Here is a 56,565-nt window from a genome sequence, read left to right on the forward strand (position 1 = left end):
AGCGGAGGACCGGCACCGCGGTGAGGGTCTGGTACGCGGCGGGTCTCGTCTCCGCCCCCTCGTCCAGGAGGTGGACGTGGCAGTCGATGAATCCGGGCAGGAGCGTACAGCCGGGCATCTCCACCACGTCGGCCTCGGGGGCAGCGGTGAGGTGGTGCCCGACCGCTGCGACCCGGCCGTCGCGCAGGAGGACGGACAACCCGTCGACGGGTGTGTCCGCGACCGCGTCCCACACACGGTCGGGCCGTAGCAGGAGGTCTCGGCCGGGGGGTGGATGCACGGGTACCTCCGGTTGCAGTGGCGAAAGGGACGGCGTCCGTGCGGTCGTCGGTGGCGTCCCGGTGGTCGTCGTGGAGCTGCGCCGCGGCCGGGCGGGTGGGCGTCACCGAGTCGTGAGCGGTGTGAAGCGGGGGTCGTTCCACATGTCGCCGGGTCCGGGGTTGCCCGGATCGGGGTGTGCGCCGAGCTGGCGCAGGACTCCCCAGGCGGCGTTGAGGCCCGAGGCGAGGGCGTGGTTCAACCAGCCGGGGGACCAAGAGGTGTCGTCGCCCGCCAGGTACAGCGCGTTCGGCGGTTCGCCCGGTACGGCGGGCGCACCGGTGAAGTCCTTCATGAAGTGGGCGAACACATCACGCTGGTAGGGGTGATCGCCCGGCCAGGACCAGCGGCTGAGACCGCGGAAGTGCTTCTCGTTCTCCCACGACACGGTCACCGCCTCACCCGCGCGGGCGTGGGTGCGCAAGCGGTCCGCCACCTCGGGGTGGATGTCGGCGAGGTCGCGTACGAAGAGGTCGACCCGCTCCTCCAGGGTGGAAGGGGCGACTTTCATGGCGTCCTGCGCCCAGGTGAAGCTGAGATCCAGCACGCCACGGCGTCCGTCGGGCCCCCGTGCGGGCCCGTAGTCGATGGTGTAGGCGGCCCGCGGGAGCCGGTCGGTGAGGGTGACTCCGTCCATGGACGTCTCCGCCCAGAACGGGTGCTCGACCACGAGTGCGGTCTTGGAGGACTGCCAGTAGTGGAGGCGGCGGACGGCCCGCAACAGCCGGGGGCCGAGGGCGGGGGTGCGGGCGGAGGTGGACCGCACTTCGACACCGGTCTCCAGGAGACGCAGTTGCGGGGTGAACACCGCGGCTGCGAACCGTTCGCTGCGTCCGTCCTCGCTGTGCACCACGACGCCGCGGGCGGCATCCGGTTCGACGTCCAGTACGCGCACGGCGGGACGCAGGGTTCCCTCGTTGCTCTCCTCCACGCTGCACGTCCGCCCGCGGGCGTCGGTGGTGCGGTGGCTCCAGAAGCCCTCGGCGAGACGGCTGATGCCCTCGGGGGCGTACAACAGACCGCTCCCCTCGGTACACAGCAGCAGGCGCAGTATCTCCACCGTGCTGAGGTCGAAGAAGGAGTCCCAGACGGCGGGCCCCACCCCAGCGGTGCCCAGAAGCCGTGCCTGGTCGTGACTGAGGCCCACGCCGTCCGGGTCGCGCAGGAAGCGGTAGAAGGGCCACAGCTCGAACCGGAGCAGTATCCCGCGCCAGTGGCGGCGCACCGCGGTGAGGTCACGCGCGGCCACGGCCCGCTGGATCTGGAAGAGACCGATCCGGGCCAGTGCCCGCTGCCAGCGCGAGTGCGCCGCGCGGAAACCGTCATGAAGGCCGTAGAGGTCCTCGATCTCCCTCGTGGCGTACTGACGGCCGTCGACGTCCAGTACGGTCAACGGCGTGGTGGGAGCAGCGTAGTTGTCCCGGAACGCCTCCAACCGCACGCCGAACGTTCGACCGTACTGGCGTACCAGCCGTGCGGATGTGGGAAAGCGCAGACAGCCCAGCTCCACGACAGCGCTGTCGGCGTCACGAAGGCGCCGACTGTACATGCGGCCGCCCAGGCGACGTCCCCCCGGCCCGTCCGGGCTCCGTTCGGCCTCGTACACGACGGGACGGCAGCCGGCCCGCAACAGCTCGTAGGCGGCGGCCAATCCGCTGCCGCCCGCGCCGACGACGGCGACGCGCGCCCCCTGAGCGTCCTCGGGCAGCCGCCCCATGCGGCGGCCGTCACCCACATGAGCGGCGTAGTCGAAAGGGAAGTCGACCTGAAGGTCACTGGCGGGCGGCGGGCTGCTCGGACTCATCACTGGCTCCATAGGGGGAGGTCAGGCAGATTCCAGGTGTGTACGGGACTGGCTTCCTCGGCGAGCCGCGCGTAGCGCACGGTCAGCTCTCCCCGACGCAGCACCTCGTGGGCCCGCTGCTGCCACCACGCTCCCGTACGCCCGGTCGCGACCCGGTGGTGCAGAAGGTCAAGGAGCGCGTCCGCCTCGTCGGCGTCCACCGCGGCCAGGGCAAGGCCCTCGCGTGCCTGCGGCAGCAGTTCCTTCACCAGGGCCCCGGCACGGTGCTCTCGCGGAGCCGAGCCGGGCGACGGCCACCACAGGGAGGCGTCCAGACCGTCCCGCGCGGCACGGTAGAAGTTGGCTTTGGCGCAGGCGAACGGCAGATCCCGTGCCACATCACGCCCCTCGGCTGCCAGGAACACGGTGAGACCGACCAGGAAGGCGGTGTTGGCCGCCATGTCCAGTGGCGTGGGTCCGGAGGGAAGTGCCCGGAACTCGATCCGTAGGTGCCCGAGGGGGTCGTACACCGGACGGTTCCACGACCACACCGTGCTCAGGTGTATCTGCAATTCCGCCAACGGCGGATACGGGGCAGCCGGGTGGCCGCCGTCGGTCTGATCGCCGCCGTCGGTCTGATCCTGGCTGTGCGCCGGGAGCAGGACGTCGTAGCGGTGTACGGCTTCCTCGAACGCGGCGAGGGGGCCGCCGCGCAGCCAGCCACGACCGAACCCGACCCGGGGCCGGGGCCGGGGCTGGGGCTGGGGCTGGGAAGACCCGCCTTCGGCGCTACTACGGTCACCGAAGCCGTGCTCGTACAGCGGGATCCTGGCCTCCTGCCATCCGGACCGCCCCAAGGGCAGAGCGGAGTTGCCCGCTGCGGCGAGGGCCGGTCCGGTGGCGAGCTGGGCGGCGTTGAAGGTACGGCAGAAACGATCCGGCGGCACGGTCAGATGTATCTGCCAGGAGCAGGCGGCCCCTTGCACCGCGACGGACTCCACCTGTAGGGACCCCCGGTCACCTTCGGCCACGCGCAGGGTGAAGGGCGTGGGGCGGCGCCGCGCCCAAGCTTGCTCCAGGACGTGGTAGCGCGGCAGCGGGGTCAACGCCTCAGCCGTCAGGTCCGCGGGCGTCAATGTGGGCAGCGTTCCGATCGGTGCCACCCGTACCCCGTGACGCGGCAGCGACCACGCGGTGATGCGCGCCAGCAAGAGAGCGGCCTGTGTTGCCATAGCGGTGAAGGGGCGCCCTTCCAGGAGGACCGGCCGCAGGTTCGCCTCCAGGTTGAAACGCGCCACTTCCAGGGTGAGCCGGTCGTCGTGCAACGCCTCGGACACCGCCGCGTTCAGCGAGGCCGGGCAGCCGCTCTCCCCGACGAGGGAGACCTCCAGCTCCGCCCCCAGCGTGAGTGGCTCCGCTCCGAACCTCGGGTGCCGCACCACGTGGCCCAGCGTGCGAATGCAGTCCGCCAAGCGGGCCCGGAACCGCGCGTAGCTCTCCTCCGTGAAGGTCACGTACCCGATGTCGCAGCCCATGCTCGCTCCCGAGTGCTTCCCGCGCCCTGCTGCGGCGTCCGCCACCCGGCCTTCAACCAGAGGCCGCAACGGCCCGCCACCAGGCTCGCAACGCCGGTTCCACCCGTACCGCGCTGCGGGCGATCCACTCGTCCGGCTCGTGCCGCGCCCGGCCGTGGTCGATGACCTGCAGCACGCCGTCCGCCACCTCCGGCGGGTTCTCCCGGTAGGCGCTGACGTACTCCACCGCGGCTTCGGGAACGTGCTCCGTCTCGCTCAGGACGTCGGTGAGGACCGCGCAACTGTTGCACCACAAGGTGAAGTCGGTGCGTGCCACGAGAGCCGCCTCCGCGGCTCCGGCGTGCAGGGCGACCCAGGAGATGAACTCGGTGAAGCGCCGCACGGGTTCCAGACGCGGCGCCCGGCGCATCTCGTCGGGTGACATACCCAGTGCCGGCGCGAGAGAGGTCACCATCCGGTGCCGTGCCTGCACCAGCTCATGCACGACGAAGGAGAAGAAACCGGCGGGAACCTCGTGCGGGTACCGGGACAGCAGCAGGCCGTACGACGTGAACTCGGCTTCCTGTGACTGGAACTCGGCGAGGGCGAACTGCCGCAGTTGCCTTTCCTCGACCATTCCCTCCCTGGCCAGGGAGAGGAATTCATTGGCACTCAGATGCTCGGGGATGTTGATGGCCACGGTTTCGATGAACTCGGTGGCAGGCACAAGGGAGCTCCTTCGGTCAGGACCGTGCCGGCGATGGTGGCGTGCAGCGGCTTCCGCGGACACGCGACCGGTCGCGGAGCCTCTTCCCCCTGTGAGCGTGCGGTGCTGGCGCACGCAACCGCTTGTGTACCCAACGACCGTACTTTTGGCACCCGAGCCCGGTGGCCGCACAGACGGCCCCCTCGCCCCTCCTGTCGTTCCGCATTGCGTCGCGGCCACTCACTCCGCCGCTCTGACCTGCGCAGGTCCCCTCGTCTCCCGCCCCGGTGCAACTGCCGGTCACCGGCCCGTCGGCGGAAGGCTTATGACTAGTTCTTGCGTGGCGCAGGCCGCACGCAGTCAGCTCCTGACACACTCGGTGTGCCGTTTCCCTCCAGCCTCTGGCCAAGCCCTGCTTCAAGCCGACTTGAGAAACAAGAGTTCGAGTACGGGGTCGGTGGGCGGCGGCTGCCGGGGCCGACCGCTAGCGCTCACCGGCAGTACGTGTCGCCCCTCGGCCGCTCGCCCGTCGCGAGGAAGCGGGTGACCGTCCGGTCGCCGCAGGTGTTGCCGTTGTCCAGGTAGGAGTCGTGGCCCGTGGCGTCCACGGTCACCATCGTGGCGCGCCGGCCGAGGGCGGAGCGCATCCTGTGGGCGCCGGACAGCGGCGTCGCGGGGTCGCGTTCGTTCTGGACGAGGAGGATGTCGGAAGGGCCTTCGTCCGTGATGCGGACGGGAGCCTCCCGGGGACGGTAGGGCCAGGCCGCGCACAGCATCGCGTTGCGCGGCATGCCCGCGGTCAGCGGGTACTTCGCACGGCTCTCGGCGACGCCCTTCGCGTACACGGCGGCCGACCGCGGCCAGGCGATGTCGTTGCAGAGCGTCCCGGCCCCGACGGCCACGGAGTTCTGGAGCGCGGCCGTTCCCGGCGGCTCGGGCGCGGGCGGTGTCCTGCCTTCCCGCGCGGCGCGGATCAGCTCGGCGAGCCGGGGGAAGTCGTCGGGGTCGTGGAGCGTGGTCAGCACCGCCTGGCGCAGCACGTCGCCGTTGAGCTCCGCGGGGTTGGCGCCGGGCCACGGGAGCGGCGTGCGGTCGAGGCGGGCGGCGAGCCGCAGCACGAGCGCACGCACCCCGGCCGGTGTCCCGGCGAGGCGCCCCGTGTCGGCGGGGTCCGAGGCCCACGCGGCGAACTCGGGGAAGGTGTCCTCGACACCCTGCTCGTGCGCGGCGAGCCAGCCCCGGCCGACCCGCGCCGGGTCGGGGTCGTCGACGCTGTCCAGGACGACGCGGTCGGTGCGGTGCGGGAAGAGCTGCGCGTAGACGGCGGTGACGTACGTCCCGTAGGACACCGCCCACACGGAGAGCTGCCGTTCCCCGAGCGCGGCCCGGACGCGGTCGAGGTCACGGGCGTTGTTGGCGGTGCTGATGTGGCGCAGCAGGTCGCCGCCGTCGCGGGCGCAGGCCGCGGACATGCGGCGCGCGGTCTCCATGGTCCCGGTGACCGAGCCGTCGGGGGCGGGCCACGGCCGCTGTTTCGACGTACCGAGGTCGGCGAGGTCGAAACCGCAGTCGACCGGCGACGAACTGCCCATGCCGCGCGGGTCGATGCCGATCAGGTCGTAGCGGTCGCGGATCTCCTGGGGGAGTCGCTGCCCCCTGCCGGACGGGTTGTCCAGGCCCGAGCCGCCCGGGCCGCCGGGCGCGAGGAGCAGGGCGCCCCGGCGGGCCGAGGGCTGTTCGGCGGGGATACGGGAGACGGCGATCCGGGTCTTCCTGCCGTCGGGGCGGGCATGGTCCACGGGGACCTCGACGGTGGCGCACTCCTGTCGCGCGTCGCGCCCCTTCCTCACCTCGCACCGCGTCCAGTCGAGGGACGTTCCCCCGGAGGCGGAGGGCGGTGCGGCCGTCGCGGTGACGGGTGCGGTGAGGCCGCCGACGACGGCGGCCGAGGCGGCGAGCAGTAACGCGGTGTGGCGCTTGGACTTCGTCATGCGAAAGATCCTCACCCGGCCGCCTCGCCCGTCACATCCTCCCGACGGCCCGCGCGGGGCAGGGGTTTACCCCGGTGCGGCCCTTAGGGGACGACCCGCCACCCGACGTGGGGCGACCCCTCACCCGATGTGGAACGAGTCCCCGTACACCTTCCAGTCGAGCGGCGGGTTCAGGTTCAGGTTCTTCTTGTTGAGGAACACGCGCTGCGCGGTGTCCACGCGGCTGGTGTCCTCGTGGGCCTCCTCCTGCTTCATCGCCCACACCCGGGCGTCGAGGAAGGCGTGCAGGTACGTGACCTCGTCGCCGCCCTGCGCCGGGGGCTTGGCCTTGGCCAGGGCGCGCTTGCGGATGTTGCGGAAGCTGGTGCTGTCACCGCCGTCGCCGTGCATGACGATCGCGTCGTAGTAGGCGAACTGCCCGAGCGTGCCGATGCCGTCGGCCTTGCCCTGCTTGACGGCCGGGTTGAAGTAGACCCGGTCGCGCTCGTCGTTCTGCGCCTTCTGGAACGCCGGGTCCTGCGCGGCCTTCCGCCAGTCCCTGGTGTAGTTCGGGTCGAGGCCCTCGTGGGAGTCGGTGCCGTCGACCTTGCGCAGCGCGGGCAGGTACTTCTCCAGGACGTTGCCCGGCTTCCGCTTCGCGTACAGCTCGACGAGGTCCAGCATGTCGCCGGTGCCGGAACAGAAGCCGATGATGCCCGCCGTGTAACCGCGCTTGTCGCCTATGTCTTCGATGTACTTGTACTGCGCCTTCCAGTCCAATGAGGAGTTCTCCGCGCTGGCGACCAGCTTCATGGCGATCTCCTTCTTCGCCGGATCGTCGAGCCCGGCCGCGGACTGCCCGGTCGCGGACTGCCCGGGGGCGGCGCTGGCGGGCTTCGGCGCGGGGGCCGCGCCTGCGGTCTGGGTGACGACCAGCGGGCCCGCGATCAGGGCGGCGCCGACCAGACCTATGACCGCACGTCGTGACGTGCGTGCGTGGGGGGAGCGGTGAGCGTGCAACGGGGCCTCCAGGTAGGGGAGTTCAGCGTTCGCTGTGCGTTCCGCTGTCTGTTAGGAAGGTTTCCTACCAGAGATTGAGGGTGACGTATACCCGTCAAGCAGCGGGCGGTCCCGCGCCTCGGTGACTTCGCCGCCGCCCCACGGGGTGCGTGGCGTGGCCCGTACATGGCCGGACATCGCTCTAGTCGCTGCTCACGCTGGTCCGTACTATCCCAGCACCCTCAGCCTCCGCTCATCGCTCGCGGGCCCGCTCATCACCGCGGGCGAGGGTTGAGTCAGTTCCTCCCAGCACCGCTGTATCCCCCACCTCACCGCGGTCCGCCCTGCGCGGATGCCGTGGTGAGCCGAGCAATGAATGGGAGAACCATGACCGCTGCACTACTGGCAGGCGGCTCGCTGGCCGTCCTGCTCGCCGCGGGCCTGCCCGCGCAGGATCCGTCGGAGATCTCCGATCCGCCGCCGGACAAGATTGTGATCGAAGTCGCCACCGTGAACGGGTCGGGGTGCCCCAGAGGCACCGCAGCCGTCGCCGTCTCGGACGACAACACGGCCTTCACCGTGACCTACAGCGACTACCTGGCCCAGGCGGGCGGCAACTCCTCGCCCACCGCGTTCAGGAAGAACTGTCAGCTCAGCCTGAAGGTGTACGTGCCGCACGGCTTCACCTACGCGATCGCGAGCGCCGACTACCGCGGCTTCGCCTCGCTGGAGCGGGGCGCCAAGGGCACCGAGAAGGCGTCGTACTACTTCCAGGGCTCCCCGGACACGGCCGCCAAGACGCACTCCTTCAACGGTCCGGTCGCCGACAACTGGCAGGCCACCGACGAGACCGAGGTCACCCAACTGGTCTGGGCGCCCTGCGGCAAGCAGCGCAACTTCAACATCAACACCGAGCTGCGCGTCGACCTCGGCACCTCCGACCGCGCCAAGACCAGCTTCATGACGATGGACTCCACCGACGGGGACATCAGCACCATCTACCGCGTGAAGTGGAAGGAGTGCCGGAACTGAGCACGCATTGATCCATGAGGGCTGACCAGGCCCATGGGCCTTGGTGAGGGGGCCGCGCCCGCGGCGGTTCGTCGCCGTCCTGCCGTGGGCCCGGCACCTCACCGCTCGCTGGTGAGCGCGGCGCGCACCTGCTTCGCGACCGTGTACGTGTCTCCGGCGGGCCGCACGGCGAGGCGGCCCGGGTTGCGGGTCCACCGGTCCTCCAGGGCGAACCAGTCGATGTCCTTCGGGGCGCGGTCCTCGTCGAGGGCGGCGCGCAGCTCCGTGAAGAAGGTCTTCCAGCGCAGCCGGTAGAGCCCGCCGACCAGGCCTGCCCACTCCCGGTTCGCGTAGTCCCTGAGGCCTTCGTCGGCTCCGGCACGCGGACCCCACACGGTGAGGAGCGACAGTTGGTCGTGGGCGAGCCGGTCCCGTTCGCGGGTGTCCGCGCCCCAGGCGCGGGCGTCGGCGAGATGGCGGCCGAGCAGGTGCCGGGCGTCGGTGGCCGCGAGCCGGTCCAGGAGGCCGAGCAGGCGCAGCCAGGTGCGGGTGAGGTCGTCGAAGCGGCCGGTGTCGCGGGCGTCGTACGCGTCCTTGATGCGCGGAAGCAGCACACGGCTGCGGTTGGACAGGGCCTGCCGTGCCACGTCGAGCAGGTCCCTGCGGTACGCGGAGGAGCCTCGCAACTCCCGCCGTACGGACAGGAGATGGTCCAGGGCGGGCTCGAACTCCGCCGGGTCGTAGCGCAGCTCCTCGGGTGACCAGGAGGCGGCCGACCGCACGGTGAGCCCCGGGCGGGCACCGAAGAGCCCGTCGGCGCCCTCGGCCCACTTGTCGGCGCGGGTGGTGCCGTAGGCGGTGCGGCGCAGCACGTCCCAGGCGGCCCGTGCGTGCGGGTCCGGCGCCCCGTAGCGCGCCACGGCCCAGTCGTCGAACCAGGCCTTCAGGTCGAGGTTCCCGTCCGGCTCGGCGTCCCGCCAGGCCAGTTCGGAGAAGAGCGCGAAGGCGGCCGGGTTGTTGTCGGCGGCCTCCGGCATGAGGGCGATGCCCCGCAGGGTGCTGCCGTCCTTGGTGCGCCACTTCTCGTAGAGGTTGGCCCAGTCCGGGGTGTTCGCGCCGAGCGCCGTGTGTCCGCCGAAGTTCCAGATCGATCCGAAGGCGTACGGCGTGGAGCCCCAGTCGGCCTCGCGGTCGGTGACGGTGGGGAAGCGGTCACTGAGGCCGTCCACGACGAGCATGCGGGAGGTGTCGACGGCGTCGGTGAGGGCCTTCGGCGGATTGTGCTGCCAGCCGAGGATCACCCAGACGGCGTCCGGATGTGCGGTCCGCAGGGCCTTCTCCACGGCCTTCGCCGCGTCCCCGACCGGTACGTCACCGGGCTTGCCGCCCTCGTGCAGCAGATCCATCTTGTACATCGTCGAGGGCCCGAACAACTCGTCCTGCACCCGGTAGAAGGCGGCGGCGACGCGGGCGAACGCGTCGGTGCGCGGATCCAGCCAGTCGGGGCGCGCGAACCCCACCCAACTGCCCTGCGGCACGGTCCGCGCCCCGGGGTTGCGGTCGGCGAAGCCGTCGGGGACGGTGCCGAAGTAGCCGGGGAGGACCGGCGTCATGCCGAGGTCGCGCACCCGGTCGGCGATGCGGCGGCCCAGGCGGGCGCGCTTGGCGAGGAGTCGCCGTGACACGGGGTGCGGGAAGGACGCCATGTTCTGGAGCAGCCACCACGGCTGGTGCGCGGGGCCGGGCACCCAGGCCCGCAGTTCCTCGTCCCCGTATCCGAAATCCTGGAAGAGGCGGTGGTACACGGCGTCGGCGCCGGTGTACACGAGGACTTCGTTGTAGCCGTGCAGGGCGAGGACGTCGAGCTCGCGCTCCCAGTAGTCCCAGTCGGCGTACGCGTTGGTGTAGCCGTCGTTGGTGTCGTTCAGGGCGAAGCGGTGCGGGACGTTCGCGCGTTTGATGACGGGCGGGCCCGGGTCGGGCAGGACGTCGGGCAGCTCCACCTGCTCGCCCGCCCATGTGATGGTGGCGTGCGCGGAGTGCTTGAGGTAGTGGCGCAGGCCGGTGAGCTGGACGGCGGCGGTGGGGCCCGCGACCAGGACGCTGCCGGGCTTCCCCGAAACGCGGAAGGTGTCACCGGCGCCCCGCACGGTCCTGAACGTGATCTGGTCCCAGTGCTCGGGGAGCAGCCGCCTGGCGGCCGCGGTGGCCACCGCGGCGGCGTCGGGACCCGTCCGCGTACGGGCAGCCGTCCCGGCCGCGGCCCCCGGCGCCCCGGGCGGCGACTCGGACGAACAGGCCGCGGCGGCACCGGCCGCACCGGCGAAGGCGGCGGTCAGGACGGTGCGTCGGCGGGGCGGGTGCGGCATGCGGGGCTCCGGGGTGGGGGCGGACGCGAAGAGTACCGGGTGTGTCATGCCCGGTGCGGGCCCGGCCCGTAACCCCCGGTCCGGTGAACAGAGCGGGACCCGCCGGCGAAGTACGCCGGGGGAGGTGGCGATCGGCGGGCGCGGCGAGGCCGCCCCGCGTCGCGGCGGCGAAGGTTCAGAGTGCCGCGAGCGTGCCGTCCACCGTGCCGACGAGGGCGGTCCTGTCGTCCTGGACCCGGCTCAGTACGCGCAGGCCGTAGTACGTGCTCTGTACCAGGCGGGCCAGGGCGCGGGCGTCGCGCCCCGGTGCGATCTCGCCTGCGGCCTGGCCCGCGGCGACGACCGCGCACAGCTCGTCCTCGACCCGGTCGAAGGAGCGCCGCACGGAGCGCTTGACGTCCGGGTCGAGGGCGGCGACCTCCATCGCGGCGTTCATGGCGAAGCAGCCGCGCCGCCCCTCGGCCTCGTCGAGGTCGTCGTCGATGGAGTGCAGCATCATGGCCCGCAGCCGCTGTTTCGCGGGGCCGGGGGCGTTCAGGAGCGCGACCTGCTCGGCGGTGACCGTCTCGTAGTAGCGCTCAAGGGTGCGCAGATACAGTTCGCGCTTGCCGCCGAAGGTGTTGTAGAGGCTGGACGGACCCAGGCCGGTGCTCTCGCTCAGGTCGCGGGTGGACGTGCCCTCGTACCCGTGCCGCCAGAAGGTGTCCATGGCCGCGGTGATGACGCGGTCCTCGTCGAACTGTCGTGGCCTGGCCATGGACCCACCCTAAACGTTTTGGAATATCTTTTCAAAACCTGCCCGCGGCTGCCGCCGTGCCGCGCGCTCAAGGCGGGCCGCCCACAGCGCGCCCCCGCACCCGAGGACGGCGAGGGCGGCGCCGACCCAGGCCACGGAGGTGTAGCCGTACCCGGCGCCGATGGTGAGGCCGCCGAGCATCGGGGCCAGGGTGTTGCCGACGTTGAAGGCGGCGGTGTTGGTGGCGCCGACCAGGGTGGGCGCGTCCGGCGCGAGGGTGAACACGCGGGACTGGAGTGCGGGGTTGGTGACGTATCCGGCGAGGCCGAGCAGGAAGGCGAGGCCGATGACGACGGGCGCGGTGTGCGCGGTGAGCGCGAGGGCCGCGGAGATGACGGCGAGCGCGCCGAGCCCCGCGGCCAGTGTGCCGACGGCGTGCGTCTGTGCGGTGCGGCCGCCGATGACGAGCCCCGCCATGCCGCCCGCGCCGAACAGCGCGAGCACGGCGGGCACCGCGCCGTCGGCGAGACCGCTCTCCTCGGTCAGGAAGGGCGCGAGATAGCTGAAGGTGACGATCACCGCGCCGAAGGCGAAGGCCGTGACGGCGTACGAGAGCCAGAGCTGGGGCCGCCTCATGCCGCGCAGTTCGGCGCGCACGGAGCGCGGCTCCTCGCCGCCACCCCCGCCCGTGGGCACGGCCCAGGCGGTGCACACCAGGCTGACGACGGTCGCAGCGGCCACGGCCCAGAACGCGGCCCGCCAACTGGAGGACTGGCTGAGCACGGTGCCCGCGGGTACGCCGACGATGGTGGCCAGGGTCAGACCGCCCGCGACGAGGGCGACGGCCCTGCTCTTGGCGTCGGCCGGCACGAGCGCCACGGCGGTGGCCACGGCCACGCCCCAGAACCCGGCGTACGCGAGGGCGCTGACGACCCGGCTGACGAACAGGACGGTGTACCCCGGCGCGAGCGCGCCCACCACGTGCCCCGCGACGAAGACCACTTGGAGGCCGACAAGGGCGGTCCGACGCGGCCAGCTCAGCGTGGCGACGGCGAGCAGCGGGGCGCCCACGACCATGCCGATCGCGAAGGCCGAGATCAGCAGCCCCGCGTCGGGGATGGAGACGCCGAGGTCGTCGGCCATGCCGGGCAGCAGTCCCGACAGCATGAACTCCGAGGTTCCCTGGGTGAAGATGCCGAGCGCGAGGACGTACACGGCGAGCGGCATGCGGGTTCCCGGCGCGTCGGCGTGTACGGGGGCAGAGTTTTGGAGCGAGTGCTTCATGACCCGGACGGTAGCACGTTCTGAAGCGACTGCTTCAAAACGAGTGCGCGCGGACCGCGCGTGCTGGTCCGCAGGACCCGCCCGCCTGATGAACCGAGGGCGTGTGTGAGTTCCCATCAGCCGGATGCGGTGTCTCGGTGACGGCACCGGCACGGAGTCGTTGTCGGGGTACGAGCATGCGGAAGATCACCGCTGGCATCTCCAGAGGGCGATCAGTATGAGCTGTGCGGATGACGGGAGTAGTACGTGGTTGGGAATGGGCGCACGTTTGCAGAGGCTCTGCGCGATCCGTTGTTCGCCCCCAGACTGCGCTATCAGCTCGGCGTCGACGAGATGATGCTGGTGACCATCCGGCGTGCCCGGGCCTTGCACGAGTGGGGGCTGGTGGGCAATGACGCCTGGTGCGGGGAGCCGCGGCAGGCCGACTTCCCTGCCTTTATCCGGACGATGGGCTGGGTCTCGGCTTTCGACATCTCTCTCGTTTCGGCGATCGTCGATCACCAGATCGCGGGGAACGCCCTGCTCTCCCACGGCAGTCCCGCTCAAGTGGACGCCTGCCGGGCGGAGATCAACGACTTCTCACAGGTGTACGCGTTCGCCGCCACCGAGCTGGCGCATGGAAGCAATCTGCGCGCGATCGGCACGGAGGTCCACTACCGGCATGCGGACCGCTCGCTGTGTCTGGTGACGCCCACCGATCACGCGGCCAAGTACTGGATCGGCAACAGCCTCTTCTCCGCGACGTACGCGATGGTCCTGGCGCGGCTGGTGGTGGACGGGCAGGACGAGGGCCATCACTGGTTCCGGGTCCCGCTGCGCGAACGTGAGGGTGCGCTGCCCTGCCCCGGGATCCGGATTCGCCGCGCGGACCCCAAAGCGGGTATCACCTCGAACCAGACCGGAATGATCCACTTCGATCGGTACCGCGTTCCGCTGGACGCCCTGATGAGCGGGTGGGCACACATCGACAGTGAGGGGAGATACCACTCGGCCGTCGACCCCAGGAACCGCTACCGGATGAGCCTGCAGACCTTCATCCAGGAACGCATCTTCCCCACCACAGGCGCGGCCGGCGTCCTGCGCCGGGCCGCGGCGATCACCCTGCGCTACAGCCGTCGGCGGGAAGCGTTCGGCATGCCCCTGCTCGGCCACCAGCACTACCGGGAAAGGCTGCTTCCCGTCGTGTCCCACGCCCTCGCCCTGCACCACCTCACCGAGCATCTGATCACTGAATGCGCCGACCGGTACACGGCCGATCCCCTGCTCACCCACCGCAGGGATCTGTACGGGCTGACGTCGGGCACGAAGGCGTACGCCTCATGGACGACCAACGCCGACCTCACCGCCCTGCGGGAAATGTGCGGCGGGCACGGCTTCCACAGCTACAACGAGATCGGCCCGCTGCGCACCGACATCGAGATCAACACCACCTTCGCCGGCGACAACACCATCCTCAGCTACGAGAACGCCCGGGTCTCCGCGAAAAGTCGCACGACGGACGGTCCTGAACCGTCCGCCGGCGCCACACCGGCCATCGGCGACGACGGGCTGCGCTGTGACGGCCAGGCCGTCGACGTGCTGGAGGCCCTGGCGAACCGGCTGTTGTCCCAGTGGGTCTCCTCTCAGCAGGGCGGCCTCTGTCCCCTGCTGGCCCACGCCCAGAGTGCCGCGGCCGCGCTACGGCGCTGGAGCGAGCACACGACCGGCTCCCTCGATGACGCGCTGCGCCGCCTGTACGCCGTGAACACTCTGCTGGAGCTGACCGACCGGTGCGTGGCAGCCGGGCTTCTCGACTCCGCAGCCATTCGCGGCCTGCTCGCCCAACGCGCGGCACTGAGCGACCAATGCGCCGAACATCCTGACGGGGTACTGGATCTGCTCGGCGTACCCGAGGCCTTGCTGGATGTGCCCATCGCTCACCCGGACTACGTCACCCGAACCGTCCGGCTGGCTGATGAGACCCGGGAGATGGCGTGACCGGGAGCCGCGCAGAAGCACCGCGCCGGATCGAGGACGACACCGTCCTGGTCAACGGCATCCGCCTGCGCCTGCGCCGCTGCGGCGAGGGACCGCTTCTGATACTGCTGCACGGCTGGCCGCAGACCGGGTACTGCTGGCGGCACGTCATGCCTCTGCTGGCGTCGTCCTTCACCGTCGTGGCACCCGACCTGCGCGGCTACGGCGACTCCTCCCGCCCGCCCGCCGGCTACGACAAGCGCACCATGGCCGAGGACATGAGCAAGCTCACCCACACCCTGGGTTTCCGTGACGCCTGCGTAGTGGGCCATGACCGCGGTGCGCGCGTAGCACACCGGTGGGCCCTGGACCGGCCCGACGAGGTCCGGGCCCTGGGCCTGCTCAGCATCATCCCCACCCGGGAAATGTGGCGGCGCATGGACGCCATGCTGGCCCGCGCCTACTGGCACTGGTTCTTCCACTACCTTCCCGACCTGCCCGAACACCTCATCGCCGGCAGAGAGGACAGCTACATCCGCTTTCTGCTGCAAAACGGCGCCCTGCATGCGGAAGCGTTCAACGAGGACGACCTGCGCCACTACGCCGACGCCTACCGCAAGCCCGGAGCCATGCGCACCACCGGCGCCGACTACCGCGCCGGCGCCACCACGGACATCACCGACGACGACCATGACGCAAAGGCGGGCAACCGCCTCACCATGCCCACCTTGGTCCTGTGGGGCGAACAGGACCTGATCAGCCACCTGCCCGTCGCCGAAATCTGGCGCCCCTACGCGGACCACCTCACCTGCCGGCCTCTCAAGGACTGCGGCCACTTCCTCGCCGAAGAACAGCCCGGCCAGCTCCACACGCTGCTCACCACCCTGCTGCTGAACAGCGCTCGTGCCACGGCACGTTCCTCTAATAGCGTAAGCAACTAATAGCGTAACCAACCCCTCCACTACGAAGTTGAGCTAGGCAAACATCAACTTCGGGAGACCTTCATGAAGCGTTCCGCAACGACCGCAGCCGTCATTGTCACCCTGATGAGTGCCGCAGCCGGCACCGCCGCCGCCGACAGCAGCGCGACCGGCACCATCACGGATTCACCCGGCGTCCTCACCGCCATCGCCCGCCAGGTCCCCGTCCACGTTCCGGTGAACCGCTGTGCGGTCACCGCCAACGTCGTCGGACTGCTCAACCCGGGCTTCGGCGCCACCTGTCAGAACCACTGAACGTCCGGGTTGCCGTGTGGCCGGGCTCCAAGGCCCGGCCACACGGCGTCCATGCGTGGTGGAGTCAGCGCGTTTTGTGGGGGAGCGGCTCGTCGTGGTCGCCGTTCGTACGGTCCGTACGTGTTCATGCTGTGTACACGTACGCGCCCGCTCCCGGTGGCGCTGTTGCCGCCCGGGGCCGCGATCTTCACGACGGCACGCCATGCAGCACCCCGCGCCCCACGCGACCCCCGTACCTCACGCAGCGCCCGCACCTCACGTACCCGGAGCACCCCATGGACCGCAGAGCCCTCCTCGCCGTGAGCGGCGGCGCCCTCGCGACCGCCGCCGTCGCCACCGCCCCGCAGGCCCACGCCGCCCCCGACCAGGCGGCCACACGCGGCCAGAGCTGGGGTGTCACCCGCTTCAACGTCATCAGTGACATCCAGGGCGACCTCGCCGACTTCGGCCGCGCCCTGGACGACATGGCGGCCGTCAACCCGCGCAGCGCGGGCCTCGCCGTCGCCGGTGACATCACCCCGCGCGGCTACGACTTCGAGTACGCGCAGGTCAGCACCGAGCTGCGGCGTCACACCCATCCTCGTAACGTCGCCTGGGCCATCGGCAACCACGAGTTCTACGTGCCGAAGTGGCGCGACCCCGACACCCTCGCCCAGGACACCTGGCCCAACGGCACCACCGAGGACTCCCTCTTCCGCAGCTTCTACCGCTTCGCCAAGCGCGGCTCCGTCCACGCGGAGATGTCCTTCGGCGGCGTGCCCGTCCTCACCCTCGGTACCGAGCGGTACTCCCACTTCCACGACCCGAAGCTCTGGGACGAGGTGTGGATCAGCGACGCCCAGTTCACCTGGCTGGAGGACCGGCTGCGGTACTGGTCACGCCGCCGCAAGCCGGTCATGGTCGTCACCCACCACCCGCTGCCCAACACCGTCTCCGGCACCCGCAACAAGCTCTACTCCAGCGACTACCTCCAGGCCGACCGCCTTCTCGCCCTCCTCGGCCGCCACCCCGACGTCTTCCTCTTCTCCGGCCACACCCACTGGGACCTGGACCTCTCCGACTGGGTGGTACGCCGCGTCGTTCCCGGCACGGCGAACCTGAGCGGGTTCACCGTTGTCAACACCGGCGCCATCCAGACCGGTTACCGGGACGACGGCAAGGGCGGCGAGATGTCCGTGGGCGGCTCCTTCAACCAGGGCCTCCAGGTGGAGGTGCACTGGGACAAGGTCGTCATCAAGGCCCGCGACTTCGCCCGCCGGGCGTGGCTGAAGGAGATTACGGTGCCGCTCGCACGAGCCTGAGGAAGTCTGACCAGGGGGTCGGCTGCAGGGTCAGGGTCGGCCCTCCGGGCCTTTTGGAGTCGCGGACGTGTATGGCGGCGGGGCAGGGGGCGACTTCGACGCAGTCGTCGCCGTCGCTGCCGCTGTGGCTGGACTTGCGCCAGGCGGGCGCGACTTCTACGCAGTCGTCGCCAGCGCTGCCGCTGTAGCTGGACTTGTGCCAGGAGAGGGCGACTTCAACGCAGTCGCCATCTCCGCTGCTGCTGTAGCGACTCTTGTGCCAGGACAGTTCGGGGGTGCTCATCATGCTCCTCGCATCCGCTCCAAGAGGCTCACCGACTCCTCGAACGAGAGAGCCTGTGAGCGCATCCTGGCATACCGCTTCTGGAGCAGACTGATCTCTTTCGCGTCGGATACGAGTTGTCCGCCGCGCTGCCCCTCGCAGTACGCGAACCACTTGTTGCTCGGCGTCTCTAGGAGCCTGAAGGGTCCGTCCAGTCCGGCGTGGGACTCCCGCACGAGTGGCATGATCTGCAACTCGATGTTGCGGCGTTCGGCGAGTTCAAGGACCCGGTCGATGACCCCCTGAGTGACTGACGTCCCGCCCATGCCGCGCAGGAACAGGTGCTCCTCCAGGATGAAGCTGTACGCGGTGTTGGGTCGCTCGGTGAGCAGCTTTTGGCGCGCTGCACGTGCTGCAAGCTGTGCCTGGATCTGGTCGTCACCCAGTGGCGGCAACCGAGCGACAAACACCGCCTCCGCGTACGCAGGCGTCTGCAACAACCCGGGAATCAACCGGCACTCGTACGTGTAGAGGGTGATCGCCTCCTGCTCCAACTGGGCCCACCGGAGGAACCAGGAGGCCAACCCCCGCTGCCGGGAAACCTGGTGCACAATCAACCGCAGAGTCCCGAACGCATCGAGCGTGGCCTCCGCCTGGTCCACGAACCTCGGCGGAGGGAACCGTCTCCCCTGCTCGACGGACGCAATGAAATGCGTCGAGTAACCAATCTCCGGACCCAGGGCCTCTTGCGTGTACCCGGCCCGCTTGCGGAAGCTCTTCAAAGCCGCACCGAAGGCTTTGAGGCCCTCGCTCGGCTCCGGCTCGTTCGTGCCGGGCGCGCTTGACGACGTCACGCGCCCATGCTCACGGACAGTGACGCGTACTGTCCACACTTCGCACTCGTACAATTACTCAGCGTACGAGTTCCGTACCTCCCGCCCCGCAGAGCCACAGGTCACCGTGGGGGCCATGGCACCCCAGGTACAAACCCCCACATCAGCACACACGTTCACGCAGCGCATCAGCGCGACCCCGCGCGGGGCCCGCCTGGCCCGCAGGCTCGTGCGGTACCACCTCGACGGGTGGGGCGTCCCGTACGACAGCGAACTCTCCGACACGGTCGCCCAGATCGCCGCCGAGCTGGCGGCGAACGCGGCGACCCACGGACGCGTACCGGGCCGCGACTTCCAACTGCGCCTGCTGCTGCGCGCGAACTGCGTACGGGTCGAGGTGAGCGACACGCGCACGGAGTGCGGGCCGCCGGAGCGGCCCGAACAACCGCCACCGGACGCCGAGTCGGGCCGGGGGCTCGTCCTGGTGGCGGCGCTCGCGGCACGGTGGGGCGTCGAGTCGCGGGCGGTCGGGAAGACGGTGTGGGCGGTGGTCAGCCTGCCCGGCGGCTGAGGACCCCCGCCTGGAAGCGCGACGTCGCCCCGAGGTCGGCCATCAGCGCGGCCACCCGCCGCCGGTACGTCCGCAAGGACATGCCGAGGCGGCGGGCGGCGGCCTCGTCCGTGAGCCCGGCGGCCAGCGCGCCGAGCACCGCGCGGGACTCCTCGTCGAGGACGGGCCGGTCCGCCGAGCCCAGGCACCCCGCGAGGTCCTCGGCGGCCTCCCACGTCGCGTACAGCAAGGAGCGGATGCCCTCCACGACGTCGGGCTCCCGGACGACCGTGTAGGTGCGCGCGCCCCGGGCCTCGGAGCCCGCTAGTATCGCCACCCGGCCGTCGATGACCATCGCCTCGCGCGCGAGCGGCGCCGAGGAGATCCGCACCTGCGCCCCGGACGCGGCGATGCGGGCCAGGCGGCGCTCCGACTCCGGGTCGCCCAGGGCCCGCCGGGTGTACACCTTGCGCATCGCGAGACCGCCGGGGCCCGGACGGAGCGGCGGCCTGCGCCCGCCGTCGAAGACGGCGTTCGTCCCCGCGGACCAGGTCACCAGGTCGGTCGCCCCGCACAGATACTCCTCACGCGCCGACGCGATCAGGTCGCCCGCCCTGCGTACGAGTTCCGCCTCACCCCGCAGCGTGACGAACGGTGCCGCCGTGGATCCGCCCATGAGTCCCCCCGAAACATCGACCTGTCTGCCCGCAGCTTCCCCCGAACTGGCAGCAACGTGCCACCCCCGACCGCGCGGGCAGGCGGGCCCGCACGATGTGGCCATGCAGATCACCGAACAGGCCACGGAACAGACCACGAAACAGGCCACGAACCGGACCGCGAACGAAACCCCCGCAGCCCCCGCCGCCGCAGGCCCCGCGGCCGCCGCGGGCCACTGGCTCATCGGCGGCGACCTGCCCGTACGCCGTATGGGCTTCGGCGCGATGCGGCTGCCCAGCCGCACCTGGGACGAGCCGCCGCACGACCCCCGCAACGCCCGCGCCGTGCTGCGCCGCGCCGTCGAACTCGGCGTCGACCACATCGACACGGCCGCCTTCTACTTCTACAAGGACCTCGCCGCCAACGACTTCATCCGCGAAGCCCTGCACCCCTACCCGGAGGGCCTGGTCATCGCCACCAAGGTCGGCCCCGACCGCGACCGGGACCACAACTGGCTGACCCCCGCCGACCCGGCGAAACTCAAGGCCGACGTCCACCGCAACCTGCGCCAACTCGGCGTCGACCACCTCGACCTGGTCTATCTGCGCTTCCACGCCCACGAGGGCCCCGGAGACGGCCGCTTCGAGGCGCTCGCCGAACTGCGCGAGCAGGGCTTGATCCGGCACCTCGGCGTCAGCAACGCCACGCCGGAACAGCTCGCCGAGGCCCAGGCGGTGGCGCCGGTCGCCGCCGTCCAGAACAAGTACAGCCCCGTCTACCGCGACGCCGACGCGGACGCCATGGTCGACCTGTGCGCCCGCCAAAACATCGCCTTCGTGCCGTTCTACCCGCTCGGCGGCACCGGCGCCCCGCACCTCGACGGGCTCGCACGGGTCGCCGAGCGGCACGGCGCGACCGCCGCGCAGGTCGGCCTCGCCTGGTCGCTGGCCGTCTCCCCGGTGATGCTCGCCATCCCCGGCACGTCGTCGCTCGCCCACCTGGAGGAGAACGTCGCGGCGGCCGGGCTCCGCCTCGACCCCGCCGACCTCGCGGAACTCGGCGCCACCGGCTGAACGGGGCCCGGCCCGCGCCTCAGAGCCCGAGCACGCGCGGGTCCGACGCCAGCGCCCCGAAGTACTCACGCGGGTCCGCCACCATGCGCCGCTCCTTGAGGTCGAGCAGGCCGCCCACCCCGGAGAGCGTGGCCGCCGTGCTGCCGTCCGCCTTGGTCACGGTCTGCTCGATCCTGAAGGTCTTCCCCTCGCCCCACACGAACGCGCAGGACACCGTGACCTCGTCACCCGCGCGCAACTCGCCGAGGTAGCGCACGGTGTTCTCCAGGGCGACCGGGCCGACGCCCTTGTCCATCAGGTCGCGCTGCTCGATGCCCGCCGCCCGCAGGAGCGACCAGCGCGCGTGCTCCGCGTACTGCACGTACACGGCTTGGTTGAGGTGGCCCTGCGTGTCCGTCTCGTACCCACGGACGGTGATGCTCACGGCGAACGGCTCGGACACGGTTTCCCTTTCGACGACGCTGCACACTGATTGCCAGAACCTCAACCGTTCAGCGATCAACGGCATTCCGAATTCCGGCCTCATGTCCTGCGCGGCGACGCCAGGACGTACCGCGCGGCCGTCCGGGCGTCGCCGTGCTCACTGACCTGCCACCCGGCCCGCTCCAGGACCGCCCCGCAGGCGCGCACGCCCTCGGCCGTCGGCTCGCGCACCTCGACGGCGTCGGGCTGCGGGGTCACGCACACGCGATACCCCTCGCGGCCGGGCCCCGCGGGGACACGGCCCGCCGCCTCCAGGGCTATCGCCGCGGCCTGCACCAGATGCGTACGCTCCCACGCGCACGGCCGCTCCCTGTCGCCGTCGGCGTTCGTCATCCGGCGCATCTCGACCAGGCCCAGCCAGGCGTCCCGCACCTCCCGCGCCCGCGCCGGGCCCTCGCCGCCCGGCGGGGACTCCTCGGTGCCGGTGCGGGCGGCGAACACGCCGGGCACCGGCTCCACGGGCGCCGTCTCCGGCTCGGCCCCCACCGGCTCGTCACGCACCCGGTGCCCGGCGGGGGTCAGGAAATACGCGTGCGGCGGACGCGGGTGCCGGAACGCGAGCCGCAGCCGCACCAGGGCGGAGAGCTGCGCCTCCGTGCCGGAAAGGCGGCCCGTGACCGGGTCCGCCGCCGCGATGATCCGCCGCTGCGCGGGAGTCGTCGGCTTGGCCATGCTCCGATAGTGCCTCGCCCCACTGACACTCGCCCCGCCACCGACGGCACCGCACCGACGCGGGGCACCGCCGGGTCAGGCGCGGCGGACGGTGATCAACTGGTACGGGGGCTGATGGGCGATCTGGAGCTCCACGCCCCCCACATCCGTCGTCCGGCCGCCGCTCGGCCCCTGTCTGATGTCCGGGGTCGTGACATCGACCCTGAGGGGCCGGTAACCGTCCGTACGCCGGTTCCTGTTGTTGATCTCCTCGATCGTCCGGCGTACCGCACGGGACTGGCTGTGCCCGGCCGTCTCGTTGTCCGTCACGACGTAGGCGGCGCTGCTCCGGCCGAGGACACGCTCGATGCAGTGAGCGAGTCCGTTCTCGCTCCGGTCCATGGCCCAGGGGCCGGGGTGGGGCACGAGGAGTTCGGTGTGCGGCACGTGGTGGCCGAACCGCGTGACCGAGCCCTGCTCCAGCGTGACCGGGCTCCCCGGGATGAACTGGCCGAGCATCCGCGTGATGACGCCCACGTTCATGTCGGGCGAGTAGGCGCTCAGGTTGCCCCGCTGACCGTGCGCGTCCGCGAGGAACTGGGCCTCACGCAAGCCGCCCTGGCCGTCGACGGCGGCGACCACCGTGTTCTTCACCGCCTCGATCGCCTCGCTCAGCCGGTAGATCACCGAGTCGTCGTCGAGCAGGGCCGCCACCCGGGCCTTGTGGTCGCGGTGCAGCCTGCGGAAGGACCGCTCCTTCTCCAGATCGGCGAGGGACTCATAGATCGTCTGCGGGTCGCCGGGGTTCTCGTTGTCGGGGATCACGAAGCGCTGCACGGGCCCGCCCGGCACACCGCCCGCCACACCGTGCGCCTCGTCCTCGCGGCCGTCCTCGCGGTCGCCGAGACCCGCCGTGGTGTCGGCCGAGCGCTGGGTCACGATGGACGGCGCGAGCCGCGCCCCCGCGGCGTAGGCGGCGCCGTTGGTCCCGGCCTGGCGCTCCGACCCCTGGTCGGGGTCGGTGACGGGGGTCCCGGCGCCGTTGTCCTTGCCCGTCTCGGGGACGCCCTGGAGGTTGTTCCTGAGGTGGTCGAGCTCGTGGCCGATGAGTTCCTCGCTCGCCCCCGGCGGCAGGAAGACGTGGTGGCCGATCGTCATGGCCTCCGCGCCCATCGCCGCGATGGCCCGCTGCGCCACCGCGTCGTCGTGCAGGCGCCCCGCCGACAGATTGGTCTGGTAGAACGGCTCGGCCTTGCTGCGGACGGAATGCGGCAGCGGACGGCCCGACGAGTTGATGGCGGCGGCGACGAGGGCGCTCTGCGCCTCCGGCGCGGTGTCCGCGACACCGCCGTGCCCGCAGCCGTCACCGTGGACGTGCTGGTCCGGGCCCTGATCCTCCTTGAGGAAGCGGGCGACGGCGCGGTTGCCGACGGAGCGCTGGAGTGCGGTGACGGCCGAGGGGCCGGCCAGGGGGCCCGCTGCGGGGCTCGCCACGGGGTGGGCCTGGGCGTGCTCCGCGTCGTGCCGCGCGGTGGCCCTTGCCGGGCGCGGAGCGTGTCCGCGGCCGTTCCCGGCCCGCTCGCCGGGTGCTTCCTCGTGAGCCCGCATGGTACGTCCCGTCCGGTCGGCAGGGCCCGAACCCGTCACGGGCCTCAGGCCGTTGTACGCGACCGCGCCCGGAACCGGCAGTGCCCTTGAGGCACCCCGGGGGGCAGCCGGGCCGTGCCCTGCGGGCAACTGGGCCGCCCGGTCGGGGTCCTTGCCGGGGGCTCCCCAATCCCGCCCCTTCCCGAACTGGGGCTCCGCCCCAGACCCCGCTCCTCAAACGCCGGAGGGGCTGAAAATTGCGGCACATATTCAGCCCGTCCGGCGTTTGAGGACCGGGGGTCCAGGGGGCGGAGCCCCTTGGTTACGGGAAAGGGGCGGGACTGGGGCGCCCCGCGAAGGTCAGGGCCGCAGGTTCCACGTGGCCAGGACCGGGCGGCCGTGTTCGTAGCCGAGGCGGCTCACCGTGCCGGTGGCGAGCTGGAAGTGGGCGCCCGCCGCAGGGGGGAAGCCGAGCCGGCGGGCGGTGAGGACGCGGAGGAAGTGGCCGTGGGCGAAGAGGACGACGCTGCCCTCGGTGTTGGCGAGCGCGGCATCGGCCTTGGCGAGCATCCGATCGGCCCGCTCCCCGACCTGCTCGGGGGTCTCACCGGGGTGCTCCGGAGGACCCGGGGCCACCCCGTCGGTGAACAGGAACCAACCAGGACGGGTCCGCTGGATCTCCACCGTGGTGATCCCCTCGTACGCCCCGTAGTCCCACTCGGACAGATCCGCGTCGACACGCGCATCCCCGAACCCGGCCAGCTCCGCGGTCTCCCGCGCCCTTGAGCGCGGGCTGGTGAACGCGGCGTCGACACGGTACTTGCCGATGAGCGAGGCGATGGAACGTGCCTGCTCACGGCCCCTGTCGGTGAGGGGAATGTCCGACCGGCCGGTGTGCTGCCCGGACAGCGACCACTCGGTCTCACCGTGCCGGACGAGAAGAAGATCACCCATGGTGTCGACGGTCCTGTTCTGACGGGCGGAACGTCAGTTCCGCGTATGTATACGAAATCCGCATGTATGGCGGTCCCCGGCTTTGGATAGCGATGTGCCCAGGCCATCCCTGGCCATCCCTCATTGAAGTCGAAGGGCGTTCAACGTGCATCCGGCTCAGAAATTCGGCGACAACCCTGTCGAAGTACGAGAAACCGGCCACTACACGGAGGAATACGTACCAAGCTTCGTCGAAAAGTGGGACTCACTCATAGATTGGGAGCGAAGGGCCCAGAGCGAGGGAAACTTCTTCATCGACCTGCTGCGCAAGCGGGGCGTCAAGAGCGTGCTCGACGTGGCGACCGGCACCGGGTTCCACTCGGTGCGGCTGCTCGCCGCCGGGTTCGACGCCGTCAGCGCGGACGGCAGCGCGGACATGCTGGCGGCGGCCTTCGCCAACGGCATGGAGGACGGGCACGTGATGCGGGTCGTCCAGGCGGACTGGCGCTGGCTCAACCGTGACGTGCACGGCGAGTACGACGCGATCGTCTGCCTCGGCAACTCCTTCACGCACCTGTTCTCGGAGCGCGACCGCCGCCGAGCGCTCGCGGAGTTCTACGCGATGCTCAAGCACGACGGCATCCTCGTCCTGGACCAGCGCAACTACGACGCGATCCTCGACGACGGTTACACCAGCAAACACACCTACTACTACTGTGGCGAAGACGTCTCCGTGGAGCCCGAGTACGTCGACGAGGGGCTCGTGCGGATGCGGTACAGCTTCCCGGACGACTCCGTCTACCACCTCAACATGTTCCCGCTGCGCAAGGACTACACACGCAGGCTGATGGCCGAGGTCGGCTTCCAGAACGTGGAGACCTACGGCGACTTCCAGCACACCTACCGAGGGGAGCAGCCCGACTTCTTCGTGCATGTCGCGGAGAAGGAGTACCGCGCGGACGAGGAGCAGGACGAGCGCTACTCGGGCGCGGTCGGCGTCGCCCGCACCTACTACAACTCCGCCGACGCCGACGCCTTCTACGCCGAGGTGTGGGGCGGCGAGGACATCCACATCGGTCTCTACGAGCGTCCCGGCGAGCCCATCGCCGACGCCAGCCGGCGCACCGTCGAGCAGATGGCCGCCAAGCTGAACCTCACCCGGGACTCCGTCGTCCTCGACCTGGGCTCCGGTTACGGCGGCTCCGCCAGGTACCTGGCGTCGACGTACGGCTGCCGGGTCCTCGCGCTCAACCTCAGCGAGGTGGAGAACCAGCGGCACAAGGAGCTGAACCAGCGCCGGTCCCTGTCCCGGCTTATCGAGGTCGTCGACGGGTCCTTCGAGGACATCCCCTACCCGGACGCCTCCGTCGACGTCGTGTGGTCGCAGGACGCCTTCCTGCACAGCGGCAACCGGGTACGCGTCCTGGAGGAGATCTCCCGGGTGCTGCGGCCCGACGGGCAGGTGATCTTCACCGACCCGATGGCCGACGACGACTGCCCGCCCGGAGTGCTACAGCCCATCCTCGACCGCATCCACCTGGACGACATGGGGTCGCCCGGGTTCTACGCACGTGAGCTGGCCCGCCTCGGGTTCACCCCGGCCGGGCGCGGGTTCGACGAGCATCGCGCGGAGCTGGTGACGCACTACGCGCGCGTCCTGGAGGAGACCGAGCGGCAGGAGGCCGACGGGCTCGCCCGGCTCGTCAGCCACGACTACCTCACGCAGATGAAGCTGGGGCTCGCACGGTGGGTCGCCGCCGGGCGCGACGGGCACATCACGTGGGGCATCCTGCACTACCGCCGAGGCGGCGGCACCGCCTGACGGTCGGCCGCAGCGCCGGGGCAGCGCCGACGGCCCCGGCGCTCCGGCCGCCCTCCGACCCTCAGATCGGGCGCAGCTCCCGGCCCCCGAACGCGCCCGTTCCGTCCGCCTGTTTCCACCAGGACTCCAGGCCCGCCTGGTCCAGGCCGCGCCAGCGCGGGGTGTGCTCGACCAGGGCGTGGCCGAGGCGGCGGCCCAGGTCGACCATGGTGCGGCCGGCCACCGTACGGTCGGTGTCGTAGGACTCCAGGGCCTCCGGCCAGGTCGTCGCCGTGACGATGGCGGACTCCAGGACCGTGGCGTCCTGGAGGGCCTTCACCGCGCCCGCGCCGGTGTGCGGCCGCGCGACGGTCGCCGCGTCGCCCGCGAGCAGCACCCGGTCCCGGGCGTACCGGGGCGCCGTGAAGTCGTACATGGGCTGGAGGAAGAGCTCCTTGGGCCCGGTCGCGCGGACCAGGGCGCCCCAGTAGGGCGGCATCAGCTCCTCGGCGACGTAGGAGAGATGGGCGTCCAGGGCGTCGGTGAGGCCGCCAGGCGGCAGGCTCGTGGGGCTTGTGAAGCCGAGGCCCACGTCCAGGCCGTCGGGCGGCGCGGTGTACAGGATCCAGTTCACGCGGTGGCCGCCGGCGCCGTCAGGGATGCGGTACACGACCGCGTGCCCGCCGTCGAAGACGACGTACACGCAGTCCTCCTCCGCCCACAGGTGCGGGTCGGCGAGCCGGTCGTGCGGGTACGCGCCGCGCCAGGCCAGATAGCCCGCGTACCGCGCGGCCAGGCCGGGGTGGGCGGCCGCGCGGACCACGGAGCGGTAGCCGTCCGCGCCGATCACGACGTCGTACCGCTCGGTGCCTTCGGCGGTGTCCACCTCGGCGCCGACGGCCCCGGAGCGCACGGCCTCCACGGAGGTGCCGGTGCGGAACTCCACCGACTCGGGCACCCGGCGCCGCAGCTCGCCCCAGAGCGGGCCCCAGTTGTAGGTGCGGAACGGGAACGGCATGGCGCCGATCTCGTGCCCGAGCGGGCTCGCCGCACGGTCGTCACGCACGTACCAGCGCCGCCTGACGAGCTGCACCCACGGCATGTCGGCGTCCATGTACCCGGCCGACTCCAGCTCCACGTAGCGGGAGTTGTGCACCGCGAGGCCGACGCCGCGCTCCGCGAGGCGGCCCGAGGCCCGCTCGTACACCGTGATCTCGTCCGCGCCGCCGCGGTGCGCCGCCAGCGCCATGGCGCAGCCCGCGACGCTGCCGCCGACGACGGCGACCCTGCCCGAATGCATCATCGCGCCATCCTGACAGCATGGGTGACGTTCTGTCATGAGCACATGTCAGGGCGTGAGCGGTGCGCCCCCGGCCGACATGGACACGCCGCGCCCGGCGAAGAACGGCTCGAAGGCGGCCGGGGACAGCTCCGCCGTACGGGTAAGCGCATCGATGCCCGAGGGGTTGTGAAAGTGCAGCCCACCGCCCGCAGTGCGCCCCGTGACCAGCACCAGATGCCCGCCCCTGCCGGGCGCGGGCCGCTCCGGACGGCGGATCTCGAAGTGGACGGAGGCCATGACCGTCCGGCCCGCGTCCAGGAGCCCGATGAGCTCGTCGACGGCGAGGTGCCGGTGCACGGTCGCTTCCACGGCGTGCACCTCGCGCACGTACTCGGCGAACGGCGCGTAGACGAGGCCCCGGATCGTGCCGTCGGCGTCCTCGGTGTACGCGCCGTACTTCAGGGCGCCGTCCCGCAGCTCGAACAGCGACGGCGCCGAAGGGCCGAGCGCCATCCGCAGGCACGTGAGCCCGCACAGATGGCCGCACCAGCGCGCGTAGTCCTCCAGGGCGGCCGCGCCCGACTCCCGCCAGGCCGGGTCGTCGGCGGGGGCGTGGCCCTCGTACACGATCTTCCCGACCAGCTCCGGCGAGGCGAACTGGGTCAGGGACGGGGTCCCGCAGGTGGTGCAGAGGGTCACCGGAACACTCCTCGGCGCGGTCGCGGGGGCCGGGGCCTCCTACTGGCGGTATCCGCTCAGGAAGCGGCCGATGCGGCTGATCGCCGCGTCCAGGTCGTCAGCGTACGGGAGGGTGAGGATGCGGAAGTGGTCGGGACGCGGCCAGTTGAAGCCGGTGCCCTGGACCACCTGGATCTTCTCCTGGAGCAGCAGGTCGAGGACGAACTTCTCGTCGTCGTGGATCGGGTGCACCTTCGGGTCCAGGCGCGCGAACGCGTAGAGGGCGCCCCGCGGCTTCACACAGGAGACACCGGGGATCTCGTTCAGCTTGCGCCAGGCGCGGTCGCGCTGTTCGTGCAGGCGGCCGCCGGGCGCGGTCAGGTCGTGGATGGACTGACGGCCGCCGAGCGCCGCCTGGATCGCGTACTGGGCGGGCGCGTTGGGGCACAGGCGCATGGAGGCCAGCATCGTCAGGCCCTCCAGATAGTCGCGCGCGTGCTGCTTGGGGCCCGTCACGACCAGCCAGCCGGAGCGGAAGCCCGCCACCCGGTAGGTCTTGGAGAGGCCGCAGAAGGTCAGGACCACCAGGTCGGGGGCCAGCGAGGCCACGCTGTGGTGCACCGCGTCGTCGTACAGGATCCGGTCGTAGATCTCGTCGGCGAACACCATCAGGCCGTGCCTGCGTGCGAGGTCGAGGATGCCTTCGAGGATCTCGCGCGGGTAGACCGCGCCGGTCGGGTTGTTCGGGTTGATGATCACGACGGCCTTGGTGCGGTCGGTGATCTTCGCCGCCATGTCGTCGAGGTCCGGGTACCAGTCGGCCTGCTCGTCGCACAGGTAGTGCACGGCCTTCCCTCCGGAGAGGGTCGTCACGGCCGTCCAGAGCGGGAAGTCCGGGGCCGGGATCAGGACTTCGTCGCCGTCTTCGAGGAGTGCCTGTACGGCCATCGTGACCAGCTCGGACACGCCGTTGCCGAGGAAGACGTCAGCCACCGAGACCCCCTCGATGCCGAGCGCCTGATAGCGCTGGGCGACGGCGCGGCGGGCGGAGAGGATGCCGCGCGAGTCCGTGTAGCCGTGCGCGCCCGGCAGCATGCGGATCATGTCCTGGACGATCTCCTCGGGCGCCTCGAAGCCGAAGAGCGCGGGGTTGCCGGTGTTGAGGCGCAGGACGCTGTGACCCGCCTCCTCCAGGGCGTCCGCGTGCTCGATGACCGGGCCCCGGATCTCGTAACAGACCTCGCTGAGCTTGCTCGACTGCCGGAACTCCATGCGGTGTGCCTCCCGTGGCGTGCGTTACTTGGTTTTACCAAGCTGCCGCTTGGAAAGTCCAACGACTTGTCTAGACTGCGACGCATGCCACCTCGACCGTCGGCCCGACCGCGCCGAAGCTACGACCAGTACTGCGCCGCCGCCCGCGCCCTCGACACCGTCGGCGACCGCTGGACCCTGCTGATCGTCCGGGAGCTGCTCGCCGGGCCCCGCCGCTACACCGACCTGCACGCCGACCTGCCCGGCGTCAGCACGGACATGCTCGCCTCGCGGCTCAAGGACATGGAGCAGGGGGGCCTCGCCGAGCGGCGCAGGTTGCCCGCGCCGGTCTCCGCGTACGTCTACGAACTCACCCCGCGCGGGCGGGAGCTGCTGCCCGTGCTCCGGGCGCTCGCCCGGTGGGGCGCCGACGACCTGGGGGACCGTACCCCCACGGACGCGGTGCGGGCGCACTGGTTCGCGTTGCCGCTCCTCGATGCCGTCGCCCTGGAGGAGGGGCTTTTGGAGGTGTGCCTGCCGGAGGGTGAGTTCCACGTACGGGTGGGGGGTGACGGCGTCGTCTCGTACGGGGACGGGCCCGCGCCCGGGGTGCCCGACGCGCGGCTGGTCCTGGACTCGGGGGTAGCCGTCGAGGTCGGGCGTGGGGTGCTGGGCGTGGCCGAGGGGGTGCGGGGCGGGCGGATCGCCGTCAGCGGGGACGGGGCCCTCGCCAAGGCGTTGCGGGTGGGGTGAAGGGGTGGGGCTGTGCCCTCGCGGGGCGCCCCAGGCCCACCCCTTCACCGTAACCGGGGGCTGTCGCCCCCTGGACCCCCGCTCTATCGGCGCTCCGCGCCTCGTCCTCAAACGCCGGACGGGCTGGAAATGCCCCCGGTTACGGGCTGGAAACTGCTCTTCTGCCGCGCGTCAGGGTGTAGCCGCCCACGCCCGCCAGGGCCGCCAGGATTCCTCCCGCCCCCGTCCAGATCCACCGGCTCGTCCACCAGCCCGACGACCAGCCGTCCTCCGGCTCGGCGGGGGAGCGTTCGGTGCCCGGCACCAGCGGGGCGCCCAGGGTGCCGTCCACCGCCGCCGAGCCGCCGATGTCCTTCGACGTGGCCTCGACCTCGGCGGTGACCGGCTGGCCGAGGTCGGCGGTGCGCAGGCCGGTCGCCGTCAGGCGTACGTAGTACGTGCCGGGCAGCGGGTCGGCGGCCCACGGATCCGACCAGGCGCGCACCGTGCGCAGGGTGCAGGCGAGCTCCACCGGGCCCGCGGCCGCCGGACGCGCCTGCATGCCGTACATGCAGGGCTGACGTCGCCTCAGGCCGTCGTACACGTCGATACGCCACTTCGCGCCGGACGCGCCCGACGCGGACTCGGGCAGCTTCACGGTTGCCTTGACCGTGGGCCGCTGACCGGAGTCCGCAGGGAAGGACCAGTACAGGTAGTCACCGGTGGACGCGTCGGCCGTGCCCTTCTGGCCCTGCTCGATGGCGGTCGCCGTACGGAAGGACGTGCCCGCGTCGGCGCGCCTGTCGCCCTTGCCGTTCCCGCCGCCCCCCTCGCTCCCGTCGCCGGAGGCCGCGAAGGCCGCCCCGGAGGTGAGCAGTGCGCTCAGGCCGAGCAGTCCCACGGCCGTCAGCAGTCGCTTCGTACGCATCAGTTCGTCCTCCAGACAGCGACGCGCCAGCGCGCGAGCCAGCCCCACAGCACACCGCCCACAAAGCCGGTGAGCACCAGGGCGCCGAGCAGCCACCAGCCGCGGCCGAGGCCGAAGGCCGCCACGTCGGACGGGCCGTCGGGCGCGTCCACGACGTCGACAGTCAGCTCGACGGGCAGGCCGGGCTTGCCCTTGGCGGCGGCACCGGCGGCGGGCGAATAGGAGTGGGACACCTGGAGGCAGACGGTCTCCTTGTTGTCGGCGGAGTCGGCGGAGTCGGCGGAGTCGGCGGAGTCGGCCGCGTCGTCGTCGTCGCGCTCCGGCTTCGGGTAGCGCAGGCCCGTCGAGATGACGTCGGTGCGGCCGTCGCCCGCCTCCGAGCCGCGCACGATCTCGCGGTCGTGCTCGGTGACCGCGCGCAACAGCACGCCGTAGTCGTTGTTCACGGCCCGGTCGGCGCCGACGCTCACCGAAGCGCGCAGCTCCTTGCCGGGCGCCACGTCCACGCGGTACCAGCGGTGCTCGCCGAACCCGGCGCGGTCGGTGTACAGGCCGGGCTTCAGCTCCGGCGCGGCCGAACACCGGTCGGCGCCCTTCACGGCGACGGGGTTGACGACCGGATCGGCCGCGCGGTCCACCAACTGGCCCACCCGGTCGGTGAGTTCGTCGGTGTGCCGGACGGAGGTGTAGGTGCCGCCGGTGGCCTCCGCGATGCAGCTCAACTGGGCCCGCATCTTGGTGTTCGGAACCAGGCCGAGGGTGTCGATGGTGAGGTTGATGCCCTTGGCGGCGATCTCCCGCGCCACCTCGCACGGGTCGAGGGGCTGACAGGTGTCCTCGCCGTCGCTGATGAGGACGATGCGGCGGGAACCCTCGCCGCCCTTCAGGTCGTCGGCGGCCTTCAGCAGGGCCGGGCCGATCGGTGTGAAGCCGGTGGGCGAGAGCGTGGCCACGGCGGTCTTGGCGTCCCCGCGGTCCAGCGGGCCCACGGGGTAGAGCTGCTCGGTGTCCTTGCAGCCGGTCCTGCGGTCATCGCCGCGGTAGTTGGCGCCGAGGGTGCGGATGCCCAGCTCGACGTCCTCGGGGGTGGCGTCGAGGACTTCGTTGAAGGCCTGCTTCGCGGCGGCCATCCGGCTCTTGCCGTCGATGTCGCGGGCCCGCATCGAACCGCTCACGTCGAGCACGAGCTCGACCTTGGGCTTCGCCCCGCCCTCGGCGGTCGCGGAGTCGTCCGGTTCGTCGGCCGCGTACGCGACGGTCGGGGCGAGCCCCATGCTCAGGGCCGCGAACAGGGCACAGAGCCCCGCCGCGAACCGTTTTCTGGTGATCATCAGCGGATCCTATGGATCAAGGTCCGTCCGCTCCAAAAAAGCCGTCGCGGGCGCCGGCCGTGGTGGTCGGCGCCGAAGGCGCTTCTGCTTCCCGCGGCCCCCATCCGGCAGGAGGGGCCCGGCTCCTGGGAGCCGGGTCCCTGGTCCATGCCCCGGTGCGAGGGGTGTCAGGACGTCCGCGCCGAGCGTCGGCTCGGAGTGTGACCCGGCCTCACCCCGATGCCAGGAGGTCGAGCAGCTCGGGCGTGACGAACTCGTCCGCCGGGCAGGCCCCGGACATCGCCGAGAAGTAGCGGTCGGTGAGTTCGGCGCTGCCCGCGATCACCCGGAGCAGATCGATCTGATGCTTGCTCGCGGCGAGCGCGGCGGTGGTGAGCGTGTTGCGGTAGTCGGCCATCAGCAGGTCGTCGCGCCGCACGGCGAAGCTGTCGAGCGCGCGGCCGAGCAGCCGGGGGTCGTGCAGTCCGTCGCCGACGCAGTCGACGAGCAACTGGACCTGCCGGAAGGCGTCCGTGATGCCCCGTGCGGTGATGGAGTCCTTGTGGTGCCCGGCGTCTCCCACCAGCACCCACCCGCTGCCGGCCGCCTTCCGGAAGAAGTTCCGCTGGTCACCCGTGCCGTGCAGCCGCTCGACCATATGCCCGTCGGCCATCTGCTCGCGCAGCTCCGGCGCGGTCTTCCCGACCGCGTCGAGCAACGCCCCGAGCGCGTCGCCGCGCACCTGCCCGAACCGGTGTTGCGGGAAGTACGCGCCGACCAGCGTGGCACCGTCGTTGGTGGGGATGGCGCCCACCCAGCTTCCCGGTCGCGACCACGGCGACCGCCTCGGGGGCCGCCCGGGCGCGCTCACCGACCAGTTCGTGCACGCACGGCCAGTCCCGCTGCTCCACCTGGCCGGCACTCCGCTCGAGCGTGCCATCGGACATGTCCCTGCTCCCTTCGCGTTCGATGCCTGCGACAGACCCGGCGCACCGGTTCTCCGTGTGCTGCTCCCGGCCGGGCTCGGACATGCCGTCGGCGGCGTCGTCAAAAGAGGGGCACCGGGGACGGAGGCCCCTTCTGCTCACCGGACGGATTTCCGGTTGTACTGGGCCAGTGCCCAGAAGTAGCCGACAAGGGCGATCGCACCGCACCAGACGGCGGTGAGCACGATGTCCTTGCCGGCGGCCTCGCCGTCGAGCAGGCCCCTGACGGCGTCGATGAACGGAGTGAAGGGCTGGTGCTCCGAGAACCAGCGCAGTCCGTCGGGCATCGTGCCGGCCGGCACGAAGCCGCTGCCCAGGAACGGCAGCAGCACCAAGGGCATGGGCAGGTTGCTCGCGACCGACGCGGAGCCCGCGGAGGTGCCCAGGGCGACGGCCAGCCAGCTCAGGGCGAAGGCGATCATGGCGAGCACCGCGGCCGCGCCGAGCCAGTCCGCGGCGTTCGCGTCGGGCCGGTAGCCGAGCAGCAGCGCGATGCTCATGACACCGACCATGCCGAGGAGTGTCTGGATCATGGATCCGATGACATGGCCGGTCAGTACGGCGCCGCGGGCGATGGCCATGGTGCGGAAGCGCGCGATGATCCCCTCCGTCATGTCGGTGTTCACCGTGACGGAGGTCGTCTGGGAGCCGGCGGAGATGCCCAGGACGAGGACGCCGGGGACGACATAGGTCAGATAGCGCTCGGTCCCGTGGGCCCCGATGCCGGCGCCGATGGTGTTGCCGAAGACGTAGACGAACAGCACCAGGAAGATCACCGGCACGGCGATCACGACGATCACCTGCGTCGGGTTGCGCTGCATCCGTTTGAGGTTGCGTCCCAGCATGGTGAGGGTGTCGGTGAGCGGGTGCGTGGCCGACCTGCGCGGAGCGGGGGCGAGGGTGGTGCTCATCGGGTCACGCTCTCTTCCTTCTTGCCGGTCGCGCCGGACTTGCCGGTCGCGCCGGTCAGAGCGAGGAACACGTCGTCGAGGTTGGGGGTCTGCACGCCCAGGGAGAGCGGTTCGATCCGCGCCCGGTCCAGTTGGCCGAGGACCGTGCGGATCGAGCGGGTGCCGAGGGCGTCCATCGGGGCGGTGAGGGTCAGGGTCTCGTCCTCCCGGGTCGATCCCGGCACCGCCCGGGCCGCGGCGTCGAGGGTGGCGGCGGTGTCGAAACGCAGCTCGATCCGCCCTCCGCCGATCCGGGCCTTGAGCTGCTCCGAGGTGCCGTCGGCGACGAGCCTGCCGCCGTCCAGGACGGCGATCCAGTCGGCCAGTTGGTCGGCCTCCTCCAGATACTGCGTGGTGAGGAGGACCGTGGTCCCCTGGGCGACGACGTCGCGGACGATGTCCCACATCGCCTGTCGGCTGCGCGGGTCGAGCCCGGTGGTGGGCTCGTCCAGGAAGATGATCTGCGGCCGGTCCAGCAGGGTCAGCGCCAGGTCGAGCTTGCGGCGCATGCCGCCGGAGTAGGTGTGCAGCGGTTTGCGTGCCGCTTCGCTGAGTTCGAACAGCTCAAGGAGGTCGGCGATCCGGCGCTGGGCCGCCGCCCGGTCGAGGTGCCGGAGCCTGGCGATCAGGCGCAGGTTCTCCTCGCCGGTGAGCTGTTTGTCCACTGCCGCGAACTGACCGGTGAGCCCGATGGCCGAGCGGACGGCGTCGGGATCTTTCCGCAGGTCGTGACCGGCCACCTGGGCTTCGCCCGCGTCGGGCTGAACGAGGGTGCTCAGGATGTGCACCGTGGTGGTCTTGCCGGCGCCGTTCGGCCCCAGCAGGGCGAACACGGTGCCTGGGGGCACGTCGAGATCCACGCCCGCGAGAACCTGTTTCGAGCCGTAGGACTTGCACAACCCGCGCACCCGCACCGCGGGGGCAACCGTCGCCTCAGTCATCGTCAGCCACTCCTCGTACACTGTTCAAGTCCGTACTTGAACACCGTACGGGAGGCTCCGAGTGGCACGCAAGTGAGTCTCGGACACTGTTCAAGTTAGGCTGGGCCCATGACCCGTCGAACCCTGAACCAGGGGCACATCGTCAGTGCCGCCATCTCGCTGCTCGACGAGGAAGGCCTCGACGGCCTCAGCATGCGTCGACTCGGACAGAGCCTCGGCTCGGCCGCGACGTCGGTGTACTGGCACGTGCAGAGCAAGGAGAACCTGATAGCTCTGGCCAGCGACCGGATCTGGGGCAGGATCTCCTTGCTGGACCCCGCGGAGGTGGGGTGGCGGCGAGCCGCCACCGAGCTCGCACGCAGCACGTACGACCTCGGGGTGACCCATCACTGGCTGATTCCCGCGATCCCCAGTTGTCTGGCCTACGGCGTCGGGATGGCCCGCTACCAGGACCACAGCTACGCGATCTTCGAGACCGCGGGGTTCACCGGCGTCGACCTCGACTGGGCGGTCAACACCCTGTTCACGCTGGTGATCGGTGCCGCCTACCAGGACTCCGCGCAGGCCCGGTTGCTGAAGAGCCACCAGGACAACGAGGCGGTCCGGCAGCGGTTGCAGGAGGCCGCGGCCAGCGCCGACCAGATCGTGGCGCAGTTCCCCCGCCTCAAGGCGCGGGTGGCGGAACAGGCGCAGCTCAACGCCGATCCGGGTACCGCGCGCATCGACGCGCTCGAGTTCGGTCTTGGCATCGTCCTCGACGGCATGGCGGTCCGGCTCGGCCAGAGCCTCGATACGGCCGCGGGGGCGGGCGTTACTCGTTCATGATCACCCCCGGTTACTATGCTCCCCCTGCGCTCGGAGCCGGAAGGAAGGCAGCAGACCCTCCACGTCCGAGGCCGAGCAGGGACGGCGAGCCCAGAGGGGCGGATGGGCTGGGAGAATGCTGAGAGAGGTCACTGCTACCCGCTATATCGAGGCTCTGCGGGCGGGCGGCTCCGTGCCCGGAGTCGTCGAGGCCGACGACCTCGGGACCTATGTCCTGAAGTTCACCGGCTCCGCGCAGGGCCGCAAGGCGCTGGTCGCCGAGATCATCGTCGGTGAGCTGGCGCGCCGCCTCGGCCTGCGCGTGCCCGACCTCGTGCTCGCCCACTTCGACCCCGCGGTCGCCGCGGACGAACCGCACCAGGAGGTCCAGGACCTGCTGCGCGGGAGCGCGGGCGTCAACCTGGGCATGGACTATCTGCCCGGGGCGCGGGACTTCACCCCGGACACCGAACTCGACGTGGACCCGGAGGAAGCGGGCAAGGTCGTCTGGCTCGACGCGCTGACCGCGAACGTCGACCGCACGGTGCACAGCTCGAACCTCATGGTGTGGCCCACGTTCGGCGTCCGGCCGCCGAAGCTGTGGCTCATCGACCACGGCGCCGCCCTGGTCTTCCACCACCGCTGGGACGCCGCGTCGGTCCTCGCCACCGCCGAGAAGGCGTACGACTTCCGCCAGCACGCCCTCGGCCGCTACGGCCCCGACACCCGCCGGGCCGACGCCGAACTGGCGCCGCTGGTGACCGAGGACCTGCTGCGCGAGATCACGGCGGACGTCCCCGACGCCTGGCTGACCGACGAGCCCGGCTTCACCTCGCCCGACGAACTCCGCGACGCCTACGTCACCTACCTCACGGCCCGCGCCCGCGCCTCCGCCGCCTGGCTCCCCACCGACTTCCCCTCCCGCGCCCAGCTCGCCGCCGAGGACGTACGCCGCGCCGAGGCCACCGAGGCCTCCCGCCCCGCCTGGCTCAAGCGGGTCCCCGACCTGCACGGCAAACCCGACCCGCGCCCCGCGAAGAGGTACCCATGACCGACAGCACCGAGACCCCACGGGCCCACCGCGTCGAGATCGAGTACTGCACCCAGTGCCGCTGGCTGCCCCGCGCCGCCTGGCTCGCCCAGGAACTCCTGACCACCTTCGAGACGGAGCTGACCGACCTCGCCCTGAAGCCGGGCACGGGCGGGGTCTTCGTCGTCCGTGTGGACGGCGAGCCGGTGTGGGACCGTAAGGAGCAGGGATTCCCGGAGCCGACGGCCGTCAAGCGCCTGGTGCGCGACGCCGTGGCGCCGGGTCGGAGCCTCGGCCACTCGGAGAAGTAGCGAGCGCCGGTGCCGGGCGCGGGGGAGGGGGCCGGGGATGCGGTCGTCGCCGCCCGGCAGGACCCCGCTCGACCTGAAGGCGCTGCTCATCGGGGTGGTCCTCGGCTTCGGCACGAACCTGGTGACGGCCGAGCCCGCCGCGTGGTGGGGGCCACTGCCCCTGAACGAGCGGTACGCGGCCCTCTGGCTGCCGCTTGCGATCGGCGCGGTGGCCGGGTGGGAGTACGCACGGCGCAGAGCGGAGCGGCGCCGTGTGCCCTGGACCCGGTCGGACAGCCCCTACCCGGGACTTGAGGCCTACGGGGCGGACCGGGCGGAGGTGTTCTTCGGACGCGAGGCGGAGACGGCCGAGATCGTGGACCGCGTGAGCGGCGGCCGAGCGGTCGCGGAGCGCTGGACCACCGTCGTCGGCCCCTCCGGAAGCGGCAAGTCGTCCCTCCTCGCCGCGGGAGCGCTGCCCCGCCTGCGCGGCCACCACGCGGTGCTCGGACCGATGCGCCCCGGCGCCCTGCCTTTCCTCGCCCTCGCCCAGACGCTGGCCGCGGACCGGTCCACCGCGGACGGCCCGGCCGCCGTCGAGCACCTCGCCGCCGCGCTGCGTGCCGACGCGGTGGCAGCCGCGGCGTCACCGGACGGGGGCCACCCCGCCGCGCTGGCCGCCGCCCTCCTGTCGGTGCAGGGGCGCCGGGCCCGCACGGTCCTGGCCCTGGACCAACTGGAGGAGGTCTTCCGCCTCGTGCCGGAGGACGAACGCGCCCTCTTCCTCGGCCTGCTGCGGGCGGCACTGCGCACCCACCCGCAGCTCCACGTCCTGGCCGCGCTGCCGACCGAGAACCTGCGCGAGGCGGCCACGGGCCCGCACGCGGACCTCTTCCGCGCCCGGGTGCTGCTCCCGCCCCTGGGCGCGGTCCAGACCCGCGCGGCGATCACCGGACCCGCGAAGGCGGCCGGGGTGCACATCGACGCGGAGGTGGTGGAACTCCTCGCCGCCGAGGCGACCGCGGGCAACACCCTGCCCCTGCTCGGCCAACTGCTGCGCGACCTCTACGAGTCGGCGCCCTCCGGCTCCGGTGTCGGGCTCGAACTCCTCGCGGAAAAAGGCCCGTTGGCCGAGGCGATCGGGCGGCACGCCGAAGTCGCGTACGCGCGCATCGCGCAGGCGCACCCGGCGGAGACGATCGACGCGCTCCTGATCGAGTTCGTCTCGTGGGACGAACGCGGGTGCGGCCGCAAGGTCGTGGCCGCGGGCACCCTCGACGGACCGCGGCGGGAGATCGCCGAAGCACTGCGCGGGGCCCGTCTGCTGACCGAGACCGACTCCGGCGACGCCTTCGACCTCGTCCACGAGGCCGTACTGCGGCACTGGCCGCGCCTGCGCGACCTCATCGCCCGCCACGAGGAGGTCCTGCGCCTGGTCACGGACCTCGAACGCAGGGCGGCCGCCTGGCGGTCGCGCGGCATGTCCGGAGACGAACTGCTGCGCGGCCGGAGCCTCACCCGGGCGGTGGACGTGACGGCCGGGCACAGCGTCTCGGCGGCGGCCCTCGACCTGGTCGCGGCCTCCCTCCGGCAGGAGCGGCGGGAATCCGACGCACGGGCGGACGCCCTGGCGGTATGGGCCCAGCAGGTGCACGCGGCCGGGGACGAACCCGGACTCGCGCTCGCGCTGGCCGCCACCGCCGTACGCGAGTACGGCGCCACGCCGGCCTCCACGCTGACCCTCTGGGGCATCACGCGTCCCCCCGACACCGAGCACCTCGCGTTCGGGCACGCCGGGAAGATCCTCGCGCTCGGCTGGGACCGTACCTCCGGGACGCTGCGGACCATCGGGGAGGACGGCCGGATCGTCACGTGGACGGCCGAGGGGGACCTGGCCGGTCAGGAGGCCGTGGGACTCGGGCAGTTGCTCAAGGCCGGGGTCGGCGGGGGCGACGCGTACTGGGTGGCGGCGCAGCCCCCGGGGCCGCTGGAGGTCCGCAGGTTCGGCGACCCCGGCCACCTCGCGAGGACGGACGACTACGGTCCGAACGCGGTGGCGGTCTCCCGCGACGGCAGGTGGGCGGCGGCCTCGTTCACCGGGTCCGGCGTCGGCATCGTGGAACTCGCCGCCGCGGGAGGCGGCCCGGTCGCCCAGTGGGTCCTGGACGGCGCGGGGGTTTCCGGGCTGAAGTGGTCTCCCGACGCGACACACCTGATGGTCGTGGAGTGGGACGTCCTGAGGGTGGTGCGGATCGCGGACGCCACGACCCTCTGGGTGCTCCCGCGGTCCGGGGCGGGCCGGTTGCCGGAAGCCTGCGTCGACTGGGCGCCGGACGGCGAGAGGGTCGCGATGGGGTCCGGAGAGCTCCTGCACGTCGTCTCCGCACGGGACGGCGCCGTCGTCGCGGAGCGGGGGACGGCCGGACCGGTGTCGGCGCTCTCCTGGTCGCCCGACGGCCGGTTCATCGCTGTCGCGGAGTCGGCGGCGGCCGGTGCGCGCATGACGGTGTGCGACGCCGCCACCTTGGCGGAGCGGCACGCGCCGCGCGTCCTCGACGCGAGCGCCGACGCGCTCGCGTGGAGTGGCGACTCCGCACAACTGGCATGGACGTCGGGCGGCGCCGCCGTCATCCTCGACGTGTCCTCCGGGCGGCAGTGCGCCCCGGCGACCGGGACGCTGAGCGACGTCTCGTGGGACGGCGACCGCGTGGCCGCCGTCGTGAGGGGCTCAGGGTCCGTGCGGATGGTCCGTACGGGGGCCTCGCCCCTGCCCGCGCAGATCATGAGGGCGGAGGACCCCCGCCCGGTCAAGGTGGCATGGATGCCCGACGGCGACCTCGTCGCCGTCTCGTTCAAGGACCGGGTGGAGCTATGGGACGCGACGCGCGGGACCCGCACCGCCCGGCTCGACCCGGCCTCGAATGTGCCCGCCGTCTGCGCGTGGTCCCCCGACGGCACGGCACTGGCGACGCTGGGGCGGGACTTCTGGCTGAGCGAGCCCGACCGTGTCGAGGTGTGGGACCCCGCGACGGGGACCCGCGTCGCCGTCATGGACGCCGACGACCGGTTGTGCGGCGTGCTGGCGTGGAGTCCCGGCGGCAGCGCGCTCGCCGGGGTGACGAAGGACGGGCCGCTGACCGTCTGGAACCCGCGCACGGGTGCCAGGACGGCGACGGTCGCCACGGCCACCGGCACGGCGGTCGCGCTCTGCTGGTCGCCGGACGGCCGGGCGGTCGCCCGGCTCGGGCAGGACTCAAGGATGAGCGTCCACGAGATCGCCTCCGGTGACGAACTCGTGCGCACCGTCCGGGGCGGTGACGGCGGCGCGAACCTGGCGTGGTCGCCCGACGGCCGTCACCTGGCGACCACCGGAATCCACTGGGTGCGGTTCTGGCAGGCCGCCACGGGGGAGTGCCTGGCGGTGGCCCGGACGGACGCGGTCATGGCGCTCGACGCCCGCTGGCTCGACGACCGCCGCTTCGCGGTGACGGGCGAGAACCACGTTCGGTCCGTGTGGACACTGCCCGAGCGGTCCGACGCGCTCACCTGTACGTCCCTCCTGGACGCCGCGGGCGACGACCCGCGCGCCCTGACCGCCGAGGAACGCGGGCGGTTCGGCGTGCCCGTGGCCGAGGACTGACGGCGCCGCCCCGGCACCGAACGGCGCCGCCCCGGCACCGAACGGCGCCGCCCCGGCACCGAACGGCGCCGCCCCGGCACCGAACGGCACCGCCCCGGCACCGAACGGCACCGGGGCGGCGGCCTGCGTACCGGCGGATTCAGCGCAGCCGCTCGTACGCGGGCAGCGTCAGGAAGTCCGCGTAGTCCGCGTCCAGGGAGACCTGGAGGAGGAGGTCATGGGCCTCCTGCCACTTGCCCGCCGCGAAGGCGTCCGCGCCGATCTCGGTGCGGATGGCGTCGAGTTCGGCGGCGGCGATCTCGCGGGTCAGCTCCGCCGTGGCGGGCCTGCCGTCCTCGAAGACGACGCCCGCGTTGATCCACTGCCAGATCTGGGAGCGGGAGATCTCGGCGGTGGCCGCGTCCTCCATGAGGTTGAAGATGGCGACGGCGCCGAGGCCGCGCAGCCAGGCCTCGATGTAGCGGATGCCGACCTGGACGGCGTTGACGAGGCCGTCGTAGGTGGGGCTCGCGTCGAGGGAGTCGATCGCGATCAGGTCGCCGGGGGCGACGCTGACGTCCTCGCGCAGGCGGCCCTTCTGGTTCGGCCGGTCGCCGAGGACCCTGTCGAAGGACTCCATGGCGATGGGGACGAGGTCGGGGTGGGCGACCCAGGAGCCGTCGAAGCCGTCGCCCGCCTCGCGGTCCTTGTCGGCGCGGACCTTCTCGAAGGCGACCTTGTTGACCTCGGCGTCCTTGCGGGACGGGATGAACGCCGCCATGCCGCCGATCGCGTGCGCGCCGCGCTTGTGGCAGGTGCGGACGAGGAGTTCGGTGTAGGCGCGCATGAACGGCGCCGTCATCGTGACCGCGTTGCGGTCCGGCAGCACGAACTTCCTGCCGCCGTCACGGAAGTTCTTGACGATGGAGAAGAGGTAGTCCCAGCGCCCCGCGTTCAGACCGGAGGCGTGGTCCCGCAGCTCGTACAGGATCTCCTCCATCTCGTACGCGGCCGTGATGGTCTCGATGAGGACGGTGGCGCGGACGGTGCCTTGAGGGATGCCGACGTAGTCCTGCGCGAAGACGAAGATGTCGTTCCAGAGGCGGGCCTCCAGGTGCGACTCCGTCTTCGGGAGGTAGAAGTACGGACCCTTGCCGAGGTCGAGCAGGCGCTGGGCGTTGTGGAAGAAGTACAGGCCGAAGTCGACGAGCGCGCCCGGCACCGGGCGTCCCGCCTCGTCGGTCAGGTGCCGCTCGTCCAGGTGCCAGCCGCGCGGACGCATCACGACGGTGGCGAGTTCGGCGGCGTCCTTGAGGGCGTACGACTTGCCGGTGCGCTCGTCGGTGAAGTCGATGCGGCGCTCATAGGCGTCGGTGAGGTTGCGCTGGCCGAGGATCACGTTCTCCCAGGTGGGGGCCGAGGCGTCCTCGAAGTCGGCGAGCCAGACCTTCGCGCCGGAGTTGAGCGCGTTGATGGTCATCTTGCGGTCGGTGGGACCGGTGATCTCCACCCGGCGGTCGTTCAGGGCGGCCGGGGCGGGAGCGACCTTCCAGGAGTCGTCCGCGCGGATCGCGGCCGTCTCCGGCAGGAAGTCCAGGGTCGAGGTGCGGGCGATCTCGACGCGGCGCTCCGCGCGGCGGGTGAGGAGCTCGTCACGGCGGGGTGTGAACTGCCGGTGCAGCTCGGCCACGAAGGCGAGGGCCGCGGGGGTGAGGACCTCTTCCTGCCGGGGCAGGGGCTCGGCGTCGACGATGGCCAGCGGGGACGGCGCTGGTGCGGACATGAGCTGTCACTTCCTTCAGCGAGCTTGCGGCACGGGCTTGCGTCACGGGCGGAGCGGTGCGCCGCGGGCCGCCGGGCGGTCGTCACGGCACTCGGTGCCGCGGGGCCGAGATACGGCTGCGGGCGCCGTCCACCGGGACAGGCGCTTCTGAGCAGTGGATACTAGTTTTCTTATGGTGGAAGTTCAATCGATTGTTGATGTCGAGATTCTCTCCGTCGACAGAACATGGCGCTGAGTGCCATGCCGGTCACTCCAAGTGGGTCAGGTCCGACATGGTGTCGATGTCGTACGGGTCCGCCACGTCCCCGCACTCAACGGCGGTTACGGCCGCCGCGAACTCCTTGAGGTAGGCCCGGGCGCCCCGGTCGCCGGTCGCGCTCACCGTGATGCCGTCCCAGTGGTCCGCGCCGAACAGGACCGGATGGCCGCGCTCACCCCCGTATGTCGCCGCCGCGAGCGTCGCCGTGGAGCGGAAGGCGGCCCGCACCCGCGACACCGCCGCCGCGCCGATGCCCGGCTGGTCCACCAGGCACACGAGCACCGCCCCCGCCCCCGACCCGCGCAGCGACGCCAGGCCCGCCCGCAGCGAGGACCCCATGCCCTCGTGCCAGTCCGGGTTGTCCACGAGCGTGCACCCCGGCAGCTTCGCCCGCTCCCGTACGACATCGGCGGTGGCGCCGAGCACGATGTGCACCCGGGTGCAGCCGCCGTTGCGCAGCGCCCGCGCCGCACGCTCCACGAACAACTCGCCCCGGTGCTCAAGGAGCGCCTTCGGGCAGCCGCCGAGACGCCGTCCGCCACCCGCCGCGAGCAGCAGGCCGACGACCTCGGACGAGGCGGCGGGGGCGGAGGGCGACGGCGGTTCGGCCAGTGGTCCGGTGGGTGGCCCGGTCGGCGATTCGGTCGGCGATCCGGTCAGTGATTCGGTCATGACTCTTGCTTACCGCATGGGTTCTGGGGACCCTGTTCCGGCCGGGGGCGTGGCCGAAAGTGACACGTGCGTGGCCGCGTGGCCGCACGCTGCCCGCGCCCCTTCGGTGTCCGGCCGGCGCCGCGGCGGGTCCGCCCGGGCCCGCACGCGCGAAAGGCGTACAACGACGTGTGAGGGGGAGAGCTGTGTTGCGGAGCGTTGGGCAGAGAACGGTGGCGGAGAGTTCCGGGGATCCGCGGGTGGCGGAGCTGCGGGCGGCCGTGTCCCGACTGCGCCGGCAACTCGCCGCGCATCCCGGGGAGTTTCCGGACCGGGCGATAGCCGAGGACGAGTTAGCGGCGTTGGCCGGTATGGCTGCGGCGGGTGTTCCTGAGCCGCGTCGGCTGCGGCGTTCCCTGCTGCTCGTCGCGAGCTCCATCGGCTCGGTCAGCGCCCTGGCCGTTCCCCTCGCGGGTGTCAGGGGAGCGGTTGAGCTCTTCGGGGGGCCGCTGCTTCCCGAGTGACCGCGGGGTGGTCCTGCGCGGGGCGCCCCGCTGTATCCATCAGCGCGCTCCGCGCGCGGGCGCCCCTTCTCCGATCCTGGGGCTCCGCCCCAGACCCCCGTTATCGGCCTGCGGCCTCGTCCTCAATCGCCGGACGGGCTCGATTTTTCGCCGGTGCGGCGCAGATCGTATAGCCCGTCCGGCGATTGAGGACGAGGCGCGGAGCGCCGATACGGGGTGGGGCGGAGCCCCAGGGGCGGGCGGGCGGGTGGGTCAGGCTGACGGAGCGGACGTGGCCAAGGCCTCGGAGAGTTCCGCGGCCACCTGCTGCAGGATCGGCACGATCTTCTCGGTGGCGGCCTCGGTGACACGGCCCGCGGGGCCGGAGATGGAGATGGCGGCGGCGGTGGGGGAGTCGGGCACGGGCACGGCGAGGCACCGGACGCCGATTTCCTGTTCGTTGTCGTCGACGGCGAACCCCGCGCGGCGCACCTCTTCGAGGGCGTCGAGGAAACCGTCGGGGGTGGTGATGGTCTTCTCCGTGGCGGCGGGCATGCCCGTACGGGCAAGGAGGGCGCGCACCTCCTCCGGCGGGGTGTGCGCGAGCAGCGCCTTGCCGACGCCGGTGGAGTGCGGCAGAACCCGCCGCCCCACCTCGGTGAACATCCGCATGGAGTGCTTGGACGGCACCTGCGCCACGTACACGATCTCGTCGCCGTCGAGCAGGGCCATGTTCGCCGTCTCGCCGGTCTCCTCGACGAGGCGGGCGAGATAGGGCCGCGCCCAGGTGCCGAGCAGCCGGGACGCGGACTCACCGAGGCGGATCAGGCGCGGGCCGAGCGCGTAGCGGCGGTTGGGCTGCTGGCGTACGTACCCGCAGGCGACGAGCGTGCGCATCAGCCGGTGGATCGTCGGCAGCGGAAGGCCGCTGCTCGCGGACAGCTCGCTCAGGCCGACCTCGCCACCCGCGTCCGCCATCCGCTCGAGCAGGTCGAAGGCGCGCTCGAGGGACTGCACGCCCCCGCTCGCGGGGGTCGCGGAGGACTTCGCGGCCTCGGTGGTGCTGGCGCTTGACGTCGGCACGGCGCGTTCCTTTCAGGGCCTTACAGGATGGCAGGCAAGGCAGCAGCCTACCGGGCACTCTCCGGGGGAGCCCCGGCGCCGTCGTCACGTCGGTGCCGGTCGAGGGGGTGGGTGGTGGGTGCTTCGGTGGGCGTTTGTCCGGTCTTCGGGGTGGGGTCCCGGCTTCCCTTGACGGTCCGCGTTGTGCGTAGCTACGTTCTGGTGTGCGGAATTCTACTTCCACTTTGTGGAAACGTATAGGCCCTTGACGGGGTGCGTCCCGAGGGGAAAACTTCTTCAACAGAACGTTGAATTCCGCTGGCCGGAAGGCCGGGAGACCGAACAGAGAGGGGTCGCGGTGGCCGACGTGGATCTGGTGCTGCGCTCGACGCGCGTCATCACCCCGGAGGGGACGCGTGCCGCGTCCGTCGCCGTCTCGGACGGCACGATCGTGGCGGTGCGCGACCATGACGCGGCGGTGCCGACGCACGCGCGTATCGAGGACTTCGGCGACGACGTGCTGCTGCCGGGACTCGTCGACACCCACGTCCACGTCAACGACCCGGGCCGTACCGAGTGGGAGGGCTTCTGGACCGCCACCCGCGCCGCGGCGGCCGGTGGCATCACGACGCTGGTCGACATGCCCCTCAACTCCCTGCCGCCGACCACGTCGGTCGCGGGCCTCCGTACGAAGAAGGACGTCGCCGCCTCCAAGGCGCACGTCGACGTCGGCTTCTGGGGCGGCGCGCTGCCCGACAACGTGCAGGATCTGCGGCCGCTGCACGACGCGGGGGTGTTCGGGTTCAAGTGCTTTCTCTCGCCCTCGGGTGTGGAGGAGTTCCCCGAGCTGACGCAGGATCAACTGGCCGTGTCCATGGGGGAGATCGCCGGTTTCGGGGGTCTGCTCATCGTGCACGCCGAGGACCCGCACGAGCTGGCCGCCGCCTCCGCCTCGGGGAAGGGGGGTCCCCGGTACGCGGACTTCCTCGACACGCGCCCGCGCGTCAGTGAGGACACCGCGATCGAGGGCCTGATCACCCTCGCCAAGCGCATCGGTGCCCGCGTGCACGTCCTGCACCTGTCGTCCTCCGACGCCCTGCCGCTGATCGCCGCCGCCAAGCGCGAGGGCGTCAGGCTCACCGTGGAGACCTGCCCGCACTACCTCACCCTGACCGCCGAGGAAGTCCCCGACGGCGCCAGCGAGTTCAAGTGCTGCCCGCCCATCCGTGAGGCCGCCAACCAGGACCTGCTGTGGCAGGCGCTCGCCGACGGCACCATCGACTGTGTCGTGACCGACCACTCCCCGTCCACCGCCGACCTCAAGACGGCCGACTTCGCGACCGCCTGGGGCGGCATCTCCGGGCTCCAGTTGAGCCTGCCCGCCGTGTGGACCGCCGCCCGCGCCCGCGGGTACGGCCTTGAGGACGTCGTGCGCTGGATGTCCACGCACACGGCGCGCCTGGTCGGCCTGGAACAGAAGGGCGCCATCGAGGCCGGCCGCGACGCCGACTTCGCGGTCCTCGCGCCCGACGAGACCTTCACCGTGGACCCCGCGCGGCTCCAGCACCGCAACCGCGTCACCGCCTACGCGGGCAAGACGCTCAGCGGCGTAGTGAAGTCCACCTGGCTGCGCGGCCAACGCATCGTGTCCGACGGCGAGTTCACCGAACCGGCGGGCCGACTTCTGGAAAGGAAGAACTGATCACCGTGACGGCGACACCGATATCCGGCTTCACCGGCGACGCGAACCCCTACGGCGGCGGCGACCCCTACGCCGACTACCGCACCGCCGACTTCCCCTTCATCCAGTACGCGAACCTCGCGGACCGCCAGCTCGGTGCCGGTGTCATCGCCGCCAACGACGAGTTCTTCGCCATGCGCGAGAACCTGCTGCTGCCCAACGACGCCGAGTTCGACCCCGAGCACTTCGGCCACAAGGGCAAGGTCATGGACGGCTGGGAGACCCGACGGCGGCGCGGGATCCGTGCCGAGCAGCCCTGGCCCACCGAGGACGACCACGACTGGGCGCTCGTCCGGCTCGGCGCGCCCGGCGTCATCCACGGCCTCGTGATCGACACCGCGCACTTCCGCGGCAACTATCCGCAGGCGGTGTCGGTCGAGGGCACCAGCGTGGAGGGTTCGCCCACGCCGACGGAACTTCTCGCCGACGACGTCAAGTGGACCACCCTCGTGCCCCGCACCCCCGTCGGCGGCCACGCGGCCAACGGGTTCGCCGTGGACGTGCCGCAGCGGTTCACACACCTCCGTGTCAACCAGCACCCCGACGGCGGCATCGCGCGCCTTCGCGTGTACGGCGAAGTCCTCGCCGACCCCGCCTGGCTGACCGCCCTCGGCACCCTCGACGTCGTCGCCCTGGAGAACGGCGGTCAGGTCGAGGACGCGTCCGACCGCTTCTACTCGCCCGCCACCAACACCATCCAGCCCGGGCGCTCCCGGAAGATGGACGACGGCTGGGAGACGCGGCGGCGGCGCGACCGCGGGCACGACTGGATCCGCTACCGCCTCGCCGCGCAGTCCGAGATCCGCGCCCTGGAGATCGACACCGCGTACCTCAAGGGAAACTCCGCCGGATGGGCCTCGGTGTCCGTACGGGACGGCGAGTCCGGCGAGTGGGTGGAGATCCTGCCCCGCACCCGGCTCCAGCCCGACACCAGCCACCGCTTCGTCCTCGCCGCGGCGGCCATCGGTACCCACGCGCGCGTGGACATCTTTCCCGACGGGGGGATCTCGCGGCTGCGACTGTACGGGGCGCTCACGCCGTCCGGCGCGGAGGCGTTGACGGCGCGGTACCGGGAGCTCGGGGGCTAGGGCCTGTCGTCAAACTCCCTCCTGCCCCGCGACGCCATGCACGCCCTCTCGCCGCACCGGACGCAGACCCAAGTACGTCCAGTACGAGGGTCCGCGCCCGGCACGCCGAGAGCACGCGCCTGACGCCGCGGGGCCGCCCTCCGGGCGACGGAGGGAGTTTAACGACAGGCCCTAAAGCGTGTTGCACAACGACCGAACGATCTTTCGCGACCGTTTAGCGGTGCCGACCAGACCAGCGAAAACGGGTACCGAATCGGGCAGTTGACCTCGTGGTTGGTGGCCGGATCTGAACGTGATCGCCGTTGTGCAACACCCTTTAGGGGCCAATCGCCGGACGGGCTCTTCAGAGCCCCTCCGGCGATTGAGGAGCGGGGTCCGGGGCAGAGCCCCGGGATCGGGAAGGGGCGGGGTCGGGGGACCCCCGTCAGGGCTACGCCGCGTGCCCTCCGTCCACAGAGAACTCCGCCCCCGTCACATAGGCGGCCTCCTCCCCGGCGAGATAAGCCACCGCGGAGGCGACCTCCCCGGCGGAGCCGTACCGCCCGAGCGCCGTCCCGGCGGCCTGGGCCTCGGCGTAGGGCCCGTCGGCGGGGTTCATGTCGGTGTCGATCGGCCCGGGGTGCACCAGGTTCACGGTGACCCCGCGCTCCCCGAGCTCTCGGGCAAGCGCCTTGGTGAGCCCGACGAGCGCGGCCTTGCTCGTGGAGTACAGGGTGCCGCCGGGGCCGGGCACGCGCTGGACGATGCAGGACCCGATGGACACGATGCGCCCACCGCGCCCCATCCGCCCGGCCGCGGCCTGCGCGGCCAGGAACACACCGCGTACGTTCACATCGAGCACCCGGTCGATGTCGGCGAGGGCGAGGTCGCCGATGGGGCCGAGGACCCCGACGCCGGCGTTGTTCACCAGGATGTCCAGGCCGCCCAGGTCGTCGGCGGCCCGCTCGACCGCGCCGACGGCGTCCCCCGTGTCGGCCGCGTCGGCCCGGATCGCGTACCCGCGCCGCCCCATCGACTCGATCCTGGCGACGACGTCCCGGGCGGCGTCCTCGCCCCGCACGTAAGTGATCGCCACATCGGCGCCCTCCTGCGCGAGCCGCAGGGCCGTCGCCGCGCCGATGCCGCGGCTGCCGCCGGTGACCAGGGCCTTCTTGCCGGTGAGAGTAGACATGTTGATTCCCGTCCTTGTTTCGGCCTGGAGCCTTCGGCCTGGAGCCTTCGGCCTGGAGGTTCCGGTCTGGAGGTTCCGGCCCGAGGTTTCCGCCTGGAGCTAAGTGCTTTCGGGTTCAATCAAAGCGACGGACGCCGTCGGCGGCTGGCGGGAAATGGACGCGGAGATCAGGGGGCGTGGGGGAGCGCCCGGATTCGTGAGGACTCCGGGGAGGTGGTTAACTTCCGGAAAATTCGGCGCACTTGACGTTGACACATCAACCTCTACGCGCGTCATGCTTGATCCATGCGAATCCCCCCACGGATCTTCAGCGTCACTGCCCTCGCCGCCGCCCTGCTCGTCGGCGGCTCCGTCACCGGCACCGCGAACGCCGCGCCCCAGTCGGTGACGGCCGTCGCGCCGGGCGTCACGGCGGCCCGGTTCCAGGCCGCCGCCGTCGGCGAGATCTGCTACTCCGCCCTGCCCTCCCAGGCGCACGACACCCTCGAACTGATCGACAAGGGCGGCCCCTACCCGTACCCGCAGGACGGCACCGTCTTCCAGAACAGGGAAGGCATCCTGCCGAAGCAGAACACCGGGTACTACCACGAGTTCACCGTCAGGACGCCCGGCTCCTCCGACCGCGGCGCGCGCCGCATCGTCACCGGTGACCGCAGCCAGGAGGACTACTACACCGCCGATCACTACCGCTCGTTCGACCTCGTCGACCACGGCTGCTGAGCAGTCGACCACGCCTGCTGAGCACACGACCCGCACGGCCCGGCAGCGCGCGACCCGCGCTGCCGGATCAGCCGAACCTGCGGCTCTCCGCCGCGGCGAACACCGCGATCGCGAGGGCGATGAGCGCGATGCTCAGATACAGCTCGTGACCGTCGGCGAAGGGGAGCCTGTGTACGACGCCCCAGTTGTGCAGCCGCCCGGTGAGCTCGCCCGCCAGGCTGACCACACCCTGGATCAGCAGGAACACACCGAGGTATTCGAGGACCTGTTTCATGGCACCGAGCGTCGCCCCGCGGACCCCTCACGCACATCGGCCGCGGGGCGGCGCCGTCCCTGCCGCAAGGCGCTCCCCGGCACGGGAGGGGCCCGCCGAAAGTCTCGCGTCGCCCGACTTTCGTCGATGACCACGGCCGGGGGCGGGCGGCGGGTCAGGAGGTGCGTAGATTTGTCGATTGTGAAGAGTCGGACGAGTCGGACGAGTCGGGTCGGCCGGGCGAGCAGGGCACGCGGCCGGGCGCGTGGTACGCAGCCAGAGGGCGAGGCGGGCGCGGTGGGGGCCGTGGGCGCACCGGGGGCCGGGAGCGGCGCGGACCCCATGGCCCGTCGGCAGTGGTTCCTGCCGTCCGCCGTCGCCGCCGAGTTCGACCCCGACCGGATCACCGGCAGGACCGGGCGGCACAAGCGGACGGTGCGCGACTGGCTCGTCGACTTCGCCTGTTTCTTCGCCGCCGTCTTCCTCGGCCTGATCATCAGCGACGAGGTGGCGAACGACCCCGCACTCTCCGAGGGCCTGGTCGCGCTCGACCACCTCCTCGGCGCGCTCGCGTGCGCCGCCGTGTGGCTGCGCAGGCGCTGGCCGGTGGGGTTCGCCACCGCCATGCTGGTGGTCAGCCTGGCCTCGAACACGGCGGGCGGCGCCGCACTCGTCGCCTACTTCACGCTCGCCGTGCACCGCCCGTGGAAGTACCCGGCGTGGTTCGGCGGCACGGCCGTCGCCCTGATGATCCCCTTCTACGCGTGGCGGCCCGACCCCGACCTGCCCTATGTGGTCTCGATCGTCCTCACCACGCTGCTCACCGCGACCGCCATCGCCTGGGGCATGTTCGTACGCTCCCGGCGCCAGCTCCTGCTCGCGCTGCGCGACCGCGCGCGGCGCGCGGAGAACGAGGCCGCGCTGCGCGCCGAGAAGGCCCAGCAGCTCGCCCGCGAGGCCATCGCCCGCGAGATGCACGACGTCCTCGCCCACCGGCTCACCCTGCTCAGCGTGCACGCGGGCGCCCTGGAGTTCCGGCCGGACGCGCCCCGCGAGGAGATCGCCCGCGCGGCAGGCGTCATCCGTGAGAGCGCGCACGAGGCGTTGCAGGACCTGCGCCAGGTCATCGGGGTGCTGCGGGGCGGTGACACGGACGCGTCGGGACGGCCGCAGCCCACGCTCTCCGCCCTCGACGCGCTGGTCGCCGAGTCCCGCGACGCGGACATGAAGGTGGTCCTCGACCTGCGCGTCCCCGACCCGGACGCGGTGCCCGCGGCGATCGGCCGCACCGCCTACCGCATCGCCCAGGAAGGCCTGACCAACGCCCGCAAACACGCGCCCGGAGCCGAGGTGACCGTCACCGTCGCGGGCGCGCCCGGCGAGGGCCTCGCCCTGTCCGTCCGCAACCCCCCGCCGCCCGGTGACGTACCGGACGTTCCCGGCTCCGGGCAGGGCCTCATCGGCCTCACCGAACGCGCCTCGCTGGCCGGTGGGCGGCTCACCCACGGCGGCGGCCCCGACGGGAGCTTCACGGTCGACGCCTGGCTGCCGTGGCCGTGACGGTAACGGCCTCCGTGATCTCCGCAGCCTGCTGAATTCGCTCCCGCACACCTTCTGTACGATCAGCCGCCGCATACAGAGAGGCGGAGTTCGTGACGGGGGAGAACTCAGTGGACCGGCTCGTCGATCGGCCCGTTGACGGGCTCGTCGATGGGCTCGTTGACGGGTCCGTGGACGGGTCCGCGGACCGGCTCGTGGGTCCGCTCGCACGCGTACGGCGGGTGGTCAGGACGAGACGCGGCGGCGCGGCCACCGGCCTCGTGGTCGCCCTGCTCGCCGGCGGGATCGGCACCTGGGCCACGGACACCTGGCCCTTCGAGGGCCGTGACCACTACTGCTGGGGCGCGTGGCAGCAGGACAGCGGTCCCGGGGTCCTCGGCGACGAGGCCTTCAGCGGCGACGACGGCCGCAGCCGCACCTCCACCGGGTCCGCCCCGACAGCGGGCACGCCGCGCGGCGAGTGCCGCCTCACCGTCAGCTCCCGCGACCGGTACAGCGACGGCGACGAGAAGCGGCAGCGCACCACCGTCACGGTGAAGTACGGCCCCGCGCCCGGGCCCACCGCCGACCGCGTCCGCTGGCTCGGCGGCTACCTCGGCGACCGCGCGATGCCCCTGCCGGACGGCCTTCCCGGCGTCGCCGACGGACACCACGGACTACTCGTGCTGCCCGAGCGCTGCGACACCCGCGACGGGCGGCCCACCGCCGTCACCCTGAACGGGCAGGAACGGGCCGACGCGGACGCCGCCCTGTCCGGCGTCCCCGACCTCGGCGGTTCCCGGGCCGTCGCCGAACTCCTCGTCGCCGCCGCCAACAAGGGGATGGAGTCCGCCGGTTGCGCCGGTCCGGAGCCCCTGCTGGTCAGCGGTCCCGTACCGACGCTGCCGGAGCGAGCGGAGACCTTCGCCGAGGGCGGCGCGTGCCGCATCCCCGGCCTCGACATCGAGGGCGGCCTCGACAAGGAGACCGCGCTGCGCGTCCAGTACCAGGTCGGCGCCGTCAACAAGGACCTACAGTCCTGCTCGGTCCGCGTCGGCCGCTCACTGCGCCTCGGCGAGCGCTCGGACCAGCAGCTCTTCGACGCCGTGATGGTGCGGGAACCACGCCTCACGGCGCTCCTCGACGGGGTGGGCGGCGAGAAGCCGTCCGGCAAGGAGGCCGGAAAGTCCTCCGGCAAGCCGCTCGGCAAGGGCTGGCGCGGTACGGGCGTGTCCGGCGAGGACTTTGCGCTCGTGCGCGCCGGGTGCGCGGGGCGTTCGGCGGCGTTCCTGACCTTCGGTACGTCGGTGGGCTCATCGGCCGCGCACTCGGGGCACTTCGCCACCTTCAGCAACGCGGTCGCGCGACGGCTCGGTTGCGCACCTGTGGCGCCGGGTGCTCCGGGTGCTTCGGGTGCGCCGAGTACGGCAGGTACGGCAAAGGACGGGAGCGGCCAATGAGCGCGGGGGAGAAGCCGGAGGGCGCCGTGAGCCTGGACGAGAAGAGTGCCCCGCGGCCCTGGTGGCACTGGCGGCGGCTCACCCGAGGGCGTTGGCGGCCCGCGGTGGCCGCCGCCGTCGCCGGGGCGCGTTCAACGAGGACGACGTCGCGGACCTGTTCCACGGCAAGCGGGACATCAAGTCCTCCGAGGTGGGCGTCAGTTACGACCGCGTCGCCTCGGAGGGGCCCGCCGGCTCCTGCGAACTGCTCTCGCCGCGCGGCCACCGCGTCCGGGCCCGACTGCACCAACTCGACGTCCGCTTCGCGGGCGCCGGCGACAAGTGGGCGGACGAGTTCCTGTCCGCCCGGATGACGCCCCTCGGCGGCGGTCTCCTCGGCATGGTGTCGGACACGCGCGCGTGGCTCGCGGTCCCCGAGGGCTGCGTCGGCCGGAGCAGCGACGACGACGGCCCGCTCGTCCTCGACATGGAGGCGGGCTGGACGACGTACGACGACGTCGTGGACACCGGTGAACGCGCCCGCCTCGCCCGGGCCGTGGTCAAGCTCGTCAACGACTACATGGCCGAACGGGGCTGCGAAAGCCCCGTAGCCGACCCCACCGCACGCCTCGCCGCACCCGCGCGCTTCACGGACGAGAAGCGGAACGCGATCTGCGGCGTCGAGGGACTGGGGCTGCCGGGCCGGGACCGGAAGAGCCGCTACGACCGGCCGCTGGTCACCGCGGGCACGGCCGCACCCGTGCGGACCTGCGACCGGGACGTGCTGTTCGGCCACCCGAGGCTGCGCCTGATGACGGTCGAGGACCCCCGGCTCGCGGTGCTCTACAAGGGCCTCTCGTACGACGGCGGGCGCCCGGTCACGGCGGCGGGGGACGGCAGGGCCCAGGTGCGCGGGCGCGGGTTCCTGCGCGACGACATGGGGCTCTTCCAGGCGTCCTGCCAGACCGGGGACGTCACCTTCCTGGTCCGTGCGGCGGACGGGCGCAGAGCCGCGGACATCCGCAGACTGCTGCCCCAGTACGTCGCCCTGGAGGCCGACCGGCTCGGCTGCGGGCCGCTGCGTCTGTCGCTGCCGCCGGCCTGACCGCGGCCGACCGTGCGGACCAGGGGCGGACCGCTGGTTACGGTAGGCGCATGAAACCGATCAGGCTGCTGCTCGTCGACGACGACCCGCTGGTTCGCGCCGGGCTCTCCTTCATGCTCGGCGGCGCGGACGACATCGAGATCGTGGGGGAGGCCGGGGACGGCAGTGAGGTCGCCGCGCTGGTCGGTGAGGTACGGCCCGATGTCGTCCTGATGGACATCCGGATGCCGACGATGGACGGCCTCGCGGCCACCGAGGCGCTGCGCAAGCGGCCCGACGCCCCCGAGGTCGTCGTCCTCACCACCTTCCACGCCGACGAGCAGGTGCTGCGGGCCCTGCGCGCCGGGGCCGCCGGTTTCGTCCTGAAGGACACCGCGCCCGCCGAGATCGTGGCGGCGGTACGGGCGGTGGCCGCGGGTGATCCCGTGCTCTCGCCCACCGTGACCCAGCAGTTGATCTCGCAGGTGGCGGGTGGCGGCCCCGAACTCGACCGGCGGCAGCGGGCCCGTGTACGGCTGGAGTCGCTGGGTGAGCGGGAGCGGGAGGTCGCCGTGGCCGTGGGCAAGGGGGCGTCCAACGCCGACATCGCCGCGGAGCTGTATCTGAGCGTGGCGACCGTGAAGGCCCACGTCTCCCGCATCCTCACCAAACTGGACCTCAACAACCGGGTCCAGATCGCCCTGTTGGTCCACGACGCGGGGCTGTTGAACGGGGCCTGACGGGCACACGCTGGTCGCCCCCGTCGACGACACCTCAGGACGGAGGCGTCAGCCTCCGTCGATCTCCGTGAGCCGCACCACCCTCCGTTCCGCCCGGGAGAGCTCGCACGCCTCCGCGATCCGCAACGCGTGCAGCGCCTCGCGCCCGTCGCACGGGTTGGCCCGCTCGCCCCGCACGACCTCCACGAAGGCGGCGAGCTCCGCCTCGTACGCGGGCGCGAACCGCTCCAGGAAGCCGGGCCACGGCTTGTCGGGGGCTGCGGGCCCGTTCGGCTCGGTGGAGGTGATCGGGGTGCGGTCGTCCAGGCCGACGGCCAGTTGGTCGGCCTCGCCCGCGAGTTCCATGCGGACGTCGTACCCCGCGCCGTTGCAGCGGGTGGCCGTCGCCGTGACGAGGGTGCCGTCGTCGAGGGTGAGCAGCACCGCGGCCGTGTCGACGTCGCCCGCCGTGCGGAACATGAGGGGCCCGGCGTCGGAACCGGTCGCGTACACCTCCACGACCTCCCGGCCCGTCACCCAGCGCACGATGTCGAAGTCGTGCACGAGACAGTCGCGGTAGAGGCCGCCGGAGAGCGGCAGATAGGCGGCGGGCGGCGGCGCCGGGTCCGACGTCATGGCCCGCACCGTGTGCAGCCGCCCGAGCCGGCCCGCCCGCACCGCCTCGCGCGCCGCCGCGTACCCGGCGTCGAAGCGCCGCTGGAAGCCGAGCTGGAGCACGGTGCCCGCGGCTTCGACCTCGGCGAGCGCGGCCAGGGTGCCCGGCAGGTCGAGCGCGATGGGCTTCTCGCAGAACACCGGCAGGCCCGCCCGCGCCGCCCTGCCGATCAGCTCCGCGTGCGCCGCCGTCGCCGCCGTGATCACCAGGGCGTCCACCGGGGGCCCCGCGGGCGACCCGCCCGGAGCCCCCGCCTCGAAGAGGGCGTCCACCGAAGGGGCCGTCACCGCTCCCACCCGGGCCGCGAGGTCCGCCGCCCGCGCGGCGTCCACGTCCGCGACCACGAGCGACTCCACGTCCGGGTGACGGGCGAGGACCGCCGAGTGGAAAGTGCCGATACGTCCGGTGCCGATCAGTCCGATGCGCATGGGGCCCACCTTCGCCACGCGCCCGCGCACCTGTCAATGGTTTGTCCTGACAACATAACGCGGTGCCGTCCCCGGCTGTTTCCGGTTGCGCGGTGCTACGGCACGGCCGGGGTCGGGGCCGGGGGTACCCAGCGGTGCGTGCGCGGCGCCTGCGAACGTACGCCGTACTCGCCCTTGAGCTCCTCCGGGATCGCGTACTGCATGACCCTGCCGCGGGTGAGCGATGCCAGTTCGAAGGTGGTGAGCAGGCTGCCTGCCTTGTCCAGTGCCCACTCGGCGAGCGGGCTGCTGTCCTCCACCGTTTCCAGCAGGCCGAGCACGACAGGCACGGCCTTGGCGGCGGTGTCCCAGGGGCTGCGCGGGATCTGGAGCCAGTCGGCGATGGTGGGGCCGACGAGGAAGCGGATGGTGGCGGGGACGATGGGGTCGAAGAGGGTGCCGGGGACGACGTCCTCGTACATCCGCATCAGTTGGTTGTTCAGGCGTACCCCGTCCTCGGTCGGGCCGAGGTTGCGGGCGAGGTAGAGGTCGGCGAACGCGCGGGCCTCGGTGAGGTTGTCGGGGGCGGCCTCCATGTCGCAGCCCAGGATGGATCCGACGACCCGCCACGCGTAGTAGTAGGCCTCCGCGCCCTCG

The 56,565-nt window shown here is 71.9% G+C and carries 52 protein-coding genes (2 of these 52 running past the window's edge); 21 read left to right on the forward strand and 31 right to left on the reverse strand.

Annotated features, from left to right (window positions below; genetic code table 11):
* The 6 genes from IG78_RS44940 to IG78_RS0119455 form a co-directional block, all read right to left on the reverse strand.
* Positions 1-280, reverse strand: partial view of a metal-dependent hydrolase family protein gene (locus IG78_RS44940; protein ID WP_063768104.1) — the beginning only. The gene continues 1,670 nt to the left of window position 1, outside the view; the window shows 280 of its 1,950 coding nt (coding positions 1-280); the start codon lies at positions 278-280; its stop codon lies off the left edge, out of view.
* Positions 281-382: 102 nt separating this feature from the next.
* A complete protein-coding gene (locus IG78_RS44120) occupies positions 383-2,122 on the reverse strand; it encodes a flavin monoamine oxidase family protein (RefSeq protein ID WP_030564900.1) in 1,740 nt (579 codons plus the stop codon).
* Entirely contained in the window at positions 2,122-3,636 is a 1,515-nt protein-coding gene (locus tag IG78_RS0119440; protein ID WP_030564902.1) for a glutamate-cysteine ligase family protein, read from the reverse strand. The genes IG78_RS44120 and IG78_RS0119440 overlap by 1 nt, the downstream gene beginning before the upstream one ends.
* Before the next feature lie 52 nt (positions 3,637-3,688).
* On the reverse strand, positions 3,689-4,342 hold the full coding sequence (locus tag IG78_RS44125; protein WP_051852767.1) for a hypothetical protein: 654 nt from the start codon (positions 4,340-4,342) through the stop codon (positions 3,689-3,691).
* A gap of 470 nt (positions 4,343-4,812) precedes the next feature.
* Positions 4,813-6,312 carry an alpha/beta hydrolase gene (locus IG78_RS0119450; RefSeq protein ID WP_030564905.1) on the reverse strand — a complete coding sequence of 500 codons (1,500 nt, stop codon included), beginning with the start codon at positions 6,310-6,312 and terminating at the stop codon, positions 4,813-4,815.
* 120 nt (positions 6,313-6,432) lie between these two features.
* Positions 6,433-7,311: a chitosanase gene (locus IG78_RS0119455; RefSeq protein WP_030564909.1), complete on the reverse strand. Its 879-nt coding sequence runs from the start codon at positions 7,309-7,311 to the stop codon at positions 6,433-6,435.
* 366 nt (positions 7,312-7,677) lie between these two features.
* Between IG78_RS0119455 and IG78_RS0119460 the strand changes: the two genes are divergently transcribed.
* The gene (locus IG78_RS0119460) at positions 7,678-8,322 is read left to right on the forward strand and encodes a DUF4360 domain-containing protein (protein ID WP_030564911.1); all 645 of its coding nucleotides are present in this window, start codon (positions 7,678-7,680) and stop codon (positions 8,320-8,322) included.
* Positions 8,323-8,420: 98 nt separating this feature from the next.
* Here IG78_RS0119460 and IG78_RS0119465 read toward each other — a convergent pair whose 3' ends face one another.
* From IG78_RS0119465 to IG78_RS0119475, 3 genes are all read right to left on the reverse strand, one after another.
* Positions 8,421-10,670 carry an alpha-N-acetylglucosaminidase gene (locus IG78_RS0119465; RefSeq protein WP_030564912.1) on the reverse strand — a complete coding sequence of 750 codons (2,250 nt, stop codon included), beginning with the start codon at positions 10,668-10,670 and terminating at the stop codon, positions 8,421-8,423.
* Between the two features lie 175 nt (positions 10,671-10,845).
* Positions 10,846-11,427 (reverse strand): TetR/AcrR family transcriptional regulator, encoded by a 582-nt coding sequence (locus IG78_RS0119470; protein WP_030564914.1) that lies wholly within the window; start codon positions 11,425-11,427, stop codon positions 10,846-10,848.
* A gap of 9 nt (positions 11,428-11,436) precedes the next feature.
* Positions 11,437-12,690 (reverse strand): Cmx/CmrA family chloramphenicol efflux MFS transporter, encoded by a 1,254-nt coding sequence (locus IG78_RS0119475; protein ID WP_225882116.1) that lies wholly within the window; start codon positions 12,688-12,690, stop codon positions 11,437-11,439.
* A gap of 291 nt (positions 12,691-12,981) precedes the next feature.
* On the opposite strand from IG78_RS0119475, the gene IG78_RS0119480 reads away from it, so the two are divergent.
* The 4 genes from IG78_RS0119480 (at position 12,982) to IG78_RS0119495 (ending at position 17,182) form a co-directional block, all read left to right on the forward strand.
* Positions 12,982-14,667, forward strand: a complete 1,686-nt coding sequence (locus IG78_RS0119480; RefSeq protein WP_051852768.1) for an acyl-CoA dehydrogenase family protein — start codon at positions 12,982-12,984, stop codon at positions 14,665-14,667.
* Complete coding sequence (locus IG78_RS0119485; RefSeq protein WP_063760771.1) at positions 14,664-15,587, forward strand: alpha/beta fold hydrolase; 924 nt, start codon at positions 14,664-14,666, stop codon at positions 15,585-15,587. The genes IG78_RS0119480 and IG78_RS0119485 overlap by 4 nt, the downstream gene beginning before the upstream one ends.
* 63 nt (positions 15,588-15,650) lie before the next feature.
* Entirely contained in the window at positions 15,651-15,881 is a 231-nt protein-coding gene (locus tag IG78_RS0119490; protein WP_030564924.1) for a chaplin, read from the forward strand.
* A gap of 275 nt (positions 15,882-16,156) precedes the next feature.
* Entirely contained in the window at positions 16,157-17,182 is a 1,026-nt protein-coding gene (locus tag IG78_RS0119495; protein WP_030564926.1) for a metallophosphoesterase family protein, read from the forward strand.
* Here IG78_RS0119495 and IG78_RS0119500 read toward each other — a convergent pair.
* Together IG78_RS0119500 and IG78_RS0119505 are read right to left on the reverse strand one after the other, a co-directional pair.
* Positions 17,157-17,465, reverse strand: coding sequence for a DUF397 domain-containing protein (locus tag IG78_RS0119500; RefSeq protein WP_030564929.1), 309 nt, complete (start codon positions 17,463-17,465; stop codon positions 17,157-17,159). The genes IG78_RS0119495 and IG78_RS0119500 overlap by 26 nt on opposite strands.
* Positions 17,465-18,298, reverse strand: coding sequence for a helix-turn-helix domain-containing protein (locus tag IG78_RS0119505; protein ID WP_030564931.1), 834 nt, complete (start codon positions 18,296-18,298; stop codon positions 17,465-17,467). The genes IG78_RS0119500 and IG78_RS0119505 overlap by 1 nt, the downstream gene beginning before the upstream one ends.
* 115 nt (positions 18,299-18,413) lie before the next feature.
* Between IG78_RS0119505 and IG78_RS0119510 the strand changes: the two genes are divergently transcribed.
* A complete protein-coding gene (locus tag IG78_RS0119510) occupies positions 18,414-18,848 on the forward strand; it encodes an ATP-binding protein (RefSeq protein ID WP_030564933.1) in 435 nt (144 codons plus the stop codon).
* Here the strand turns inward: IG78_RS0119510 and IG78_RS0119515 are convergent.
* Positions 18,829-19,503 (reverse strand): helix-turn-helix domain-containing protein, encoded by a 675-nt coding sequence (locus IG78_RS0119515; RefSeq protein WP_030564935.1) that lies wholly within the window; start codon positions 19,501-19,503, stop codon positions 18,829-18,831. The genes IG78_RS0119510 and IG78_RS0119515 overlap by 20 nt on opposite strands.
* A 103-nt stretch (positions 19,504-19,606) precedes the next feature.
* Here IG78_RS0119515 and IG78_RS0119520 point away from each other — a divergent pair, with 103 nt between their 5' ends.
* Positions 19,607-20,557, forward strand: coding sequence for an oxidoreductase (locus IG78_RS0119520; RefSeq protein ID WP_078965253.1), 951 nt, complete (start codon positions 19,607-19,609; stop codon positions 20,555-20,557).
* A 19-nt stretch (positions 20,558-20,576) separates the two neighbouring features.
* Here the strand turns inward: IG78_RS0119520 and IG78_RS0119525 are convergent, their stop codons facing one another.
* From IG78_RS0119525 to IG78_RS0119540, 4 genes are all read right to left on the reverse strand, one after another.
* Positions 20,577-20,999, reverse strand: a complete 423-nt coding sequence (locus IG78_RS0119525; protein WP_030564939.1) for an acyl-CoA thioesterase — start codon at positions 20,997-20,999, stop codon at positions 20,577-20,579.
* An 80-nt stretch (positions 21,000-21,079) separates the two neighbouring features.
* Entirely contained in the window at positions 21,080-21,712 is a 633-nt protein-coding gene (locus IG78_RS0119530; protein WP_030564942.1) for a hypothetical protein, read from the reverse strand.
* A 75-nt stretch (positions 21,713-21,787) separates the two neighbouring features.
* Positions 21,788-23,299, reverse strand: a complete 1,512-nt coding sequence (locus IG78_RS44130; RefSeq protein WP_051852769.1) for an eCIS core domain-containing protein — start codon at positions 23,297-23,299, stop codon at positions 21,788-21,790.
* A gap of 339 nt (positions 23,300-23,638) precedes the next feature.
* Positions 23,639-24,232, reverse strand: coding sequence for a histidine phosphatase family protein (locus IG78_RS0119540; protein WP_030564946.1), 594 nt, complete (start codon positions 24,230-24,232; stop codon positions 23,639-23,641).
* Between the two features lie 145 nt (positions 24,233-24,377).
* Here IG78_RS0119540 and IG78_RS0119545 point away from each other — a divergent pair, with 145 nt between their 5' ends.
* Positions 24,378-26,033, forward strand: coding sequence for a glycine/sarcosine N-methyltransferase (locus IG78_RS0119545; RefSeq protein WP_037685715.1), 1,656 nt, complete (start codon positions 24,378-24,380; stop codon positions 26,031-26,033).
* A gap of 61 nt (positions 26,034-26,094) precedes the next feature.
* Here IG78_RS0119545 and IG78_RS0119550 read toward each other — a convergent pair whose 3' ends face one another.
* From IG78_RS0119550 to IG78_RS0119560, 3 genes are read right to left on the reverse strand one after another with little or no spacing between them, the layout of a single operon-like run.
* Complete coding sequence (locus tag IG78_RS0119550; RefSeq protein WP_030564950.1) at positions 26,095-27,312, reverse strand: FAD-dependent monooxygenase; 1,218 nt, start codon at positions 27,310-27,312, stop codon at positions 26,095-26,097.
* Positions 27,313-27,360: 48 nt separating this feature from the next.
* Positions 27,361-27,993, reverse strand: coding sequence for a cysteine peptidase family C39 domain-containing protein (locus IG78_RS0119555; RefSeq protein ID WP_030564953.1), 633 nt, complete (start codon positions 27,991-27,993; stop codon positions 27,361-27,363).
* A 39-nt stretch (positions 27,994-28,032) separates the two neighbouring features.
* Positions 28,033-29,244 (reverse strand): pyridoxal phosphate-dependent aminotransferase, encoded by a 1,212-nt coding sequence (locus IG78_RS0119560; RefSeq protein WP_030564955.1) that lies wholly within the window; start codon positions 29,242-29,244, stop codon positions 28,033-28,035.
* 84 nt (positions 29,245-29,328) lie between these two features.
* Between IG78_RS0119560 and IG78_RS0119565 the strand changes: the two genes are divergently transcribed.
* The gene (locus IG78_RS0119565) at positions 29,329-29,976 is read left to right on the forward strand and encodes a winged helix-turn-helix transcriptional regulator (RefSeq protein WP_030564957.1); all 648 of its coding nucleotides are present in this window, start codon (positions 29,329-29,331) and stop codon (positions 29,974-29,976) included.
* Positions 29,977-30,115: 139 nt separating this feature from the next.
* Here the strand turns inward: IG78_RS0119565 and IG78_RS0119570 are convergent, their stop codons facing one another.
* The 5 genes from IG78_RS0119570 to IG78_RS0119590 form a co-directional block, all read right to left on the reverse strand.
* Complete coding sequence (locus tag IG78_RS0119570) at positions 30,116-30,883, reverse strand: hypothetical protein (protein ID WP_030564959.1); 768 nt, start codon at positions 30,881-30,883, stop codon at positions 30,116-30,118.
* On the reverse strand, positions 30,883-32,214 hold the full coding sequence (locus IG78_RS0119575; protein ID WP_030564961.1) for a VWA domain-containing protein: 1,332 nt from the start codon (positions 32,212-32,214) through the stop codon (positions 30,883-30,885). The genes IG78_RS0119570 and IG78_RS0119575 overlap by 1 nt, the downstream gene beginning before the upstream one ends.
* 211 nt (positions 32,215-32,425) lie before the next feature.
* Positions 32,426-33,007: an NAD(P)/FAD-dependent oxidoreductase gene (locus IG78_RS0119580; protein ID WP_199813278.1), complete on the reverse strand. Its 582-nt coding sequence runs from the start codon at positions 33,005-33,007 to the stop codon at positions 32,426-32,428.
* Positions 33,008-33,277: 270 nt separating this feature from the next.
* Entirely contained in the window at positions 33,278-34,090 is an 813-nt protein-coding gene (locus IG78_RS0119585) for an ABC transporter permease (RefSeq protein ID WP_030564965.1), read from the reverse strand.
* Positions 34,087-35,070, reverse strand: a complete 984-nt coding sequence (locus tag IG78_RS0119590; RefSeq protein ID WP_199813279.1) for an ATP-binding cassette domain-containing protein — start codon at positions 35,068-35,070, stop codon at positions 34,087-34,089. Before IG78_RS0119590 ends, IG78_RS0119585 begins: the two co-directional genes overlap by 4 nt.
* A gap of 108 nt (positions 35,071-35,178) precedes the next feature.
* Between IG78_RS0119590 and IG78_RS0119595 the strand changes: the two genes are divergently transcribed.
* From IG78_RS0119595 to IG78_RS0119610, 4 genes are all read left to right on the forward strand, one after another.
* A complete protein-coding gene (locus IG78_RS0119595; protein ID WP_030564969.1) occupies positions 35,179-35,895 on the forward strand; it encodes a TetR/AcrR family transcriptional regulator in 717 nt (238 codons plus the stop codon).
* Positions 35,896-36,010: 115 nt separating this feature from the next.
* On the forward strand, positions 36,011-36,925 hold the full coding sequence (locus IG78_RS0119600; protein ID WP_030564971.1) for a HipA family kinase: 915 nt from the start codon (positions 36,011-36,013) through the stop codon (positions 36,923-36,925).
* Entirely contained in the window at positions 36,922-37,215 is a 294-nt protein-coding gene (locus IG78_RS0119605) for an Rdx family protein (RefSeq protein WP_030564973.1), read from the forward strand. The genes IG78_RS0119600 and IG78_RS0119605 overlap by 4 nt, the downstream gene beginning before the upstream one ends.
* A 37-nt stretch (positions 37,216-37,252) precedes the next feature.
* Positions 37,253-40,834, forward strand: a complete 3,582-nt coding sequence (locus IG78_RS0119610; RefSeq protein ID WP_030564975.1) for an AAA family ATPase — start codon at positions 37,253-37,255, stop codon at positions 40,832-40,834.
* 139 nt (positions 40,835-40,973) lie between these two features.
* Here IG78_RS0119610 and aceB read toward each other — a convergent pair whose 3' ends face one another.
* Both aceB and IG78_RS0119620 read right to left on the reverse strand, forming a co-directional pair.
* Complete coding sequence (gene aceB, locus IG78_RS0119615) at positions 40,974-42,596, reverse strand: malate synthase A (RefSeq protein WP_030564977.1); 1,623 nt, start codon at positions 42,594-42,596, stop codon at positions 40,974-40,976.
* Between the two features lie 247 nt (positions 42,597-42,843).
* Positions 42,844-43,527: a nucleotidyltransferase family protein gene (locus IG78_RS0119620; protein WP_078965254.1), complete on the reverse strand. Its 684-nt coding sequence runs from the start codon at positions 43,525-43,527 to the stop codon at positions 42,844-42,846.
* 185 nt (positions 43,528-43,712) lie between these two features.
* Here IG78_RS0119620 and IG78_RS0119625 point away from each other — a divergent pair, with 185 nt between their 5' ends.
* Positions 43,713-44,030: a DUF5955 family protein gene (locus tag IG78_RS0119625; protein WP_030564981.1), complete on the forward strand. Its 318-nt coding sequence runs from the start codon at positions 43,713-43,715 to the stop codon at positions 44,028-44,030.
* Positions 44,031-44,282: 252 nt separating this feature from the next.
* Here IG78_RS0119625 and IG78_RS0119630 read toward each other — a convergent pair whose 3' ends face one another.
* Positions 44,283-45,092, reverse strand: coding sequence for an IclR family transcriptional regulator (locus IG78_RS0119630; protein WP_030564983.1), 810 nt, complete (start codon positions 45,090-45,092; stop codon positions 44,283-44,285).
* 337 nt (positions 45,093-45,429) lie between these two features.
* Here IG78_RS0119630 and allB point away from each other — a divergent pair, with 337 nt between their 5' ends.
* Both allB and alc read left to right on the forward strand, forming a co-directional pair.
* A complete protein-coding gene (gene allB, locus IG78_RS0119635; protein ID WP_030564985.1) occupies positions 45,430-46,773 on the forward strand; it encodes an allantoinase AllB in 1,344 nt (447 codons plus the stop codon).
* A gap of 5 nt (positions 46,774-46,778) precedes the next feature.
* Positions 46,779-47,900 carry an allantoicase gene (gene alc / locus IG78_RS0119640; protein ID WP_030564988.1) on the forward strand — a complete coding sequence of 374 codons (1,122 nt, stop codon included), beginning with the start codon at positions 46,779-46,781 and terminating at the stop codon, positions 47,898-47,900.
* A 430-nt stretch (positions 47,901-48,330) separates the two neighbouring features.
* On the opposite strand, the gene IG78_RS0119645 is transcribed toward alc, so the two are convergent.
* Complete coding sequence (locus IG78_RS0119645; protein ID WP_030564990.1) at positions 48,331-49,071, reverse strand: 3-oxoacyl-ACP reductase family protein; 741 nt, start codon at positions 49,069-49,071, stop codon at positions 48,331-48,333.
* Positions 49,072-49,356: 285 nt separating this feature from the next.
* Here IG78_RS0119645 and IG78_RS0119650 point away from each other — a divergent pair, with 285 nt between their 5' ends.
* Complete coding sequence (locus IG78_RS0119650) at positions 49,357-49,791, forward strand: guanyl-specific ribonuclease (RefSeq protein WP_030564992.1); 435 nt, start codon at positions 49,357-49,359, stop codon at positions 49,789-49,791.
* 67 nt (positions 49,792-49,858) lie between these two features.
* Here IG78_RS0119650 and IG78_RS0119655 read toward each other — a convergent pair whose 3' ends face one another.
* On the reverse strand, positions 49,859-50,065 hold the full coding sequence (locus tag IG78_RS0119655) for a hypothetical protein (RefSeq protein WP_030564995.1): 207 nt from the start codon (positions 50,063-50,065) through the stop codon (positions 49,859-49,861).
* A 321-nt stretch (positions 50,066-50,386) separates the two neighbouring features.
* On the opposite strand from IG78_RS0119655, the gene IG78_RS0119660 reads away from it, so the two are divergent.
* The 4 genes from IG78_RS0119660 to IG78_RS0119675 all read left to right on the forward strand — a co-directional run bounded on the left by IG78_RS0119660 (position 50,387) and on the right by IG78_RS0119675 (position 54,846).
* Positions 50,387-51,604 (forward strand): sensor histidine kinase, encoded by a 1,218-nt coding sequence (locus tag IG78_RS0119660; protein WP_030564996.1) that lies wholly within the window; start codon positions 50,387-50,389, stop codon positions 51,602-51,604.
* 92 nt (positions 51,605-51,696) lie between these two features.
* On the forward strand, positions 51,697-53,043 hold the full coding sequence (locus tag IG78_RS42295; protein ID WP_225882117.1) for a hypothetical protein: 1,347 nt from the start codon (positions 51,697-51,699) through the stop codon (positions 53,041-53,043).
* A 91-nt stretch (positions 53,044-53,134) separates the two neighbouring features.
* Positions 53,135-54,127, forward strand: coding sequence for a hypothetical protein (locus IG78_RS42300; RefSeq protein ID WP_051852770.1), 993 nt, complete (start codon positions 53,135-53,137; stop codon positions 54,125-54,127).
* Positions 54,128-54,177: 50 nt separating this feature from the next.
* Positions 54,178-54,846: a response regulator gene (locus IG78_RS0119675; protein WP_030565000.1), complete on the forward strand. Its 669-nt coding sequence runs from the start codon at positions 54,178-54,180 to the stop codon at positions 54,844-54,846.
* Between the two features lie 48 nt (positions 54,847-54,894).
* Here IG78_RS0119675 and IG78_RS0119680 read toward each other — a convergent pair whose 3' ends face one another.
* Both IG78_RS0119680 and IG78_RS0119685 read right to left on the reverse strand, forming a co-directional pair.
* Positions 54,895-55,929 (reverse strand): Gfo/Idh/MocA family protein, encoded by a 1,035-nt coding sequence (locus tag IG78_RS0119680; RefSeq protein WP_030565002.1) that lies wholly within the window; start codon positions 55,927-55,929, stop codon positions 54,895-54,897.
* 95 nt (positions 55,930-56,024) lie between these two features.
* A protein-coding gene (locus IG78_RS0119685) for an oxygenase MpaB family protein (protein WP_030565004.1) crosses the window boundary here: on the reverse strand, positions 56,025-56,565 show its end. The gene runs 644 nt beyond the window's last position; only the last 541 of its 1,185 coding nucleotides appear in the window; its start codon lies off the right edge, out of view — the gene reads right to left on this strand; the stop codon is at positions 56,025-56,027.

Source organism: Streptomyces aureocirculatus (assembly GCF_000720475.1).
Classification (GTDB): domain Bacteria; phylum Actinomycetota; class Actinomycetes; order Streptomycetales; family Streptomycetaceae; genus Streptomyces; species Streptomyces aureocirculatus.

Bases quoted from the DNA above. Each gene is read 5' to 3' on its own strand.
- IG78_RS0119510 (WP_030564933.1), top strand. From the start codon at position 18,414: ATGGCACCCCAGGTACAAACCCCCACATCAGCACACACGTTCACGCAG.
- IG78_RS0119600 (WP_030564971.1), top strand. From the start codon at position 36,011: ATGCTGAGAGAGGTCACTGCTACCCGCTATATCGAGGCTCTGCGGGCG.
- IG78_RS0119470 (WP_030564914.1), bottom strand. From the start codon at position 11,427: ATGGCCAGGCCACGACAGTTCGACGAGGACCGCGTCATCACCGCGGCC.
- IG78_RS0119530 (WP_030564942.1), bottom strand. From the start codon at position 21,712: ATGGCCAAGCCGACGACTCCCGCGCAGCGGCGGATCATCGCGGCGGCG.
- IG78_RS0119565 (WP_030564957.1), top strand. From the start codon at position 29,329: ATGCCACCTCGACCGTCGGCCCGACCGCGCCGAAGCTACGACCAGTAC.
- IG78_RS0119460 (WP_030564911.1), top strand. From the start codon at position 7,678: ATGACCGCTGCACTACTGGCAGGCGGCTCGCTGGCCGTCCTGCTCGCC.
- IG78_RS0119475 (WP_225882116.1), bottom strand. From the start codon at position 12,690: ATGAAGCACTCGCTCCAAAACTCTGCCCCCGTACACGCCGACGCGCCG.
- IG78_RS0119440 (WP_030564902.1), bottom strand. From the start codon at position 3,636: ATGGGCTGCGACATCGGGTACGTGACCTTCACGGAGGAGAGCTACGCG.
- IG78_RS0119495 (WP_030564926.1), top strand. From the start codon at position 16,157: ATGGACCGCAGAGCCCTCCTCGCCGTGAGCGGCGGCGCCCTCGCGACC.
- IG78_RS0119560 (WP_030564955.1), bottom strand. From the start codon at position 29,244: ATGGAGTTCCGGCAGTCGAGCAAGCTCAGCGAGGTCTGTTACGAGATC.
- IG78_RS0119520 (WP_078965253.1), top strand. From the start codon at position 19,607: ATGCAGATCACCGAACAGGCCACGGAACAGACCACGAAACAGGCCACG.
- IG78_RS0119465 (WP_030564912.1), bottom strand. From the start codon at position 10,670: ATGCCGCACCCGCCCCGCCGACGCACCGTCCTGACCGCCGCCTTCGCC.
- IG78_RS44120 (WP_030564900.1), bottom strand. From the start codon at position 2,122: ATGAGTCCGAGCAGCCCGCCGCCCGCCAGTGACCTTCAGGTCGACTTC.
- IG78_RS0119490 (WP_030564924.1), top strand. From the start codon at position 15,651: ATGAAGCGTTCCGCAACGACCGCAGCCGTCATTGTCACCCTGATGAGT.
- IG78_RS0119645 (WP_030564990.1), bottom strand. From the start codon at position 49,071: ATGTCTACTCTCACCGGCAAGAAGGCCCTGGTCACCGGCGGCAGCCGC.
- IG78_RS0119590 (WP_199813279.1), bottom strand. From the start codon at position 35,070: ATGACTGAGGCGACGGTTGCCCCCGCGGTGCGGGTGCGCGGGTTGTGC.
- IG78_RS0119585 (WP_030564965.1), bottom strand. From the start codon at position 34,090: ATGAGCACCACCCTCGCCCCCGCTCCGCGCAGGTCGGCCACGCACCCG.
- IG78_RS44130 (WP_051852769.1), bottom strand. From the start codon at position 23,299: ATGCGGGCTCACGAGGAAGCACCCGGCGAGCGGGCCGGGAACGGCCGC.
- IG78_RS0119515 (WP_030564935.1), bottom strand. From the start codon at position 19,503: ATGGGCGGATCCACGGCGGCACCGTTCGTCACGCTGCGGGGTGAGGCG.
- aceB (WP_030564977.1), bottom strand. From the start codon at position 42,596: ATGTCCGCACCAGCGCCGTCCCCGCTGGCCATCGTCGACGCCGAGCCC.
- IG78_RS0119620 (WP_078965254.1), bottom strand. From the start codon at position 43,527: ATGACCGAATCACTGACCGGATCGCCGACCGAATCGCCGACCGGGCCA.
- IG78_RS0119450 (WP_030564905.1), bottom strand. From the start codon at position 6,312: ATGACGAAGTCCAAGCGCCACACCGCGTTACTGCTCGCCGCCTCGGCC.
- IG78_RS0119540 (WP_030564946.1), bottom strand. From the start codon at position 24,232: ATGGGTGATCTTCTTCTCGTCCGGCACGGTGAGACCGAGTGGTCGCTG.
- IG78_RS0119575 (WP_030564961.1), bottom strand. From the start codon at position 32,214: ATGATCACCAGAAAACGGTTCGCGGCGGGGCTCTGTGCCCTGTTCGCG.
- IG78_RS0119610 (WP_030564975.1), top strand. From the start codon at position 37,253: ATGCGGTCGTCGCCGCCCGGCAGGACCCCGCTCGACCTGAAGGCGCTG.
- IG78_RS0119650 (WP_030564992.1), top strand. From the start codon at position 49,357: ATGCGAATCCCCCCACGGATCTTCAGCGTCACTGCCCTCGCCGCCGCC.
- IG78_RS0119550 (WP_030564950.1), bottom strand. From the start codon at position 27,312: ATGCATTCGGGCAGGGTCGCCGTCGTCGGCGGCAGCGTCGCGGGCTGC.
- IG78_RS0119655 (WP_030564995.1), bottom strand. From the start codon at position 50,065: ATGAAACAGGTCCTCGAATACCTCGGTGTGTTCCTGCTGATCCAGGGT.
- IG78_RS0119675 (WP_030565000.1), top strand. From the start codon at position 54,178: ATGAAACCGATCAGGCTGCTGCTCGTCGACGACGACCCGCTGGTTCGC.
- IG78_RS0119570 (WP_030564959.1), bottom strand. From the start codon at position 30,883: ATGCGTACGAAGCGACTGCTGACGGCCGTGGGACTGCTCGGCCTGAGC.
- IG78_RS0119680 (WP_030565002.1), bottom strand. From the start codon at position 55,929: ATGCGCATCGGACTGATCGGCACCGGACGTATCGGCACTTTCCACTCG.
- IG78_RS0119605 (WP_030564973.1), top strand. From the start codon at position 36,922: ATGACCGACAGCACCGAGACCCCACGGGCCCACCGCGTCGAGATCGAG.
- IG78_RS0119595 (WP_030564969.1), top strand. From the start codon at position 35,179: ATGACCCGTCGAACCCTGAACCAGGGGCACATCGTCAGTGCCGCCATC.
- IG78_RS0119500 (WP_030564929.1), bottom strand. From the start codon at position 17,465: ATGAGCACCCCCGAACTGTCCTGGCACAAGAGTCGCTACAGCAGCAGC.
- IG78_RS0119660 (WP_030564996.1), top strand. From the start codon at position 50,387: ATGGCCCGTCGGCAGTGGTTCCTGCCGTCCGCCGTCGCCGCCGAGTTC.